Origin of the sequence: Chryseobacterium sp. T20 (assembly GCF_047345655.1) — a bacterium.
In the GTDB taxonomy this organism is placed as follows: domain Bacteria; phylum Bacteroidota; class Bacteroidia; order Flavobacteriales; family Weeksellaceae; genus Chryseobacterium.
In genome coordinates this window covers 115,344-171,782 of record NZ_JBLFDU010000007.1, presented here as the reverse complement: position 1 = coordinate 171,782, position 56,439 = coordinate 115,344, and the positions used below count along the sequence as shown (strand labels likewise).

At 36.4% G+C, this 56,439-nt stretch carries 61 protein-coding genes (2 of these 61 running past the window's edge); 23 read left to right on the top strand and 38 right to left on the bottom strand.

The genetic code is table 11. From position 1 onward, the window contains the following. The 4 genes in view from ACMA47_RS16700 to ACMA47_RS16685 are tightly spaced (at most 7 nt apart) and all read right to left on the bottom strand, a layout consistent with a single transcriptional unit that may run on beyond the window. Window positions 1–1,064: the 5' portion of an IucA/IucC family protein gene (locus tag ACMA47_RS16700; protein WP_413930677.1), read on the bottom strand. It extends 748 nt beyond the left edge of the window; only the first 1,064 of its 1,812 coding nucleotides appear in the window; its start codon is at window positions 1,062–1,064; the stop codon falls past the left edge of the window. A 7-nt stretch (window positions 1,065–1,071) separates the two neighbouring features. Continuing rightward, window positions 1,072–2,388 (bottom strand): lysine N(6)-hydroxylase/L-ornithine N(5)-oxygenase family protein, encoded by a 1,317-nt coding sequence (locus tag ACMA47_RS16695; RefSeq protein WP_413930676.1) that lies wholly within the window; start codon window positions 2,386–2,388, stop codon window positions 1,072–1,074. Continuing rightward, window positions 2,381–4,789 carry a GNAT family N-acetyltransferase gene (locus ACMA47_RS16690; RefSeq protein ID WP_413930675.1) on the bottom strand — a complete coding sequence of 803 codons (2,409 nt, stop codon included), beginning with the start codon at window positions 4,787–4,789 and terminating at the stop codon, window positions 2,381–2,383. The genes ACMA47_RS16695 and ACMA47_RS16690 overlap by 8 nt, the downstream gene beginning before the upstream one ends. Continuing rightward, a complete protein-coding gene (locus tag ACMA47_RS16685) occupies window positions 4,761–6,287 on the bottom strand; it encodes a pyridoxal phosphate-dependent decarboxylase family protein (RefSeq protein WP_413930674.1) in 1,527 nt (508 codons plus the stop codon). Before ACMA47_RS16685 ends, ACMA47_RS16690 begins: the two co-directional genes overlap by 29 nt. Before the next feature lie 216 nt (window positions 6,288–6,503). On the opposite strand from ACMA47_RS16685, the gene ACMA47_RS16680 reads away from it, so the two are divergent. Next, a complete protein-coding gene (locus ACMA47_RS16680; protein WP_034698140.1) occupies window positions 6,504–7,601 on the top strand; it encodes a TauD/TfdA family dioxygenase in 1,098 nt (365 codons plus the stop codon). Between the two features lie 308 nt (window positions 7,602–7,909). Here ACMA47_RS16680 and ACMA47_RS16675 read toward each other — a convergent pair whose 3' ends face one another. The 9 genes from ACMA47_RS16675 to ACMA47_RS16635 all read right to left on the bottom strand — a co-directional run bounded on the left by ACMA47_RS16675 (window position 7,910) and on the right by ACMA47_RS16635 (window position 15,344). Beyond that, complete coding sequence (locus ACMA47_RS16675) at window positions 7,910–8,722, bottom strand: alpha/beta hydrolase (protein ID WP_413930673.1); 813 nt, start codon at window positions 8,720–8,722, stop codon at window positions 7,910–7,912. A gap of 183 nt (window positions 8,723–8,905) precedes the next feature. Further along, on the bottom strand, window positions 8,906–9,883 hold the full coding sequence (locus ACMA47_RS16670; protein ID WP_413930672.1) for a 3-oxoacyl-[acyl-carrier-protein] synthase III C-terminal domain-containing protein: 978 nt from the start codon (window positions 9,881–9,883) through the stop codon (window positions 8,906–8,908). Window positions 9,884–10,010: 127 nt separating this feature from the next. Further along, on the bottom strand, window positions 10,011–10,592 hold the full coding sequence (locus tag ACMA47_RS16665) for a Crp/Fnr family transcriptional regulator (protein WP_413930671.1): 582 nt from the start codon (window positions 10,590–10,592) through the stop codon (window positions 10,011–10,013). A 50-nt stretch (window positions 10,593–10,642) separates the two neighbouring features. Further along, window positions 10,643–11,164, bottom strand: a complete 522-nt coding sequence (locus tag ACMA47_RS16660) for an N-acetyltransferase family protein (protein ID WP_413930670.1) — start codon at window positions 11,162–11,164, stop codon at window positions 10,643–10,645. A gap of 17 nt (window positions 11,165–11,181) precedes the next feature. Beyond that, window positions 11,182–11,763: a nucleosidase gene (locus tag ACMA47_RS16655; protein WP_253316018.1), complete on the bottom strand. Its 582-nt coding sequence runs from the start codon at window positions 11,761–11,763 to the stop codon at window positions 11,182–11,184. A gap of 35 nt (window positions 11,764–11,798) precedes the next feature. Then, window positions 11,799–12,173, bottom strand: coding sequence for a hypothetical protein (locus ACMA47_RS16650; protein ID WP_413930669.1), 375 nt, complete (start codon window positions 12,171–12,173; stop codon window positions 11,799–11,801). Window positions 12,174–12,280: 107 nt separating this feature from the next. Further along, entirely contained in the window at window positions 12,281–12,982 is a 702-nt protein-coding gene (locus ACMA47_RS16645; RefSeq protein ID WP_413930668.1) for a DsbA family oxidoreductase, read from the bottom strand. A 259-nt stretch (window positions 12,983–13,241) separates the two neighbouring features. Beyond that, window positions 13,242–14,408 carry an MFS transporter gene (locus ACMA47_RS16640; protein WP_413930667.1) on the bottom strand — a complete coding sequence of 389 codons (1,167 nt, stop codon included), beginning with the start codon at window positions 14,406–14,408 and terminating at the stop codon, window positions 13,242–13,244. A 6-nt stretch (window positions 14,409–14,414) separates the two neighbouring features. After that, a complete protein-coding gene (locus tag ACMA47_RS16635) occupies window positions 14,415–15,344 on the bottom strand; it encodes an alpha/beta hydrolase (protein WP_413930666.1) in 930 nt (309 codons plus the stop codon). 159 nt (window positions 15,345–15,503) lie between these two features. Here ACMA47_RS16635 and ACMA47_RS16630 point away from each other — a divergent pair, with 159 nt between their 5' ends. Continuing rightward, window positions 15,504–15,887, top strand: a complete 384-nt coding sequence (locus ACMA47_RS16630) for a winged helix-turn-helix transcriptional regulator (protein ID WP_413930665.1) — start codon at window positions 15,504–15,506, stop codon at window positions 15,885–15,887. A gap of 82 nt (window positions 15,888–15,969) precedes the next feature. On the opposite strand, the gene ACMA47_RS16625 is transcribed toward ACMA47_RS16630, so the two are convergent. Then, a complete protein-coding gene (locus tag ACMA47_RS16625; RefSeq protein WP_413930664.1) occupies window positions 15,970–17,154 on the bottom strand; it encodes an MFS transporter in 1,185 nt (394 codons plus the stop codon). A 244-nt stretch (window positions 17,155–17,398) separates the two neighbouring features. Between ACMA47_RS16625 and ACMA47_RS16620 the strand changes: the two genes are divergently transcribed. After that, entirely contained in the window at window positions 17,399–18,130 is a 732-nt protein-coding gene (locus ACMA47_RS16620; RefSeq protein WP_413930663.1) for an MBL fold metallo-hydrolase, read from the top strand. Window positions 18,131–18,147: 17 nt separating this feature from the next. On the opposite strand, the gene ACMA47_RS16615 is transcribed toward ACMA47_RS16620, so the two are convergent. Both ACMA47_RS16615 and ACMA47_RS16610 read right to left on the bottom strand, forming a co-directional pair. Beyond that, window positions 18,148–18,489, bottom strand: coding sequence for a helix-turn-helix transcriptional regulator (locus ACMA47_RS16615; protein ID WP_413930662.1), 342 nt, complete (start codon window positions 18,487–18,489; stop codon window positions 18,148–18,150). A 519-nt stretch (window positions 18,490–19,008) separates the two neighbouring features. Continuing rightward, window positions 19,009–19,638, bottom strand: a complete 630-nt coding sequence (locus tag ACMA47_RS16610; RefSeq protein ID WP_413930661.1) for a CatA-like O-acetyltransferase — start codon at window positions 19,636–19,638, stop codon at window positions 19,009–19,011. 197 nt (window positions 19,639–19,835) lie between these two features. Between ACMA47_RS16610 and ACMA47_RS16605 the strand changes: the two genes are divergently transcribed. From ACMA47_RS16605 to ACMA47_RS16590, 4 genes are all read left to right on the top strand, one after another. Beyond that, entirely contained in the window at window positions 19,836–20,708 is an 873-nt protein-coding gene (locus tag ACMA47_RS16605; RefSeq protein WP_413930742.1) for an NAD(P)-dependent oxidoreductase, read from the top strand. An 11-nt stretch (window positions 20,709–20,719) separates the two neighbouring features. Continuing rightward, a complete protein-coding gene (locus tag ACMA47_RS16600; RefSeq protein WP_413930660.1) occupies window positions 20,720–21,166 on the top strand; it encodes a PPC domain-containing DNA-binding protein in 447 nt (148 codons plus the stop codon). A 47-nt stretch (window positions 21,167–21,213) separates the two neighbouring features. Beyond that, complete coding sequence (locus tag ACMA47_RS16595; protein ID WP_413930659.1) at window positions 21,214–21,798, top strand: Crp/Fnr family transcriptional regulator; 585 nt, start codon at window positions 21,214–21,216, stop codon at window positions 21,796–21,798. Between the two features lie 86 nt (window positions 21,799–21,884). After that, the gene (locus ACMA47_RS16590) at window positions 21,885–22,952 is read left to right on the top strand and encodes an SDR family oxidoreductase (RefSeq protein ID WP_413930658.1); all 1,068 of its coding nucleotides are present in this window, start codon (window positions 21,885–21,887) and stop codon (window positions 22,950–22,952) included. Window positions 22,953–23,174: 222 nt separating this feature from the next. Here ACMA47_RS16590 and ACMA47_RS16585 read toward each other — a convergent pair whose 3' ends face one another. From ACMA47_RS16585 to ACMA47_RS16575, 3 genes are read right to left on the bottom strand one after another with little or no spacing between them, the layout of a single operon-like run. Continuing rightward, on the bottom strand, window positions 23,175–23,981 hold the full coding sequence (locus ACMA47_RS16585) for a helix-turn-helix domain-containing protein (RefSeq protein WP_413930657.1): 807 nt from the start codon (window positions 23,979–23,981) through the stop codon (window positions 23,175–23,177). A 15-nt stretch (window positions 23,982–23,996) separates the two neighbouring features. Next, complete coding sequence (locus ACMA47_RS16580; protein WP_413930656.1) at window positions 23,997–24,398, bottom strand: GlcG/HbpS family heme-binding protein; 402 nt, start codon at window positions 24,396–24,398, stop codon at window positions 23,997–23,999. A gap of 4 nt (window positions 24,399–24,402) precedes the next feature. After that, a complete protein-coding gene (locus tag ACMA47_RS16575) occupies window positions 24,403–25,194 on the bottom strand; it encodes an SDR family oxidoreductase (RefSeq protein ID WP_413930655.1) in 792 nt (263 codons plus the stop codon). A 204-nt stretch (window positions 25,195–25,398) separates the two neighbouring features. On the opposite strand from ACMA47_RS16575, the gene ACMA47_RS16570 reads away from it, so the two are divergent. The 6 genes from ACMA47_RS16570 to pdeM all read left to right on the top strand — a co-directional run bounded on the left by ACMA47_RS16570 (window position 25,399) and on the right by pdeM (window position 33,992). After that, on the top strand, window positions 25,399–26,850 hold the full coding sequence (locus ACMA47_RS16570) for a S41 family peptidase (protein WP_413930654.1): 1,452 nt from the start codon (window positions 25,399–25,401) through the stop codon (window positions 26,848–26,850). Between the two features lie 260 nt (window positions 26,851–27,110). Then, window positions 27,111–28,133 carry a ligase-associated DNA damage response exonuclease gene (locus ACMA47_RS16565; RefSeq protein ID WP_413930653.1) on the top strand — a complete coding sequence of 341 codons (1,023 nt, stop codon included), beginning with the start codon at window positions 27,111–27,113 and terminating at the stop codon, window positions 28,131–28,133. Further along, window positions 28,130–29,710 carry an ATP-dependent DNA ligase gene (locus ACMA47_RS16560; protein WP_413930652.1) on the top strand — a complete coding sequence of 527 codons (1,581 nt, stop codon included), beginning with the start codon at window positions 28,130–28,132 and terminating at the stop codon, window positions 29,708–29,710. The genes ACMA47_RS16565 and ACMA47_RS16560 overlap by 4 nt, the downstream gene beginning before the upstream one ends. 185 nt (window positions 29,711–29,895) lie before the next feature. Next, entirely contained in the window at window positions 29,896–32,346 is a 2,451-nt protein-coding gene (locus tag ACMA47_RS16555; protein ID WP_413930651.1) for a ligase-associated DNA damage response DEXH box helicase, read from the top strand. Between the two features lie 350 nt (window positions 32,347–32,696). Next, window positions 32,697–33,299 (top strand): 2,3-bisphosphoglycerate-dependent phosphoglycerate mutase, encoded by a 603-nt coding sequence (locus ACMA47_RS16550; RefSeq protein ID WP_413930650.1) that lies wholly within the window; start codon window positions 32,697–32,699, stop codon window positions 33,297–33,299. A gap of 51 nt (window positions 33,300–33,350) precedes the next feature. Next, window positions 33,351–33,992, top strand: coding sequence for a ligase-associated DNA damage response endonuclease PdeM (gene pdeM, locus ACMA47_RS16545; RefSeq protein WP_413930649.1), 642 nt, complete (start codon window positions 33,351–33,353; stop codon window positions 33,990–33,992). Window positions 33,993–34,233: 241 nt separating this feature from the next. On the opposite strand, the gene ACMA47_RS16540 is transcribed toward pdeM, so the two are convergent. Next, the gene (locus ACMA47_RS16540; protein ID WP_413930648.1) at window positions 34,234–35,451 is read right to left on the bottom strand and encodes an MFS transporter; all 1,218 of its coding nucleotides are present in this window, start codon (window positions 35,449–35,451) and stop codon (window positions 34,234–34,236) included. 149 nt (window positions 35,452–35,600) lie between these two features. Between ACMA47_RS16540 and ACMA47_RS16535 the strand changes: the two genes are divergently transcribed. The 4 genes from ACMA47_RS16535 to ACMA47_RS16520 all read left to right on the top strand — a co-directional run bounded on the left by ACMA47_RS16535 (window position 35,601) and on the right by ACMA47_RS16520 (window position 37,376). After that, entirely contained in the window at window positions 35,601–36,191 is a 591-nt protein-coding gene (locus tag ACMA47_RS16535; RefSeq protein WP_413930647.1) for a TetR/AcrR family transcriptional regulator, read from the top strand. Between the two features lie 68 nt (window positions 36,192–36,259). After that, window positions 36,260–36,718: a hypothetical protein gene (locus tag ACMA47_RS16530; protein ID WP_413930646.1), complete on the top strand. Its 459-nt coding sequence runs from the start codon at window positions 36,260–36,262 to the stop codon at window positions 36,716–36,718. Window positions 36,719–36,720: 2 nt separating this feature from the next. After that, window positions 36,721–37,023, top strand: coding sequence for a DUF3817 domain-containing protein (locus ACMA47_RS16525; protein WP_413930645.1), 303 nt, complete (start codon window positions 36,721–36,723; stop codon window positions 37,021–37,023). Continuing rightward, window positions 37,020–37,376, top strand: a complete 357-nt coding sequence (locus ACMA47_RS16520) for a rhodanese-like domain-containing protein (protein WP_413930644.1) — start codon at window positions 37,020–37,022, stop codon at window positions 37,374–37,376. The genes ACMA47_RS16525 and ACMA47_RS16520 overlap by 4 nt, the downstream gene beginning before the upstream one ends. A gap of 46 nt (window positions 37,377–37,422) precedes the next feature. Here ACMA47_RS16520 and ACMA47_RS16515 read toward each other — a convergent pair whose 3' ends face one another. Then, window positions 37,423–38,376, bottom strand: a complete 954-nt coding sequence (locus ACMA47_RS16515) for a nitrilase family protein (protein ID WP_413930643.1) — start codon at window positions 38,374–38,376, stop codon at window positions 37,423–37,425. A 64-nt stretch (window positions 38,377–38,440) separates the two neighbouring features. Next, complete coding sequence (locus ACMA47_RS16510) at window positions 38,441–39,238, bottom strand: helix-turn-helix domain-containing protein (RefSeq protein ID WP_413930642.1); 798 nt, start codon at window positions 39,236–39,238, stop codon at window positions 38,441–38,443. Window positions 39,239–39,565: 327 nt separating this feature from the next. Between ACMA47_RS16510 and ACMA47_RS16505 the strand changes: the two genes are divergently transcribed. Further along, a complete protein-coding gene (locus ACMA47_RS16505; protein ID WP_413930641.1) occupies window positions 39,566–40,072 on the top strand; it encodes a pyridoxamine 5'-phosphate oxidase family protein in 507 nt (168 codons plus the stop codon). A 144-nt stretch (window positions 40,073–40,216) separates the two neighbouring features. Here the strand turns inward: ACMA47_RS16505 and ACMA47_RS16500 are convergent, their stop codons facing one another. The 3 genes from ACMA47_RS16500 to ACMA47_RS16490 all read right to left on the bottom strand — a co-directional run bounded on the left by ACMA47_RS16500 (window position 40,217) and on the right by ACMA47_RS16490 (window position 41,951). Further along, the gene (locus ACMA47_RS16500) at window positions 40,217–40,450 is read right to left on the bottom strand and encodes a thioredoxin family protein (protein WP_413930640.1); all 234 of its coding nucleotides are present in this window, start codon (window positions 40,448–40,450) and stop codon (window positions 40,217–40,219) included. Window positions 40,451–40,459: 9 nt separating this feature from the next. Then, complete coding sequence (locus ACMA47_RS16495; RefSeq protein ID WP_413930639.1) at window positions 40,460–41,344, bottom strand: dihydrodipicolinate synthase family protein; 885 nt, start codon at window positions 41,342–41,344, stop codon at window positions 40,460–40,462. 151 nt (window positions 41,345–41,495) lie between these two features. Then, on the bottom strand, window positions 41,496–41,951 hold the full coding sequence (locus ACMA47_RS16490) for a cupin domain-containing protein (protein ID WP_413930638.1): 456 nt from the start codon (window positions 41,949–41,951) through the stop codon (window positions 41,496–41,498). A 101-nt stretch (window positions 41,952–42,052) separates the two neighbouring features. Here ACMA47_RS16490 and ACMA47_RS16485 point away from each other — a divergent pair, with 101 nt between their 5' ends. Then, window positions 42,053–43,504 (top strand): PLP-dependent aminotransferase family protein, encoded by a 1,452-nt coding sequence (locus ACMA47_RS16485; protein WP_413930637.1) that lies wholly within the window; start codon window positions 42,053–42,055, stop codon window positions 43,502–43,504. 127 nt (window positions 43,505–43,631) lie between these two features. Here ACMA47_RS16485 and ACMA47_RS16480 read toward each other — a convergent pair whose 3' ends face one another. Continuing rightward, window positions 43,632–44,768: an Atu1372/SO_1960 family protein gene (locus ACMA47_RS16480; RefSeq protein WP_413930636.1), complete on the bottom strand. Its 1,137-nt coding sequence runs from the start codon at window positions 44,766–44,768 to the stop codon at window positions 43,632–43,634. A 116-nt stretch (window positions 44,769–44,884) separates the two neighbouring features. Here ACMA47_RS16480 and ACMA47_RS16475 point away from each other — a divergent pair, with 116 nt between their 5' ends. Continuing rightward, window positions 44,885–45,673 (top strand): AraC family transcriptional regulator, encoded by a 789-nt coding sequence (locus ACMA47_RS16475; protein WP_413930635.1) that lies wholly within the window; start codon window positions 44,885–44,887, stop codon window positions 45,671–45,673. 36 nt (window positions 45,674–45,709) lie between these two features. On the opposite strand, the gene ACMA47_RS16470 is transcribed toward ACMA47_RS16475, so the two are convergent. From ACMA47_RS16470 to ACMA47_RS16440, 7 genes are all read right to left on the bottom strand, one after another. Then, window positions 45,710–46,210: a CinA family protein gene (locus ACMA47_RS16470; RefSeq protein ID WP_407846449.1), complete on the bottom strand. Its 501-nt coding sequence runs from the start codon at window positions 46,208–46,210 to the stop codon at window positions 45,710–45,712. A 166-nt stretch (window positions 46,211–46,376) separates the two neighbouring features. Continuing rightward, window positions 46,377–46,757 carry a hypothetical protein gene (locus ACMA47_RS16465; RefSeq protein WP_413930634.1) on the bottom strand — a complete coding sequence of 127 codons (381 nt, stop codon included), beginning with the start codon at window positions 46,755–46,757 and terminating at the stop codon, window positions 46,377–46,379. Window positions 46,758–46,772: 15 nt separating this feature from the next. Beyond that, complete coding sequence (locus ACMA47_RS16460; RefSeq protein ID WP_413930633.1) at window positions 46,773–47,090, bottom strand: hypothetical protein; 318 nt, start codon at window positions 47,088–47,090, stop codon at window positions 46,773–46,775. Window positions 47,091–47,139: 49 nt separating this feature from the next. Beyond that, window positions 47,140–47,358 carry a hypothetical protein gene (locus ACMA47_RS16455; protein ID WP_413930632.1) on the bottom strand — a complete coding sequence of 73 codons (219 nt, stop codon included), beginning with the start codon at window positions 47,356–47,358 and terminating at the stop codon, window positions 47,140–47,142. Window positions 47,359–47,535: 177 nt separating this feature from the next. Beyond that, a complete protein-coding gene (locus tag ACMA47_RS16450; protein WP_413930631.1) occupies window positions 47,536–48,150 on the bottom strand; it encodes a Crp/Fnr family transcriptional regulator in 615 nt (204 codons plus the stop codon). A gap of 51 nt (window positions 48,151–48,201) precedes the next feature. Beyond that, the gene (locus ACMA47_RS16445; protein ID WP_407846445.1) at window positions 48,202–48,798 is read right to left on the bottom strand and encodes a Crp/Fnr family transcriptional regulator; all 597 of its coding nucleotides are present in this window, start codon (window positions 48,796–48,798) and stop codon (window positions 48,202–48,204) included. A gap of 518 nt (window positions 48,799–49,316) precedes the next feature. After that, the gene (locus ACMA47_RS16440) at window positions 49,317–50,201 is read right to left on the bottom strand and encodes a DMT family transporter (protein ID WP_413930630.1); all 885 of its coding nucleotides are present in this window, start codon (window positions 50,199–50,201) and stop codon (window positions 49,317–49,319) included. A 96-nt stretch (window positions 50,202–50,297) separates the two neighbouring features. Here ACMA47_RS16440 and ACMA47_RS16435 point away from each other — a divergent pair, with 96 nt between their 5' ends. Next, entirely contained in the window at window positions 50,298–51,719 is a 1,422-nt protein-coding gene (locus ACMA47_RS16435; RefSeq protein ID WP_413930629.1) for a PLP-dependent aminotransferase family protein, read from the top strand. 80 nt (window positions 51,720–51,799) lie between these two features. Here ACMA47_RS16435 and ACMA47_RS16430 read toward each other — a convergent pair whose 3' ends face one another. From ACMA47_RS16430 to ACMA47_RS16410, 5 genes are all read right to left on the bottom strand, one after another. Then, window positions 51,800–52,396 carry a Crp/Fnr family transcriptional regulator gene (locus ACMA47_RS16430; RefSeq protein ID WP_413930628.1) on the bottom strand — a complete coding sequence of 199 codons (597 nt, stop codon included), beginning with the start codon at window positions 52,394–52,396 and terminating at the stop codon, window positions 51,800–51,802. After that, the gene (gene ytxJ, locus ACMA47_RS16425; protein ID WP_413930627.1) at window positions 52,393–52,773 is read right to left on the bottom strand and encodes a bacillithiol system redox-active protein YtxJ; all 381 of its coding nucleotides are present in this window, start codon (window positions 52,771–52,773) and stop codon (window positions 52,393–52,395) included. Before ytxJ ends, ACMA47_RS16430 begins: the two co-directional genes overlap by 4 nt. Continuing rightward, window positions 52,770–53,231 carry a DUF1569 domain-containing protein gene (locus ACMA47_RS16420; RefSeq protein WP_413930626.1) on the bottom strand — a complete coding sequence of 154 codons (462 nt, stop codon included), beginning with the start codon at window positions 53,229–53,231 and terminating at the stop codon, window positions 52,770–52,772. Before ACMA47_RS16420 ends, ytxJ begins: the two co-directional genes overlap by 4 nt. Then, a complete protein-coding gene (locus ACMA47_RS16415; RefSeq protein WP_288444593.1) occupies window positions 53,225–53,761 on the bottom strand; it encodes a YfiT family bacillithiol transferase in 537 nt (178 codons plus the stop codon). Before ACMA47_RS16415 ends, ACMA47_RS16420 begins: the two co-directional genes overlap by 7 nt. 216 nt (window positions 53,762–53,977) lie before the next feature. After that, the gene (locus ACMA47_RS16410) at window positions 53,978–55,120 is read right to left on the bottom strand and encodes a DEAD/DEAH box helicase (RefSeq protein WP_413930625.1); all 1,143 of its coding nucleotides are present in this window, start codon (window positions 55,118–55,120) and stop codon (window positions 53,978–53,980) included. Window positions 55,121–55,334: 214 nt separating this feature from the next. Between ACMA47_RS16410 and pncA the strand changes: the two genes are divergently transcribed. Continuing rightward, window positions 55,335–55,940, top strand: coding sequence for a bifunctional nicotinamidase/pyrazinamidase (gene pncA / locus ACMA47_RS16405; protein ID WP_034698270.1), 606 nt, complete (start codon window positions 55,335–55,337; stop codon window positions 55,938–55,940). Between the two features lie 192 nt (window positions 55,941–56,132). Then, window positions 56,133–56,439, top strand: the 5' portion of a protein-coding gene (locus ACMA47_RS16400) for an amidase family protein (protein WP_413930624.1). Its footprint extends 17 nt past the window's final position; 307 of the gene's 324 nt are visible here — the first part of the coding sequence; it begins with the start codon at window positions 56,133–56,135; the stop codon falls past the right edge of the window.

Here is a 56,439-nt window from a genome sequence, read left to right as displayed (position 1 = left end):
GCTCCATATTGAGGATGCAGATAGGTGATGGCTGCCTCTTCTCCTAAGAAAATAGTTTCTTTGTTCTCAAGGTAAGCATCATCCTTAATTAAACCTTTTACCCAATCTGTAATGGCTGGAGCAATTTTCATCTGCTTAGGTGATAATCCTCTGATATTTCCTGTGCTCAGAATAGAAACAGCGGTTTTCAGGTATCTCTTTTTAGGATGATCCACATTGAATAAAGTACGGATACTCTGCTGCGGACTGTACGTATCGCTACCCTCTCCTAATTGAATTAAAAGTCCGGAAGCAATATCTCCCGCAAAATGAATCTGAAGCTTATGCTCCCACTGCCAAGGATGTACAGGGATAAAATGATAATCTTCAACAACTTTTCTTTTGCTCAACAACTGCTGCTGAAAATCATTATATAAATCCTCTCCTATTTCTGAACGATAAAATTCTTCTCTGTTGATATGTTCCAAAGACTGGAATGACGATCTGCTTTTATGAGATGCCAGCCAGATTACTTTTAAATTTTCATCGGCTTCAGGGGCAAATGTTTTAAGATCTCTTGGTGAAAAACCTAATCGGCTTTTGTTCACAATTACCCACGGATGTCCGGTCATATTATGCTCTACCGTCTGATAATCCGCATCAGCAAGCTCTTTTGAAGACATCACTCCTCTTGATAAGATTAAAGCATCACAATACAACGTATGCAGTAATTCTTCCGTGTATCTTGCAATGGTATAAGGATCTAAGTCAAAAACAGTCTGCATTTCCAGAAAGAAAGCTGCTACATCTACAGAAGACAAATCTTCACCGTTTTCTGTTTTTGTAATGCTGTCTTTATCAATATGCCAGTAATCCATCATTCTTTCCTGTCCGCGGAAACTGTAGATAATATTTTCAACTCCGGTTTCAAGGGTAAAAACAGTATATCCGTTTTTATTTTCAAAAGTTACCACAGGTTTTAGAAGCTCTTCATGCATCAATTCTGCGATGGTTTTGGCCATTAGGTTTCTGTTGGCCTGATTCCAGTTTTCCTGGCTTACTGTATTTTTTAAGTTGGTGTTCATTTTTTGATTAAATTTTGGCAGTTGGTAAATCAGCATATTTTTCCACATCGAAATCCTGGAAAGCAATTTTCTTTTCAATTTTATAATGCTCTCTTCCCAGAATGTCATTGATGATGTAGGAATTACGGTAAGCAGCCATTCCAAGGTCTGTAGAAATATAGCTGTGGGTATGAACTTCAGCATGAAGCACATAGATTTCGCCTCCGTTGTGATCTATTGAATAATTTCTGTTAACATCAAACAATCCACTAGAATCTCTCTTGATTCTATCCTGAATATTCTTTAAGAATGCAGGCTCATGGTAACGGTATCCTGTTCCCAAAATCAGATAATCAGCTTCCTGATCATAAGGTACTTCCTGCTCCAGTTGGGTAAACTCAAGATTGATGAAATCCGGATTGCTGTTGTCTACTCTATTCAGCTGACTGTTAGGAATAATTTTAAGATTAGGATCAGCATTATCGATATTCAGATCGTAAATGAAATCGTAGATATCATTGATCAGATCGTAATTGATTCCTTTAAACTGCGCTTGCTGTTTACTTAAAATGGTTTTCCTTGCAGACTCACTTCTGTTATAGAAATATTCTACATAATCAGGAGAAGTAAGCTCCAGGGTCAGCTTAGAATATTCCATAGGGAAAAATCTGTCCGGACGGGAATACCATCCCAGTTGTGTCTCTTCATTTCTGTTTTGAAGAAGGTCATAAAAAACTTCTGCGGAACTCTGGCCAGAACCAATAATCGCTATTTTTTTACCCTGAGATAAAAGCTCTTCTTTTCTGTACAGATAAGAACTTGTATGAATAACACGGGAATCATCTTTCGGAATGAAAGAAGGAATATGAGGTTGTGTTCCCGTTCCTAAAATCAGTCTTTCCGTTTTGAAAACCATAGTTTCTTTGGTTTTGGTGTGAATAGTCGTTACATGATATAAACCATCTTCATAAGTAATATCCACTACCTGAGTAGAGAAACGGCATTGTGGAAGCTGTTCAATCACCCATTGACAGTAACGGTTGTATTCTTTTCTCGGAATGAAAAAATCTTCTCTGATAAAAAACTTATAGAGTCTTCCGGTTTCTTTCAGATAATTCAAAAGGCTCAAAGGACTGGTAGGATCAGCCATGGAAACGCAGTCACATAAAAATGGAGTCTGCAGGGTTACATGGTCAATCATCAGTCCCGGGTGCCAGTCGAAACCATCTCTCTGGTCCAGGAAAAGGGTTTTCAGTTCCGAAATCGGATTAGATAATGCGGCAAGTCCCAGATTAAAAGGGCCTATACCTATGCCTATTACATTGTATACGGCTTCGTTAGTCATTTTTTGTGATGTTTGTGGTGATTTGTACCTCTTTATTCTGTGGGAATTTTTCCCAGTACCATTCTCTGTAACAGAAGTTCAGATTGGCTTTTTTATGAGGCATTTCTATTACTTTATCTACTTTGAAGCCTACATGGGCTTTGTTCATCATAGACGCAAGTGAGTCTACAGATCCTTCGCCTACCATTTTTCCTACCTGTGGCTGTGCAAAAACATAGTCAACCATAGATTGAGTGGATGGAGATACAAATTTCTTTTTAGGATCAATAGGTGCAATAAACTGATGTGTTCCGTAATCGGTAGGCAGCACTTCGTAATAATCGCCTACGATATCTCTACAAGCCCAATACACCTCAATATTACATGAAGGTTCATCGTTTCCTGCGATGATATAACTGTGCGCTTCATCACTTGGAAGCATCAGTCTGTAGTACGTTTCCAGCTCATCAATAGGCCAGTTCATCTGCCAGATTTTTACAGCATGTTCACGGTTGAACCACTCATGAAGCATTTCAAGGTCATTTTCAAGATCTATAGGACGTATACTCATCGTCACGTCTTCTTTCTGGAAATACCTTTTAAAGAAAACTTCTGTTCCCTGTGGATTGATTAGCTGATCCGAGAAGAAATGTTTGTGAAGAAGATTCGGAACTTTAGCATATGAAATTGAAGAAGCATTCACGCCGCCGTCTACATCAGCAACCGCCGACTGAAGGTTTGATTTTACTGCCCAATATCTTTGATTCAAAGCATACTCCGTTAATGATGAAGGTTCAGTTTCGTGAAGATTTTCAAACTCTCTGTACAGAATATGGATTAATCTTCTTTCTTTCACCAATCCTGTTTTGCCTATTGAAGCAATCAATGCACTCAGATTACTTACCAAAAGATGATGAGAAATAATGTCCAGAAGACGCTCGTCCCTGATGAAAAGATCATCTACTTCAGGATAATCTTTGATCAGAGATTCATATTTTTCTTTAAAGCTTTCTTTGATCAGATATCCTTGTCCGTCTCTTACATAAATAGACTCAGGAAGAAGTTGATTATCCAATTGAACAAGTAAGTTTTGCTGATGAACTTCAGGAGCCATGCCTAATTGATTGTACAATCTGTTTAAAGGAGAAAGCAGTAGGTTTACATACTTTTCAAACCAGATAATCGCTGCTTTTTCAGCATCTACCCCTAATTGATTCGCAACATTTTTAAAGAAATGCGTCGTAAAATTGAACCCGTCCGTAGATTCATCCTGACAAAGTCTTGCTAACAGAATGACTTTATCTTCATTGGAAAAAGGATTTTCGCGGAGCAGTATATTCAGACTGTCCATATTCTTTCCCCCATAATGAACGCTTAACGTGGAAGGTTCCAGTAATAATTTAAAATTCGGGAAGTTTTGTTCAAACGAAGCTTTTTGATGCTGCCACCAGATTGCCGAAGCATAACCTCTGTTGAGATCTTTTAAGCTGTTTGTTCTCACAGAGCCTGTCATTAAAACATGCAGAGAAAATTTCAACATCCAGCTGAAATCAGGATTGTATACCGTTCTTATGGAAGATGTTGCATAAAAATCCTCACCCAATGGCCCGATGTGAATAATTTTCCCGGAACCCAGCATTTCAGGGTATTCTGCTGTTGATAAAAGATATTGTGCCTCCCATGGATGGCATGGAACTATATAAAAATCATTTATGTTTTCAAAATCGTAGCTTTCTGGCAGTGAAGTCCATTTTTCAAAGATTTCCTTTGCAGAAATTCCTGGAAGAGATTTTTCCGTGATGCAGTCCTTATGAATCAGGAAATAATCCAGCTGAAATCCTTTTCCGAATTCGGGACCGTATAAAAGCTGTTCTTCCTCAGAGAATCCCATTCTTGATTTGGTGAAAGGATGCAGATTGTGTCCGGCAGGAAGCATTTGCTCTGATTCAAGAAAAGAATAGGTCAACAACTGATCATCCTGAAGACAGGCTTCTGTAGTCAGTTCCAGATTTCTTAAGCTGCTTTGAATTCTTTCCACAAAGTTTCTGAAACCCGTTTCGTTGGTAGTCTCAGAAAGTTCTGTGTAAACCAGTTCAGTAAGCTTTTGATCATTCACTTCAAAAACTTCCTGATTTTGATGATCTACCGCCCACAAAACAGGTCCGTATTCATGAAAAAGAGTTTCAGAACGATAAGAAACCGGAGCAAATAAAAACAGTCCGCTTTTCTTCATTTCAAATCTCATAAACAATGAATAATCACTGTTCTGAAGAGCCTTTGCTGTCAGAAGATCATATTTCGGAACACCCTGATAGAATTTTCCGTTTCCCAGTTCTCTCAGCATTCCGTTCAACAGAATTCTGAAAGTAATTTCTTTGGCTTTTTCTCCCGTTCTATTTTTCTGAATTAAAGTCTTTTCCATGATTTTTGATTGTGGTGAGAATTTGATGAATGTCTTCTGTTGTCGTAATCGGGTTCAGGAACGTAAACTTCAGATAGAAGTTCCCGTCCACTTTTGTACTTGCTACAAGGATTTCTCCACTGTAGAACAGTTTCATCTTGATGTATTGATTCAGAGCATTCAGATCACTGATTTCCGGATTGATATATCTGAAAACAAGAACACTTAAGTCAGAATCTGAAAGAAGTTCAAAATCTGCATCTTCCGTAATCATTGCAGCTGCATCTTTGGTAAGATCAATCACAGTATCTGTGTATTCTGCCAACTGTTCTTTACCCATCATTCTTATGGTAAACCAAAGTTTTAAGGCATCAAATCTTCTCGTACTCTGAGTAATGGATTTATTGATCTGTGCCGGAATTTCTTCTTCGTCCATTTCTTTAGGATTCAGATAATCGGCGTGATGTTTAAGAATCAACAGCTCTTTTTTATTTTTAACAATGAAAGCACTGCTGCTGATAGGCTGGAAGAATGATTTGTGATAATCAATCGTTACGGAGTCTGCTCTTTCAATACCATTGATCAGGTCACGGTATTTTTCACTTAATAATAAAGCACAACCGTAAGCGGCATCTACGTGCATCCAGATGTTATAATGTTCTGCAATATTGGCGATATCATCCAGTGGATCGATATTTCCAAAATCTGTAGTTCCTGCCGTTGCTACAATACCAATAGGAATATTTCCTAACTGTTCTTCTCTCTTGATATACTTTTTCAAAAGAGAAATATCCATACGGAAACGGTCATCCGTAGGAACTTTAACAATACTTTTCTCACCCAGTCCCATAATGGATGCGTTTTTCAGATTGCTGAAGTGAGATTTATCTGAAACAAATATTCTGAAACGGCTTGCCTCCGCTGGCAGACCATCCATCTTTATATTGTGGTTGTATCTTTTCTGAGAAAAACAGTCACGCATCATGACCAATCCCATTAAATTACTCTGTGAGCCTCCTGCGGTGAAAACACCGTCGCTTTCATTCGTATTATATCCGATCTGACCGGCAGTCCAGTCGATCAGTTTTCTTTCCATAAAAGTTCCTCCGGCGCTCTGATCATAAGTATCTTGTGAAGAATTGATGGCACTTACAAGAATTTCTCCTGCCAATGCCGGGATTACTACAGGACAGTTAAGGTGAGCTACATATTGTGGAAGGTGAAAAGCGGTGGCATGTTTCACATATATATCATCTACTTCTGCAAGAAGCTCATTATAATTGGAAAGTTTTTGATTAAGGTCGATCTGTTGTACCATTCCTTTCATTGTTTTGGCTTCTATACCACTGAAAGGCTTGTTGTTTCTGTGAAGAAATTCCTGAACCAGGTCTAAAGTACTGTTGACAGCATTACGATAATGATCATAATTGTCAGGATGAAAAATATTCCCAAAATTCCCCGAAATGTGAGGTGAAGTGGTGCTTGCGAGCTCTTCTAGGGATATTAAATTGTTGTTCATAAAAGTTTTGTAATGTGATTTTTTAAATCTGTGAGTTGTTGTGGTTTTTTCGATATACGATTATATATATCTGATAGTCAGGTTTTTAAATTTTACATTTTTTATTATATTTTATTTGGTGATTACGTAATTATTACTAAATTTGAACCAGCTATTGTTATTTAGAATAATTAAAAACAAAGATAAAAATTATTACTTAACACCAAATTTTTTTTAATGAATTCTACAGAAATTTTAGATAAAGACTGTTTAACAGCGGTAAAACTGCTTCCTACGGTCATAGAAGTCACCTCTCAGGAAAGAAGAATGATAAAAGATGCAGCTCTGCATCTTCAGAAAAAGTATGACAATTATGAAAACCGTGATTTTATAAAGCATGTACATCAGCTGGCGTCTTATTTCTTACCGGAGAGAATTTTAAACATAGCGGCTGATTTTGCGAGTGACTTTTCAAAAAATCAGTATGGTGCCCTGATCTTTACAGGATTAATGGATATCGATCAGGAGGATATAGGCTCTACCCCTCCGAATTGGCAGGCGGCAGATTATTCAAAATTTAATTTATATGGTTTTGCATGTGCACTTATTCACGGGGCACTTCCTTCAAAACCTGTACAATATTATTCACAGCGTAAAGGCGGTGGACTGATTCATGCCATCATTCCTGATGAAAAAATGAAGGAAACACAAACAGGATCAGGGTCTTCAACAGATTTATATGTACACACTGAAGATGCTTTTCTGAAACATCAGGCTGACTATTTAAGCTTTATGTATGTAAGAAATGAGGAGCAGGTTCCTTCTACCCTTTACTCTATCCGTTCTCATGAGTCTATCGGGGACAATTACAGACCTCTTTTTGATCGTATTTATAAAATCCCGAAGGATGCCAATCTGGAAACGGCAGAAAATGAAGAAGAAACATTAGATTCTGTATTATATGGTAATTATAGTCTTCCGTTTATGAGATTTGATGCTGCCGAGCAGCTTTTCAATTCGAGTATAAGACAATCTGATGAAGCACAGAATACACTTCATGAGTTCTGGGAAGAAGCAAGACATTTGATTTACTCAGGATTTACGCCTCAGGCAGGAGATGTTATTCTGGTAAATAATCATTTATGTGCTCACGGAAGATCGGCTTTCCGTGCGGGAGTACGAAATATTGACGGTATAGAACAGCCGTGCGAAAGAAGAATCATGCTTCGTATGATGAGTAAAGTGAGCCTTATTGATATGAGAGCGCACACGCTTACAGAAGATCCGTTCTTTGTGATAGAGGAACATTTGGGTAAAAACTTTCAACACTTTTAAAATGCAGTTTAGTTAGCATTTTTGAACATCAATCAATAGTAAATCCTTTTTGGGCATAGCTCAAAAGGGATTTTTTTATTTGATTTTAAGTTTTGGCTAAAGCCATCGGAATTTATATTTATTTATTAAAACGGGCTAAAGCCCATTCCTATTGAATATTTAAAACATTCAATGTTTTATGATCCTAATTATTATTTCAAAAAATTTCAGACTGGTTTTATATCAATAGAAGCGGGCTTTAGCCCGCTTGTTTTATTGTATTTGATTATTAGGCTTTAGCCAAAACCTAAAAATTACCTTTAGCTATTTTACTGTTTAAAAAACCTGTCAAACAAAGACAATTGTTCAGATAATGATCTGCTCCAATATTCGGTAACATGTCCTCCCAAAGATTCGGTATAGAGATGCTGGATTTTCATTTCTGTCAGTTTTTTATGAAAATTTCTGTTCATATTGATCATTTGGGTATCTTCTGTTCCACAATCGAAAATATATTGCTGTCCGGCTCCTGCCATTACCTTTATTTTGCTGTCAGTAAGGAAATTTGGATTGATAGATTCCAAAGGTCCCAGTACTTTATTCACCATATATTTCTGATACCCTTCTCCGAAAGAGTTAAAATCCAACGCTCCACAAGAACTTCCTAAGATACCAAATGTCTTATTATAAGTCACTCCGATATTGGTTGCGCCATAGCCTCCCATACTCCATCCCAGAATTCCACGGAATTTCTTTTCTGCTTTCACAGGATAATTTTTATCAATAAATTCAACCAGTTCTTTTCCGATAAAGGTTTGGTATTGTGAGTCTTTAACGATTGGGCTATCTACATACCACGAACTGTAATTCCCATCCGGAAGCACATAGATCGTTTTCAATTCCTGTGCTTTTTTTACCAGATCCGGAATGTCCTGCTTAATGATTCTGTCCGGATTTCCACTGAAACCATGGAGGATATAAACAGACGGATAGGTTGTATTAGGCTGAAGATTGGGGGTAATAATTACTGTTTTGATTTTCTTATTCATTTTAGGACTGAAAATTTCCTGATGAATAATCTTTTGTGCTGATAACTGAATACAGGCAGTCAGTACAAATACAATGTTGATAAGCTTCTTCATGTTGAAAAATGTTTAATTAATGATCATCACAGGTCTCTAAATAACAGAACACATAGCGTACCAATGACCTTTTGACAGGACAAAATTGCGGTAGAAAAAAGAGAAAAGCCTCAACATATGTTGAAGCTTTTGTTAATTTATTTTGTTTTAATACTATGGGATCAATTTGCAAAATGGTGATCATTAGTATCTCCAAAGCATTAACCCTGCCTGATAACCTGTTCCCAGCGTCCATATGAGAATATAATCTCCTTTTTTCAAACGCTTTACTTCTTTTTGATATTTGTGTAAAGCTAAAAATGGACTGGAAGCTCCGGTATATCCCAGTTCTTTAGAGTAAAAAGGAATTTTTTCCTCTGGCAGCTGAAAATAACCCCGGATCATATTGATATTCTTTATGGAAAATTGTGAAAATAAAAACAAATCAATCTGTTCCAGGTTGATCTGATTCCGTTTTAAAAACTGTCTGATATTATCCACCGCAAAATTGACACTTCCCATTCCGTCAAAAATACGGTCCCAGGTTGCCAGATCACCATGACGATGATCCGAGCTTCCTTTAGGCGGATAGAGTACGGTATTGCAGAAGCTACTGTCTGTATGATACAATACGTCTATTAATCCTGAGGCAGAATCCCCGTCATTTTCTACGATGAAGGCAAAAGCGGAATCTGAAAGACAAAAAGCTGTGGTTGGGTTATCAGGGTCTAATATCGTTGAAAATTTTTCAGCACAAACGACTAAAGCATTTGTCCCTTTGCCAGTTCCTTTTAAGTATTTTGATACCTGATCCAGTGCTATAAACCCTCCAATACAGTTGGCATTAATATCATAACATAAAGTATCAGGTTTTCCCTCTAATGCATCATGGATATGGATAGCATCACAGGGAATATGATGTTCTGGAGAGCTGCTCACAAAAATAATAATATCGATATCGAGAATAGAAATATTACTTTCATGAAGAACTCCTCTTGCCGCTTCTATTCCCATGGAAAGTGAAGTTTCAAAAGAATTCTCCGCAACAATAAAACGGTCTTCCCTGCCTAAAGCATTCTGGATTTTTTGCATTGAAATTTCCTGAAGTTCAAAGCGCTCAATAACAGTAGCATTATTCTCTACAAACTCAGGATGATAGAAATACGTGTGGTGTAGTTTCATGATTTGGGTTTATTTTTTTTATATCTCTTAATTGTGATATAGCACAAATTTAACATAATAATAAAATATATCCCAGTAACATGAAATAAATCATTTCATAACTGATCCTTAAAAATATTTGAAAAATTTAATCAGTATTTATTTCCTTTTTGATCCGGCTTAATTGTGTAGGTGTTATTCCAAGATAAGAAGCAATGTGATGCTGTTTCAGTCTGTTATATAAAGATGGGTTTCCCAGTAACTGTAAATATCGTTTTTTTGCAGTTTCATATTTCAGGGAGACTTCCAATGGTTCTTTTTTTACCACCCAGTTTTTCTCCAGATAATAGAGATGAAAAAGAGCCAGGTCATGGTGCTTTTCCAGCAATTCACGGTAGGCTTTTGCAGGGTATTGTATTACTGAGCAGTCTTCCAGTGCTATGATATTGAAATCGCTGGGTTCATTTTTAATAATCGCTGCTGTGGAAGCTACAAAACTGTTTTCTTCAAAGAAAATTTTGTAAATATTGTTTCCCTCTTCATCCACGGTATAATACCCGATCAGTCCGGATTTGATGAAATAATAATATCTAGCCATGGATCCGGATTCCAAGAGAAGATCATTTTTATGATAATATTCTTCCATACAGATATCCAATAAATCCTGAATTGTTTCTTCGGATAAAGGATAATACTGATTAATATGTTTTACAAATTCTGAATGGTTCATTTTGGTAGACATCATTATCTGTGAAAATCTGTGTTATCTGTGGGCAAAAATTAGTCCAACATTTTTTTCATCATTAGATCTGTCTGTTCTTCTTCCCCAAGCCTGAAAATATGCTTATCAAACTCCACAAATCCGTTTTTTCTGTAAAATTGTAAAGCTCTCAGATTTTCCTCCCAAACTCCCAGCCACAGATAGGATTTCTTGAGTTGCTGAGCCGTTTCCAAAGCCTGATCATACAGCAGCTGTCCTACTTTTTTACCATGATGGCTTTTCTTCACGTAGATTCTCTCAATTTCAAGACTGGTATCATCCTGAAGTTCTGTCTGAGCATTTCCTGTATTTACCTTCAGATATCCCACCGGATGGTCTTCTTCCCAGGCAATATAGAAATGAGAATCAGGATTATTGAGCTCAGATTTTATTTTTTCAGTATTGAAACTTTCCTCCAGATACTTTTTCATGGCCTCCTCTGTATTATCTTCTGCAAAAGTTTCAGAAAACGTCTGTATTCCCAAACTTTGTACAATTTCTACGTCTTCAGCCGAGGCTTTGTTAATAATGATTGAGCTCATGATGGTAAGATTAAATGTTATGAAAAGAGTATTTTCTTAAAAGCTTCAGAAGCCAGGTGAACCTGTACACTCCAGTCGTCTGCCGCATCACTTCCGGCATCATCGGAGATATATTTTAAACATAGAAACGGAATGTTTTCCTTTTGAGCAATCAATGCTAATGGATAAGCTTCCATATCTACAATATTATAATCAGTTTCAGAGTGGTTCATTTCAAAACTGTCACCACTTCCACAGACACCTTCTTTCAGGGTATCCATTTTAAGACCGTATTCCAATACAGGCGGTACTCCGGATAATGGTGTTTCATACAATTGAAACCCTAATCCTCTTACATCCATATCTCTCTGGATGAATTTTGTACAGCATACCACTTCTCCTTTGTGAAATCCTTTACTTCCAGCAGAACCTAAATTCACGATCAGTTTAGGTTTTCTTGTATGAATTTCTTTGGTTAATTCAATCGCTGCATTTACTTTTCCGATGCCGGTAATTAATTTGTTTTTATCGTCAAAAACGGTTCCTGCTTCGGAATCTAATGCAAAAACAAAAAGGGTATCATCTATTGAATAATGACTTTCGTTGTTAATTTTTATCATTGAGAAATCAGATTTATACAGCTATTTACACTGTATTACAAAGATACAACAGGTTTTCCTTTTTTTGCATTAAGAACGATAAATATTAAATAACATACAATAAAAAGAAACAAAGGAATCTTGAATGCAAAATAATTAAACTTTTCTATGGGAGTTTGCACTATCCTGCTCATAATGGGTGAAAGCATCATCATAAAACTTAAGATTGTTATGGGTACTTTATTTTTCCATCTTGTAACATTAAGTATAGCACCTAAAAGCCCTAATATAGCAAAAATTTGCTCCATATTCCAGAAATCAAAAGCAGTAAATAGAAGCCAAAAAATAAATGGTAATCCTATCATTTGTCCCATTAAAATAATGAACAGGTAAGAAATAATTGAGGTATATCTAAAAATGTTAATGTTCATTTTCTTAAATCTTAAAGGATTTCATTGAAGTCTTTCAAATATATAAATATTCAATTATATACCTAATTAAAAACCCCAAAATAGTTTTATTTTGGGGTTCTCATATCTTAGATGCTGCATCCATCTGCATCACAGGAAGCTCCGTTTTCACCGGAAAGATCCTTAAACGGGCTCACGGTTTCTTTATACGTTTGCTGAAGGGCATTTTCAAATACTTCTGCAGGCTGCGCTCCGGAAACTGCATATTTTCCATTCAAAATGAAGAAAGGAACTCCGGAAATCCCATTGTTTCTCGCCTCCTGAATATCCTGGTTGACTTCATAATCCAGTTGATCTGTTAGAACCGCCTGTCTTGCTTCTTCTTTATCAATTCCTAAATTTTCAGCAAGATCAACCAGAACTTCTGTATCTCCCACATTTTTACCATCAATAAAATGGGCAATAAATAATGCTTCTTCCATTTCATTGGATTTGTTATGCTTTTTAGCTAAATGAAGCAGTTTGTGGGCACTGAAGGTATTGGTGATCAAAGTTTTCCCAAAATTAAAATCAATTCCGGATCCTTTTCCCATTTGAGTTACCTGTCCAAGCATTTGGGTAGCCTGAGCTTCAGGGAAACCTTTCTTTTCTCTGAAATATTGCAGGGTATCCTGAGTTTCTTTCGGATCTAAGCTTGGGTCCAGTTGAAAACTCTTCCACTCTACTTCTACTTCATCTTTAAAAGGAAGTTTATTCAAAGCCTGTTCAAAATTATTTTTTCCGATATAACAAAACGGACACATCACGTCCGACCAGATTTCTATTTTCATTGTATTTAATTTTACATCAAGAAACGGTTTAAACTTATCAAAAAATATTCAATATCTATTAAAACCATTAAGAAGGATTTAAGAGATAAAGTATAGTTAAGATGAATCATTCCGATTTTTAAGCTTAAAGCGAAGCTCATCTCAATACTCTTAAACTCTCATTAAATCTTAATGGTTCAAAAATAAAAGCTTAAACCAATTTCAAATTAGTAGTACAAAGATAGTCTATTTTATTTAATGTAACAAAAATTATTACAGTTTAATTCTGACAAGTGGATAATACCTGATTTCTTTTCTCTAATACCCCTTTTAAGATCATCATCAAAAAAGCTAGAAGCCCAAAAATGACACCTATCCAGGGAATATATTCTACTCCTTTTGTAACAATTACCCATCCTCCGATGGTAGTTCCCACCGTGACTCCAAGGTTTCCGAAAGATGTGGCCAAACTATTAGCAAACTCCAGTGACTCCGGTGCTGAAGAAATCATGTAAGTAGATGCATTCAAGAAACTAGGTGAATACAGAAATCCCCAGATTCCGATAACAGCCATCGTTGCCCATATATTTCCGTCAGAAAAATAGAGAAGAACAGGCACTACAATAGTTCCGGAAAGAAAAATAGCGGTGGTACCTGCCACATTTCTATTCAGCATTTTTCCGGCTACTCCATTGGCGAATACTCCGATAATTCCAAATAACAGAAGCATATAGCTTACCATTGAAGTATCCATTCCTTTGGCTTTGTTCAGATAATCTGCAAAATAACTGTAGGTAGAAAACCAAGCTGTAATCATAAAAAAATTAGTCATCGTACTGAGTACAAAGGGTGGTTGCTTCAATATTCTGATCTGATTTCCATAAGACTTTTTCTCTTTCACAGGCATTGGAGGAAGCATAAAATAAATGACTACCAGAGCAATCAGACTCACCACAGTTTGTATCATAAATGAATATTCCCAGGACCAAAATCCCGCAATCCAGGTCGCAAAAGGTACTGTTGTTACCATGGCAATGGCTACTCCGTTAAAAACAATTCCCATTAATTCATTCTTTTTCCGTTCATCGGCCTGAGATACCGCCACAGATAATGCAGTCGCAATATACACAGGCTGAAGGAATGCAGGCAAGATTCTCACCAGCATCAGCAGCCAGAAAGGAGGCGAAAAAGAAGACACAAATCCTGTAATCAGAAACATGAAAATAGCAGTGAGCATTATTTTCTTACGGTCAAAACCTGAGGTAAGCAAGGTCATAAAAGGTCCTGTAAGCGCAATAATTAAAGCAAAAGCACTCAAGAGATATCCTGCTTTGTCTATACTGATCTTATAATGTTCTGCAATCTGCGGGAGAATTCCGATCACCCCAAATTCTGTTGTAATAACCGCTATAAATCCGAGACAACCAATGTATGCATATTTCTTCATGATCCTTTATTCCTCAGATTTTAAGTTTTGATGGGCAAATTCAGCCATTTCATTCACTGCTGACTGTACTTCTTCTAACAGTTCTCCCATGTGCATAAATCCGTGAACCATATCTTTGTAAAGGCTTGTTTTAAGTTTTACTCCCGCATTTTCCATATTGGCAGAAAGCTGTTTCCCATCATCCAGTAAAGGATCATGTTCAGCCAGAATGATTAAAGTAGGTGGTGTTTCTTTAAAATCTTTGATTAAAACAGGAATTGCCAGAGGATTATCTTTCTCATCTTCCGGAAGATATCCTGCCCAGGCTTCAATACCCCCTTGTTTATTAAGAACCGGGCCGTTTTCATAAGTTTCCCAGGTCTTTGAGTTCAATTGATTGTCTACTGCAGGGTAAATCAAGGTCTGAAATTTCAATTGTTTTCCGAGCTGAGTAGAAACTGCCGTTGATAAAGCTGCTCCGGCACTGTCACCTATGATTCCAACCTTATCAGGATCGATTCCTAAAGATTCTGCATTTTCAAATACCCATTTTACACCATCAATACAGTCATTAAATCCTGCTGGAAAAGGATGTTCGGGAGCAAGGCGATAATCTATAAAAATAACTACAGATCCTGTTTTATTAGCTATCTTACGGACTACAGCATCATGTGTTTCATAACCACCTGCAATAAACCATCCTCCATGAATATAAATAATAGCTGGTGATTGTTGAACATCTCTTCCTTTAGGACGGTAAATCCTAATAGGAATCTGATGATTATCCTGTGGAATATGCAGTTCTTCAATCATAGCTACTGATTCTTTCTTCCCACTAAGCTGAAGAGACATGGTTTCAAGAAATTTGCGTGCTCCGTCTAAAGAATCCTGAGGATTGAAGGGCTGTATAGTTTCTAAATGATTTAAAATCTGTGTTATTTTAGGCGTTAATTGCATTGTATTTTGATTTAAGTTGTTATTGTTTCTGCTGAGAACTTGAGCGCTATTGTCCTTCCTATTGCAGTTATTTTCTGTTTTGATGAACAAAATTAAATCTCAAACCTTACATTTGCATTGTATACGGCTAAATGTATGGTACTAACAAATTTGTAAGTTATGGGCAAGATCAAAGAAAATTCAACGAATAATATCAATAAAAAATATATCCAGGGATGTGATCTGAGCTATGCAGTATGCAAAATCGGAGGACGTTGGAAGCTGATCATTTTAAATAAGTTAAAAGACGGAAAATTACGTTTCAGTGAGCTTAGAAACTCTATTTCAGGAATAACGGAAAGAATGCTGACGCTTCAGCTGAGAGAACTTGAAAAAGAAAGCCTGGTAAAAAGAACTGTCCATGCTGAAGTTCCGCCAAGAGTAGACTATGAACTGACAGCTATTGCCAGAGAACTGATCCCCATTTGGAAACAACTTGATGAATGGGGCGGAAAACACAGAGAACTGATGCAGATACAGGAAAACGCAGAAGAATTATCATAAAAAAGCTTCGGGGGATTTTATCGCAGATAAAATCCCCCGAAGCCCAAAATAGGTTAAGTATAAAACAAATATACTTTTACCTTTATGCTTTATTCACTCTTTTACAAAACAGGATGTGCGCTATCAAAGCCAGAATTCCAAAGACTGTTCCTACGAAACATACCCCGGTCCATTGAGCCTTTTGCCAGGCAATAGATGCCAGCCAGGTTCCCAGTGATCCTCCGATGAAATAAGATACCATATACACGGTATTCAGTCTGTTGACCGCATTTGATTTTATCAAAAAATAATTGGTCTGGTTCATAATATGACTCGACTGTACTCCCAAATCTACAAGAATCACTCCGACAATCAGACCCCAATAGGTTTCTCCGGCAAAATAGGTAAAGCCCCAGCTTCCTATCACAATCAATAAAGAGTACAATATAATCCTGTTAATATCCAGATACTTTTGAAGCTTTCCTACTTTGGCTGCAGCTAAAGCACCTACAGCTCCTGCTAATCCAAAGCTTCCTACTACGGAAGATCCGGCATTAAAAGGAGGCTTCTCCATGTGAAAAACCAATGTGGTAAACAAAGCACACATAGACCCGAATGCCATAGCCCCACGGAATGATGCCAGCTGAAGAATCGGTTGTGTTTTGGCAAGTTGGGCTACAGAACGCATTAGTTCTTTATAAGTTCCTTTAAAATTAGGAGACAGCTCAGGAAGCATTTTATAAACAGCTAACCAAACAAGGATCATCAGTCCTGCTGCAATTCCAAACATGGCTCTCCATCCCCAGACTTCCCCTACAATTCCACCCACAAAACGGGACAGAAGAATTCCCAATAACAATCCGGACATGACCAATCCGATGTTAGAGGATTTTTCTTTATCAGATGAAAGCTCAGCTGCAATAGGGACAAACAACTGCGGAATAACCGATGTAGCTCCGATCAGTAAACTGGCAGCATACAACATCCACAACTGAGTAGCAAAAGTCATCCATAAAAGTGAACCGAAAACCAGACACAAATCAATTAAAATTAATTTCTTGCGGAAAAACTTATCTCCCAACGGAACTATCAGCAGCAATCCTAATGCATAGCCAATCTGTGTAAGGACAGAAATTTTACTTGCCGCACTTTCAGAAACCTGAAGTTCTTCAGAGATGAGTGCCAATAAAGGCTGATTATAATAATTGTTGGCCACTACAAGCCCGGAAATAACGGCCATAAGCCAGATGACCGTCCGGGAAATACCCTGGGAAGAACTCTCCTGCATTACGTATAAAGTTTTTATTTGAATTGAAAGTCATCTGACAGCAGATCGTCAGATTTTTAAGAGATCAAAGATAATCATTAAAAAAAGAAATTTTCCGGTCTTATCTTTTACATCCTTATGAATAATCCGTAATACTGTGATAAGTAGAATGATTTCAGCATTCTGCCTCTATGATTGTTTTTATTGATCATATATATCGATGAAAAACCTTTTGAATATTAGAAATATTAAGGAAATTTGCAGCATGAAAATTATTCCACTTAAAGAAGGCAATTTTTCTGCAAGCAAAACCAAAGATTTTACGCTATTAACAGAAAAAAATTTTGATACCATCGGAGGAATCAAAATGTCTGTTCAACCGTTTCTTATCATTACGGAAAATGATTATATCCTTTTGGATGCAGGGATTGGCTGGAAAAATGAGTCCGGAACAACGGTGGTCTCAGAAATTCTTAAAAAGGAAAATATTCGTCCTGAACAGATCACAAAGTTATTGATTTCCCATCTTCATAAAGATCATATTGAAGGAGCTGTAAAGCTTACAGAAAATGGTTTTGAAGCTGCTTTTCCAAATGCTCAGATCTATATCCAGAAACGCGAGCTGGATTTTGCAATGGAAAAGAAAGGTAATCCTTCTTTTGATTTTGATATATTAGAAAAATTGATTCAACTTCCCAATATTATCTGGATGAATGAAAACCGTGGACAAATCACAGACGAAATTTCATATGAAGTAGTTGGTGGACACACTCCTTTTATGCAGGTGTTCTGGATCAGAGAAAATGATGAAACGGCTTTCTACGGAGCTGATGATCTTCCTCAGGCTTCTTATTTAAAATACCATTTAGCCTATAAAAGTGATTTCGATGGCAGAAAAGCAATGGAGTTAAGGCTTCAATGGGAAAAAGAAGCAAGAGAAAACAATTGGAAAATTCTTTTATACCATGATTTGGATAAAGCCATAGTAGAAGTATAAATGCAGAAAAAAATGGTTTAAATTTCATTAAACCATTTATAGATATCAAATTCAGAAGGAATATTCAGTTTTTTCCTGATCCTGTTTTTCCTGTTCTGTATTGCTTTTGGAGTGACAAAAATACAGGTTGCAATTTCCTTGGTGGTCATATTGAGCTTAAGATAAATACAAAAGATCAGTTCAGAATTTTTAAGGGAAGGCTGTATATCAGATAACTTTTTAAAAAAATCGGGATAAACCAATCTGAATTTATTCAAGAGACGAGGAGAATTTGCTTTGGCCAATGCCATTATTTCGTCTTGTACAAGAATCTTTTGGGTTAAATCCTCTAAGTTAGTTTCAGGTGTTCTATTTTTCATAATACTTTTTCATCTCTTATTTCAGATACCACATCTCTTGTGTATCTGTACAAAGTCTTTTTTTCACTGTTCAATTTGTGTTTTACTGAATCAATACCGGGAACAAAATAATTTTTATGTATTCAAAATTCTATAAGTTTTAATTAATATTACGTAACAATTTATGGTTTATAGCTCACAATTATTGAACTATTTTGTTAAAAAAATAACACCTATGAATTTCTTTCCATTTTTACACAGGCAAAGAAAGAAAAAATGATTAAAATTTTATTAAATACGTGTACCACATAGATACCACGTTATATTTTGAGCCAAAATATCATAAATGCTTTTATCAGCCCGTTCTCCACTATTTGCGTTGTTATTTTGATACGAAGTAAATGTAGTGGGTTATTGCATTAACTTTTTATGATCTCGATCAATGTTTTCAGCATATTTACTACAGAAATGAATAAGGATGCATCCATAAAAAAGCCGGATTTATTGTAAATCCGGCTTTTTTATGAATTATATCTTTTTTTACTCTTGATCAAGTTCTTTCTGAAACGCTTCCAGATATCGGGAAAGATGAATTCCATCTGCCAATCCGTGATGAGCTTCAATAGACACCGGAAGATATTTTCTCCCTTCTCGGATGTTGAATCTTCCAAAAGCAATTTTAGGAACCGATTCTGTGGTATTAAAATCTGTTGGATGCAATATCGCACTGAACGAATTCCATGGAATGGTGGTGTGTCTGATGTGGTCCTTTCCAATCCTTTCATTACTTAATCTAAGGCCTGTAGTTGCATGAACACCTTTTATCTCCTCCTGCAGAGCTGCATTGAATGTTTCGAAATCTTCTGAGAAAGGTGTGAAAGAAAAACCGAAAGTACCATCCGGTCTGCCAATCGTACTGCCGGCATGAACGGTATCAAACTGTATCACCTGTCCATCAATAATTCTGAGCTTTAACTCATCCACAGTATTGATTGCCACCATAGATTTGTGGAAATAATAGGCAAAAAATGAATACCCTTTTTCTTTTGCAATATCATATGCTTTTGTACAGTCTACCTCGGTTGTAAATCCAAAATAAGGGCTTGCCATACCAGAAAAAAAATCAAAATGTTCTTTTCTGTTCCAGTTCTCTATATCTACGATCTTCATTGATTCTTATTTGCTGCAAATTTCTGAAAGTTTATCCGGTTTTAAAAGTTTATCCTTAAAAATATAATTAAAACTTAATTTTGTAAAGTACCTATTTGGTCGATATTTTGCTGCAAAACAGACGTATTTTATACTTTCATTGATTTACTTTTCAACTAACTCCTTTTCATCCAGGAGATTGAAAACATACAAACTTAATTAATAACAAAATAAAAGATAGGATAATGGAAAAAGTCGGATTCATCGGATTAGGAAATATGGGCCATCCTATGGCAAAGAACATTGAAAAAGCAGGATTTTCCCTTTCAGTGTATAACAGATCATCAGAAAAAGCCAAAGATTTTGAAGAAAAGTCTTCAGTCTGCACCCAAATTAAAGACCTTGTACAAAACAGCGATATTATATTCACCATGCTGACCAACGACAGTGCTGTAAAAGCAGTATATAAAGAAATTCTTCCTTTAAACATTCAGGGAAAACTCTTTGTGGATATGAGTACTATTTCTCCGGAAACGTCCACAGAAACCGCTGCAACTCTCAAAATAAAAGAAGCGTCTTTTATTGATGCTCCGGTAGCAGGAAGTACTTTACCTGCAAAAGAAGGAACGCTGATCATTATGGCAGGAGGTGAAGAAAACAACATCCAGCGCGCCATGCCTTATCTTTTGAAAATGGGAAAATCTGTAAAACATTTGGGTGAAAACGGAAAAGGAATCGCAGGAAAACTGTCTATCAATTATTTTCTGTCCACTATCTATCAGGGACTGGCGGAAACTGTTTTATTAGCCGGAAAATTAGGAATTGAACGATCAGATATGCTTGAAATCATCAACGAAAGTGCCAGCGGAAGCGGTGCTACCAAAGTAAAAACACCGATGCTGATTGCGGATCAGTACGCTCCGGCATTTGCCCTTGATCTGATGCTGAAAGACATTCTTCTCGCTAAAAATGCAGGGGCAGATTATCCTCTGTCCGAAGCTTTGATTCAAACGTATCAAAATGCGCACAACAAAGGTTTTGGTGAAGATGATGTGATTGGAATCATCAATTATTTGAAAACAATAGGATAAATACAGAGATTATGAACTACAAAGGAAACCGTTGGTCTGCCAGAAAAACAGATCAGATTTACATCGTGAGCCTTGATAATCATTCTAATATTGTGGAAGCTTTAACGGATTTTATTCAGGATCAAAATATCCAGGCTGGAGAAGTAACCGGAATTGGAGCTGTAAGTGAAGCCACTCTACGATTCTTTAATCCAACAACCAAAAAATATGTAGACAAGACTTTCAAAGAACAGATGGAAGTCACCAACATTTCCGGAAATGTTTCTGAAATAGAGGGAAAATTGACTTTACATCTTCATATTACATTGGGAAGAGAAGATTATACGGCTTTGGCTGGACATCTTCTGGAGGCGAAAATTCAGGGAGCGGCAGAATTTATTTTCTATCCGTTGAATACAAAGGCTGTCAAAATTAAAAATGAAGAAATAGGCATCAACCTCTATGATTTTGAAAAATAATGTTTTTATGCATTTGAAAATAGTAATTTTAATGAAATATTTATTGGATGTTTGAAGTGCTACTTTCCCATATCGAAAATAAGGTTGATATCACAGACGAACAGAAAAATCAGGTTCAGTCTTTTTTTACCCTTAAAAAACTTCGCAGAAAACAGTATCTTCTTCAGGAAGGAGATCTCTGCAAATCACTCTCCTTTGTAAGCAAAGGACTGCTGAAATCTTATTTTCTGGATGAAAAAGGAAACGAGCACATCAATATGTTTGCCTTCGAAGGCTGGTGGATTTCAGACTTCAACAGTTTTATCAATCAGGAGAAGTCCGTTCTGAATATTGATGCTATTGAAGAAACAGAAGTCCTGATGATTACCCTGGAAAACTATGAAAAAATGATGCTGGAAATTCCTGTGATGGATCGCTATTTCAGAATTTTATATCAAAACAGTCTTGTGACGAAAGATTACAGACTCATTGTTTCCAATAGCTATACGGCAGAAGAAAAATATCTTCAACTGGCACAGAAGAATCCTGAAATGATCAAAAGAGTTCCCCATAACCTTATTGCTTCTTATCTTGGTCTTGCTCCTGAAACTGTAAGCAGAATCCGTAAAAAGAATTTTTTGAATAATCCTTGATCCAGATCAATCCAAATGCATGATCCACATCAAGGGTAAAAGCCTTCTGTCACCCATAATTTTGTACAAGAAATTTTACAATACTTATGGAAAATATTGCATTGGTAGTAGGCGCTACCGGAATCACAGGAAGTAACCTTGCAGAAGAATTGATTGCACAAGGCTGGATAACATACGGATTATCCAGAAATCCGAACACCAATATTGATGGTCTTCACCCCATTAAAGCAGACCTGATGGATGAGCAGAACCTTACTGAAGCTCTGGAAGAAATCTCTCCTACTCATATTTACTTTACCACATGGATGCGGAACGATACGGAAGAAGAAAATATCCGTGTGAACAGTCTATTGGTGAGAAATCTGCTAAACGTCTTATCTCCTAAAAAATCAGTTCAGCATGTAGCTTTGGTTACAGGGCTTAAACATTATCTGGGACCATTCGAGGCTTATGCTAAAGAAGGAATTTTACCTGAAACACCTGTCAGAGAAGAACATCCAAGACTTCCCCTTCCCAACTTTTATTATGCACAGGAAGACGAAGTGTACAAAGCCTCAGAAAGAGATGGTTTTACATGGAGCATTCACAGACCTCACACCGTAGTTGGATATGCTGTAGGAAATCTTATGAATATCGGAACTACATTGGCTGTATATGCCAGCATCTGCAAAGAAACCGGAAGAAAATTCATCTGGCCGGGCTCAGAAGCTCAATGGAATGGAGTTTCGGATGTAACTGATGCAAGAATACTGGCTAAGCAATTGGTTTGGGCATCATCTACAGAATCTGCAAAAAACCAGGCTTTTAATATTGCTAACGGAGATGTTTTCCGATGGAAATGGCTTTGGAATAGACTGGCAGACTGGTTCGGTGTAGAAGCTGAAGGTTTCAACGGAACGATAAGACCTCTCGAAAAAGAACTGGAAAACGACAACGATGTATGGACAACCATTGCAGAAAAATATAATCTCAAAGAGAAGAACCTTAACCGTCTGTCGTCTGCATGGCATACTGATCTGGATCTGGGAAGACCACTGGAAGTGATGTGTGATATGTCTAAAAGCAGAAAACTGGGCTTTACAGCTTATACGAGTACAGAAGACTCTTTTATTAATGTCTTTGAAAGACTGAAATCAGAAAATATGATCCCTTAATAACTTACAGGAAAACGCAAAGAGGCAGGAAATTACAAATGATTGATAGATTCTCGCAGATTAACGGGCAATAAAATACTGCTTTGAAATATTCAGGATTAAATTTTATCGGAGATAAAATCTTTGCGTCATAGAACAGTCACATTGTAAAACCTTTCTTGCGTCTTTGCATTTTTCCAACAGTTACATTATAGTATAATTGTGTTTTTTAATGGTTAAAAGTTATACCTCTGTAGTAGTCACCCCAAATTTCTTTTTGAAAGAAGAATAAAAGTGAGACAAATTCTCAAAACCCAGATCAAGATAAATATCTGAAGGTTTTTTATCTCTGTTCTTAATTAAATAATACGCTTCTTTCAATCTTTTCTCTTTCAGCCATTGCTTGGGTGTCATCTCAAAGGTTTTACTGAAATCTCTTTTAAATCCCGAAAGACTACGTCCTGTAAGTCTTGCAAAAGCATCTACAGATACATTGAACATGAAATTTTTGTTCATAAATTCCTTAAGATCAATTTTATGAGGTTCAGAAAAATCAAAAAGAAGATTTCTAACATCCGGATTACTCAGCAAAAGTAACTCTATGGCTTCTTTTACCTTTATTGCAGCCAGCTTAGGAGGTATTTCCTTTGTTTTATTTATGTAAGGAATAAGAGAAGTAAAATAGCTCTTAAAAAAATCATCAGGCTCAAAAAGCAACCGTTCATTACCCGTAAAACTTGTACTTACAGTTATTTTATTTTCTGTGGCATACTGTCTCAGCGTTTCATCATCCAGTGTAATGGAAACAAACTGATACTTTTCATGGCTCGAAGGATATTTTATCGTTCTGATCAGTTGATTTTTCCTGACCAGAACTACTGTATTCTCTTTAATTACCGTTTTACCATGCTCATGAAAAGCATGAGTCTCTCCAGAGATCTGAAATCCCAGAAAATGATCCGGAATAAACTCCTCATGCCCTCTGTAAGATTCAAAGGCGCATGAATAAACCAGTTTATCAAATATGATCTCAGAAGTATTTTCCATCATACAAATATCTGAAATTTAAGCGATAGCATGAGCTCCCGCCTCTGCAATTTCTTGATCCTGCTCCGGGCTTCCTCCTGAAGAACCAATTGCACCAATCATCTTTCCCTCCGTATTCTTCAGAACAACGCCTCCTGCAATAGTCAGAAGCCCTTCATTTGAATTCAGCATTCCATACCCATGAAAACCAGTTTCTGAAATAATGTTCCCCATCACCTCACTGTTGACTCCAAACATAACGGCCGTTTTTGCTTTTTTAACGGCAAAATCAATTACTCCATACACACTATCCAGTCTTGCCAAAGCAATAAGGTGTCCTCCAGTATCTACCACAGCAATAGTTACAGGAATATTCATTGATAATGCTTTTTCTTTGGCTGCCTGTAAAGCTCTTTCTGCCGTTTTATAATTCAACTCCATGATATTAGCTTTTTGCGGTCCATGCCTCTGACTGAAGCTGTTTTACAAACTCTTCGGTTTCCTTTGGGTGCACATTTCTAAAATTACTGTTGTCATCTAAAGCAACATTTACAATAACATCTGCCATAGACTGCGGATCAAGCTGGTGTGCTAGAGATTCTGCGGCTCCTTCAAACGCTGATTCCGGAGTAAAGTTTATTTTCGGATCATACCAATGGAAAATAGAATCTACTCCCCTGTCATTGAAACCTGTTCCAAATACACCAGGATTACAAGTTGCAATCTTGATATTGAATGGAGCTAACTCAGTTCTCAATCCTTCTGCAATAGATTCCAGCGCATGTTTTGAAGAACAATAAGCAGCAACATAAGGAACTGTCCATAAACCTCCCATTGAAGAAGTGAAAACAATCTTTCCACTTTTCTTTTCTACAAACTTTTTGATATATCCCTGTGCAAGATTCAATGCACCAAATACATTCACTTCAAACATAGAACGGATGATATCTACGGGCTGCTCTGCAATCGGGCCGCCTTCCATAATTCCGGCATTGCTGATAAGAACATCAATATCATTATATTTCTTTAAAATATAATCTACATCTCTCTGGCTCGTTACATCCAATTTGTCCACTGTAAGATTCACATTCTGTTCTTCAGCTTCACGGATTAAATCACTCATCTGAGGATAGACCTGCGTAGTGGCGATTACTTTGTGTCCTTTTTTAGCAAGATCAAAAGCTGCTATCTTTCCAAATCCGCTTGCTGCACCTGTAATTAAAATTGTTTTACTCATTGTATTCTTTTTTAATGATGGTACAAATTTCAAAGATTTTAAGAAGGTCAATATTGCCTGAAAGTTCATTTTTATATTGCTGAAAAGCTCAGAAAATATATCAGAAAAGAATGTCTTTCCCGATTAACTCTCCTTTTTACATCATAAAAAAATAGAATTATCGTTAGATTTGTAACCTTTACAATAAAAACTAATAACTAACATATGCTTAAAATTAAAACACTCCTTTTAATTTTTATCACCTCTTCTTCTTTTGGCTTGGCTCAAAACTGCAATTGTGAAAGTAATTATCAGTGGGTAAAAAAGACCTTCGAGGAAAATGATGCCGGATATCAGTATATCATTGATAAAAAGGGCATTTCAGCTTATCAGGCTCATAACAATGACTTTCTGAACAGAATCAAAAATGTAAAATCAGATACAGAATGTCATCAGACCATCTATGAATGGCTCAAATTCTTCAGATCCGGGCATTTTTCCATTTCAAAAATCGAAAATAAAACCAAGGAAACACCGGCTGTAGTAGTGAATGAAAATATCAAAACCGAACTGATAAAAGTAGACATTGAGAAGTTCAAAAAAGAAGCGTTATCTAAAAAAGAATCAGACATTGAAGGAATCTGGGAAACTGATCCTTACACTATAGGAATTAAAAAGTTTGGAGATATCTACAAAGGCTTTATCATCACGTCCGGAGCTGAAAACTGGAAACCCTATGAACTAAAATTAATTTTCAACGCTGACAAAACCAAAGGAACTTATTATCTGAGAAATAAATCCGGACAGGAAATAAATAACATACGTTTAGTTGGAAAAAACTATCTTGAAATCAATGACTTTACCCTGAAAAGAGTTTCTCCTAAATTTGAAAAAGAAGAAGGAATTGAAACGCACTATCAGGCAATCACAGCTCAAAAACCTTTCCTGAAGGAGCTTAACAAAACGACTTTACTTTTGAGAATTCCTTCATTCAATGGTGCTTTGAGAAAAGATATAGACAGTGTCATTACAGCCCATCAATCTAAAATTGAAAGTACAGAAAACCTTATTATTGATATCAGAAATAATGGAGGTGGTAGTGATAACAGTTTTGCCAAAATTATTTCCTATCTCTACACCAATCCTATCAGAAGTGTCAGAACCCAATTTTATTCTACGAAACTGAATAATCAGAGAATGCTAGACCTTTATGAAAATTACCAGAAATATGGAATCCCTGCAGAGGAAAGAGAGTATCTGAAGAAAGCCTATGATAAGCTCAGCCAGAACCTGGGTAAGTTTGTAAGCCTGCAGGACGATGGGAATTTGGTAGGAATCAATAAAATGGATAAAATTTCACCTTACCCAAAAAATGTAGGGATCATCATCAATAAAGGAAATGGCAGTACTGCAGAAGAGTTTCTACTGGCCGCTAAACAGAGTAAGAAAGTAAAACTTTTTGGAACTACTACTGCCGGAGTTCTGGATATTTCCAATATGTATTTTCTCAATTCTCCATGTAACGAATTTAAATTCGGATATGCACTCTCCAAAAGCTTCCGTATTCCGGATATGGCTATTGATGGAAAAGGTATTCAACCAGACTATTTTATAGACCAATCCATTCCTGATTATCAATGGATTGATTTTGTAAACGATGTGTTGAATGAAAAATAAATTATACAAGCTGTTTCTATCGGAAACAGCTTTTTATGTCTTTTAATCTTTACAGCATCATTAATATCAATAGAAACGGGCTGAAGCCCATTTAATAAAAAGAAATATCACCATTGGCTTTAGCTAAAACCTATTATAAATAATTATCCATACAATATGAAATGCTTCATAAGATCTCATACCACAAAAATTAAAAAATAAACACTTTATTGTAAATTGGTTAAGTTTTTGAAGCTTATTCTATAAAACCAGTCACACCATTGAAATTAATCACATTTACCAAAAAAGGCATTTACTGTCCCCAGGGAAAATTTTATATAGATCCCTGGAGACCTGTAGACATGGCCGTTATCACCCATGGCCACGCCGATCATGCCCGCTGGGGAATGAAAAAATACCTTTGTCATTATTTTACCAAGCCTATTCTGCATCAGAGAATCAGAACCGATATCGAATGTCAGAGCGTAGAATATGGAGAAGTGATTACCATCAATGGAGTAAAACTTTCACTTCACCCTGCCGGGCATATCATTGGTTCAGCACAGATAAAACTTGAATATAAAGGATATATAACGGTCATCTCAGGAGATTATAAAGTTCAGAATGATGGGTTAAGCACTCCTTTTGAGCTGGTAAAATGCAATGAATTTGTCACAGAAAGCACTTTTGGACTACCTATTTACAACTGGCTGGAAGTTCCGGATTTAAATAAAAAACTCCAGAACTGGGTACTGAAAAATAAAGAAAATAATAAAACCTCTGTTTTTATAGGTTATTCTTTAGGAAAAGCCCAGCGCATTATGAAAGCAGTAGAAGAATTAGGGAAAATATATGTTCACTATTCTATCGGAAAACTGAATGAAGCTTTTGAAACAGTGGGAATTGATCTTCCAGAGTATACGATTGCTGATTTCAGAGAACGTCCAAAAGAAATGGAGCACGAAATTGTCATTGTACCACCAGCTTTACTCGACAGTAATATCATTAAGAAAATTCCAGATCCCGCCACAGCCATATGTTCCGGCTGGATGCAGGTACGCGGTGCCAGAAGATGGCGAAGTGCAGATGCAGGATTTGCAATGAGTGACCATGCAGACTGGAAAGGATTATTGCAAACGGTAAAAGCAACTGAAGCAGAGCTGGTTCATGTTACTCATGGACAGACAGAAGTTTTTTCAAAATATCTGAATGAAACAGGAATTAAAGCAGATGTTGTAGAAACACTTTACGGTGAGGATGAAGAAGAATCTGAAAAAGAAATCTCTCAAAATCCGGAATCATGAGACATTTTGCAGACCTTATCAACGCGTTGGAAACCACCAATAAAACCAATGCTAAAATTGATGCCATCATGGATTATCTCGAGCGTGCTCCTGATGAAGATAAAGTATGGTTTATCGCTTTATTTACCGGCAAAAGACCTAAGAGAAATGTCAATACCAATTACATGAAAGAATGGGCGCTGGAAATCACAAAACTTCCTTATTGGCTGTTTCAGGAATCTTATTCTTCCGTGGGCGATCTTGGAGAAACCCTCTCATTAATTCTCCCACCTCCGGAAGAAAAAATAGAACGCTCATTATCAGAATGGATGAATGATATCGTCAGTCTGAAAGGCAAAACAGATACAGAAAAAAAAGAATTTGTGCTTCAATCATGGAATGGTCTGGATTATACCGAACGTTTGATTTTCAATAAATTAATTGGCGGAAGCTTTCGGATTGGAGTATCAGATAAAACATTAATCAATGCATTGACCAAATTTTCAGGGCAGGAATCAAGTGCTTTAATGCATAGCTTAATGGGTAAATGGCTGCCGGATGAGGTGTCCTTCAAAGAACTTATTGATGCAGAAAATGTAAATCCTGACAACTCAAAACCATACCCTTTCTGCCTTGCCTATCCTTTGGAAAAAGAAACTAAAGAATTGGGAAATCCTGATGAATGGCTGGTAGAATACAAATGGGACGGAATACGCGGACAGATCATCCGGAGAAACGATGAAGTGTTCATCTGGTCAAGAGGTGAAGAACTCGTGACAGAACAATTTCCAGAAATTACAGATGCCATAAAAGCCATGAAAGGGAACTTTGTACTGGATGGAGAAATACTTGCGGTAAACAATGGTAAGGTTTTAAATTTTAACGAATTACAGAAGAGATTAAATAGGAAAACTTTAACTAAGAAAATGCTCTCAGAAATCCCCATAGAAGTCTTTGTCTACGACTTACTGGAACTGGAAGGCAACGACCTGAGAGAAAAACCAATCTCCGCAAGAAGAGCCTTACTTGAAGAATTATTGTTGAAGGAAAAACCTGAACGCATCAGTATTTCCAAAAGTCTGGATTTTGAAAAATGGGAAGAACTTGACTCACTTCGTGAAAACTCAAGAGACGTAAACAGCGAAGGATTGATGTTAAAACAGAAAAACTCACCTTATCACTCAGGACGAAAAAAAGGCGACTGGTGGAAGTGGAAAATCAATCCTTTTACCATTGATGCAGTTCTGATCTATGCTCAAAAAGGCAGCGGCAGACGAAGTGCTTATTACACAGATTATAGTTTTGCCGTGAAAAACGGAGATAGTTTGGTGACCATTGCCAAAGCCTACTCAGGATTAACGGATAAAGAAATCATGGAGGTGAGCCGGTTTGTGACCAAAAATGCCATTGAAAAATTCGGTCCTGTAAGAACCGTAAAAGCAGAACTGGTCTTTGAAATTGCTTTTGAAGGCATAGGTTTCAGCAATCGCCATAAAAGCGGTGTAGCTCTACGATTTCCAAGAATTGTAAGATGGCGGAAAGATAAAACCGTAGACGAAATTGATGATTTGGAAGAAATTAAAAAATTAATACAGTAATATTTTAGCGCAATGAACGCAAAGGTTTTTAAAATTATGTCTAATATTTTCGTTCGTAAAGGTACTCCGTTCAGCTATGATAAAATGCAAACTTTGCTGAGTGAAACACCCTTGCGATCGGAAAATAAATAATATCCTATAAAATCGTAGCGTCTTTAGTGTTAAAAATTTAAATCAAATATAAATTGGCAGCTTTTGAACATACCACCGGACTAAAGATCATTCAGCAATGGATGACCGATAAAGGTATTGCCCCTTTCAAATTTCAGCTTGAAACCTGGAAGAAATTTGGAAACGGATACAGCGGAATGGTCGTTGCTCCTACAGGTTTCGGAAAAACATTTTCTGTTTTTTTAGCCTTAATTTCAGATTTTCTGAATCATCCAGAACAATACAAAAAAGGTTTGAAGATGATCTGGATAACACCGCTCCGGTCTCTGTCCAAAGATATTGCAAAAGCAATGCAGGAAGCCATTGATGAAATCGGACTTGATTGGGCTGTAGGTGTAAGAAACGGAGATACGGATCCGAAGGTAAGACAACAGCAGGTAAAAAAGATGCCTGAGATTCTTGTTGTAACTCCTGAAAGCCTTCATCTGCTTCTGGCACAGAAAAATAATGAAACATTTTTCAGAGATATGAAATGTGTTGCCGTTGACGAATGGCATGAATTACTAGGTTCAAAGCGCGGAGTTATGGTAGAACTTGGAATTTCACAGCTTAGAAAATATATTCCGAAGATCAAAATATGGGGAATCACCGCCACCATTGGAAATCTGGATGAAGCTATGGAAGTGCTTATTCCGTATGATGTTAAAAAGACAAAAATTACAGCCAAAGAGCACAAAAAAATAGATATTCTCCCGGTTTTCCCGGATGAAATCGAGATATTGCCATGGGCAGGACATCTTGGAAACAAACTTGCAGATAAAGTGGTTCCTATTATTCTGGAATCAAAATCTACCATTGTATTTACGAATACCAGAAGTCAGAGTGAAATGTGGTATCAGCTTTTACTCGATGCTTATCCTGATTTTGCAGGGCAGATCGCTATCCATCACAGCTCCATTGACGCTCATTTAAGAATCTGGATTGAAGAAAATTTAAGTTCAGGAAAATTAAAAGCCGTAGTTTCTACATCATCTCTAGATCTTGGAATTGATTTTAAACCTGTAGACACGGTTATTCAAATTGGTTCTGCCAAGGGAGTTGCACGTTTTCTTCAAAGAGCCGGACGTAGTGGCCACTCTCCTTTTGAAACCTCAAAAATCTATTGTGTTCCCACCCATTCTTTGGAACTGATCGAAGTTTCAGCTCTAAAAGAAGCCGTAAAACAGAAAGTTGTTGAGCCTAGAGAGCCACAGGTTTTATGTTTTGATGTGCTGGTTCAGTTTATGATGACATTAGCAGTTGGAGACGGATTTTATCCTGATGAGCTATATCAGAGAATTAAAAAAGTATATGCCTTTCAGGAAATGCTGGATGAAGAATGGAAAAGTATCCTGGAATTCCTTACCATCGGTGGCAGCGTGTTGAAAAGCTATGAAGAGTTTCATAAAATCGTCATCATGGAAGATGGTCTTTATAAAGTAACTTCAAGAAAAATAGCTATGCTCCACCGGATGAATATGGGTGTCATTGTGAGTGATGCCATGCTGAAGGTAAAATTTATTTCCGGTGGCTATATCGGAATGATTGAGGAATATTTTATTTCAAAATTAAAAAAAGAAGAAAAATTTATTCTGGCCGGACGTACACTGGAAGTGGTCATCATTAAAGATATGACGGTATATGTGAGAGCAGCTAAAGGAAGAGCCCTGGTTCCGAGCTATCTTGGCGGAAGGCTTCCGCTGAGCTCCAATCTGGGGCATTTTCTGAGAGAAAAACTGTCACATGCCTTAAATCCTAAAGCTTCGGAAAAAGAGCTTAAATTTTTACAACCTCTTTTAATTAATCAGGAAAAAAATTCCCATATTCCCAAAGAAGATGAATTTCTGGTGGAAATGATCAAAAACCGTGAAGGATATCATTTGTTCATGTATCCTTTTGAAGGACGTCTGGTCCATGAAGTAATGGCTGCTCTGATTGCCTATCGGATCTCAAAACTGGCTCCAATCTCCTTTTCTATGGCGATGAATGATTACGGATTTGAACTGTTCAGTGATAAAGAAATTCCTTTAAACGAAGACAATCTTCAACAGATTTTAAGCAGAGAAAATCTGATGAATGATGTGATCGCAAGTATCAATTCTGCGGAAATGGCAAGGAGAAAATTTCGTGATATTGCAGTAATCTCCGGAATGGTGATTCAAAATTATGCGGGGCAACAACGTTCTAACAAATCATTACAGAGTTCTGCAGGATTGATTTTTAAAGTATTGGAAGACCATGATCCCAATCATTTTTTAATAAAACAGGCGTATACCGAAGTCTTCAATATGCAGCTTCAGGAACAGCGGCTTGTAGAAGCTTTTAAAAGAATTGAAAAATCCGAAATTATTTTAAAACATTCCCGATCATTTACTCCGTTAAGTTTCCCGATTAAAGTAGACAGTTTGCGACAAACACTTTCAAGTGAAGGACTGGATGCGAGAATTAAAAGAATGCTGAAACTGTCTGATATAAGTGATCTTTGATAATCAATTAATGTGTTTTCTATAGGAACAAATATGCCGATGAATATTTATTTATCGCAAAGACGCAAAAAATTTATCGTAATAACGTTTTAAGACGCAAAGATTTTATCTTCGATAAAATTTAGTCCCGTTAATTGGTTGAAAACACTTCATTTCTCTGTGCTTTAAACCAAAAATAAAGAGTAAAAATCTTGCGTCTTTGCGAAATTCCAACAATCATAAAATTAGATGAGTAGCTTTTATTTTAATCTTATTCACAGCCTAATATTCTACGTTAATTTTCTTGATAAGTTTAAATAATCATCGTAACTTAGAGTATACCTTCTTAGAAGTTGAAATAAAATTTAAAAATGGAAAAATTGTTCTTAGTCCGTCACGGACAGTCGCTCTGGAATCTGGAAAACAGATTTACAGGGTGGAAAGATATCGATATAACAGAGGTTGGTATTGAAGAAGCAAAAAAAGCAGGTCTTGCTTTAAAAGGAGAAAAAATAGATATTGCATTCACTTCAGCATTAATCAGGGCACAACATACCTTATCCATTATCCTGAATGAAATTGGAAACCCCAATATTCCGGTTATCAAAGATAAAGCATTAAATGAACGTTCTTACGGAAATCTGGAAGGACTCAACAAAGCAGAAACTGCTCTGAAATATGGTGATGAGCAGGTTCATACCTGGCGCAGATCATTTGATGTAGTTCCACCAGGCGGAGAAAGCCTTAAAGATACCTACAACAGAGTGATTCCTTATTTTGAAAGCCAGATAAGACCTTTGCTGAAACAGGGGGAAAATGTATTGATTGTGGCCCATGGAAACAGTCTCCGGGCGCTCATCATGTATCTGGAACATCTTTCTCCTGAAGAGATTTTAGAAAGAGAGATTGCAACAGGTATTCCTCTGACCTATGTTTTTGATGAAAAATTTCATGTAAGCCGTAAAGTTAGCTGATCCGGTTTAAATAGTTTAACTTTAAACCTTCAATTTTCAATCCATCAAGTGTTGATAGCAACTAAAAATATTTCCATCCAAAACGAAACTTTCACTCTTACCAATCAGCGGGCAGCATTCTGGCAAAAAGAAAGGGCTTTGATCCTTTCTGATCTGCACATTGGGAAAACCGCTCATTTTCGTAAAAACGGGATTGCACTGGCCAATCACATTATGAAAAGTGATCTGGAAAGATTATCGACTCTGATTGAATATTTTCAGCCTGAAAAATTTATTGTAGTTGGAGACTTGCTTCATGCCGGAGATAATTCTGATGTAAACGAATTCTGCACCTGGAAAAGCCAATATCCTGATATACAATTTTATCTTATTGAAGGAAATCATGACCGGATTTCAAAAGCTCTGGAGGAAAAATTATGCTTTAACCATAAGTCTGAATTTCTTGAAACAAATGAGATTACCTTTATTCACGATTTTGATGCAACAAGATCCGGATTCCAGATTACCGGGCATATTCACCCTGGAATTGTGTTGAATTCTGCAGTGAAAAATATCAGGCTACCCTGTTTTGCCCTTAGCAGCAATCAATTATTATTGCCTGCTTTCAGTGAATTCACAGGACTGGATACAAAAAACCTGCCTAAGAAAAGTACATTCTTTGTATTTACAGATGAGGAAATTTATGAAATCTGATCACTTAAGGTGTTAACTCCAGGGGATTTTAATGCTAGAAAATAAGTTTAAAAAAAAGAAAATTTCTTTAATCTATAACAGGCTTTTACTATTATCAAAATAAAAGGCAGATAAAAACCTGCCTTTATAAAACCATCATCTACATGATTTCCTCTTCATTTACATGCCTCTAACATCCTGGTTTGTAGTTTTCGCTATGAAGCATAGCTTAGAAATTATTATAAAAACGATTCGTGAAATCTTAATTTTTCTTGCTTAAACGGATACTGTAGACTGTAATCAATACGGTAACCAACAGGAATAAAGCACCTATCCATGGTGTACTTGCCAAACCTAAGGAAGAGGTAACAATCATTCCTCCTGCATAAGATCCTATTGCAATACCAATATTAAATGCAGCAATATTGATCCCCGAAGCTACATCCTCAGTTCCCGGGAGTTCTTTTTCAGCAATCTGTACCACCAATAACTGAAGTCCGGGAACAGAAGCAAATGATAAAGCTCCTAAAAGAAAAAGGGTAATGATGCTTAAAACAGGGCTGCTTACCGTGAAATAAAACGCTAACAATACCAATCCCTGTGCAGCAAACATCCATAGAAGGGCTTTCAGAGGATTTTTATTCGCTACTTTCCCACCAATCAGGTTTCCTAAAGCAATGGCAATTCCATAAACCAAAAGGATAAAAGTAACAGCAGACTCCTGAAACCCTGTAATTTTCTGTAAAATAGGTGACAGATAAGTAAACACTACAAACGTACCTCCATATCCCATTGCTGTCATTAAAAAAGTAAAAATCAAACGTTTGTTTCCCAGTACTTTAAACTGACTTTTTAAAGATGCTGTTTTCCCGTTTTTCAGATTGTTGGGAACCAATAGTAAACTGGCAATTAACCCTATGATCCCAAGGATTGAAACCCCTATGAAAGTCGCTCTCCACCCGAAATGCTGTCCTATAAAGGTTCCCAGTGGAACTCCTGTTACAATCGCTAGTGTAAGTCCGGCAAACATAATAGAAATGGCTGTGGCTCTCTTTTCTTCGGGGACCAGCGAAGCTGCAATAGTAGAACCTATGGAAAAATAAACTCCGTGGGCCAATCCCGTAAGTATTCTGGCCAGAACTAGAGTTATAAAACCGGGAGCTATAGATGCCAGCCCATTCCCGATAACAAATAAAAGCATGATGGATACCAATAGCATCTTGCGTGGGATTTTCCCTGTTAATGCCGTTAATATCGGTGCTCCGATTGCCACCCCTATCGCATAGAGACTAACCAGCAGCCCTGCGGAAGGTATAGTAATTCCCAGGTCTGAGGCTACGGTAGGAAGGAGTCCTACAATAACAAATTCTGTAGTTCCTATTCCGAATGCACTTATTGTTAATGCCCATAAAGCTGCAGGAAGACCTTTTTTAGCGGTCTGTGTTGCGGTATTGATCTGTATTTCTTTTTGAAAGTTCATTGTCTTGTATTTTGTTGATATTGACAAGGCAAAGTTCCGATGATTTTTTGTATTATAAAAATTATTTAAATTGTAGTAAAGTATCATAATAATGATAGTTTTATTTTACATTTAAAATGTGTTCCTTTGTAAAATAATCATCAGTTTTAATGAAGAAATCAGAAGCAACCCGTCTTACCATTCTCCAGAAAGCGTTCGAATTGATCTATGTGAAAGGTTTCCAGACTACAAGCATTGATGAAATTATTGCAACGACTCAGGTGACGAAAGGAGCTTTTTATTATCATTTTAAAACCAAGGATGAAATGGGGCTTGCCATTATTACAGATCTGATGAAACCCAATTTCAGGAAAATTTTTATAGACTCTCTTCAAAACAGTCAGAATCCTTTAGACAGTATTTACGATATCATGTACCATCTCCTGATTGAAAACGACTTTTTAAAAGTAGAATATGGTTGTCCTACTTCTAATTTCGTTCAGCAAATGGCACCATGGCATCATGCTTTTACACACGCATTGCATGAACTTTCAAAAGAATGGGAACAGGCCCTTGCAGAAAATATTGAGAAAGGTAAAGAAGCAGGAATCATCAAAAAAGAAGTCAATGCAAAAGAAGTAAGTGTTTTTGTTATTTCAGGCTATTGGGGAGTAAGAAATCTGGGTAAATTAGAAAACTCAAAAGAAGTATATCTTATTTATTTAAAAGGACTTAAGTCTTATTTCAATACCCTTCAATAATTTTTTTATTAAAAAACATACTAATTAGTATGTTTTTGTTTTACCTTTGCTGTGATAAAAAATAAAAGATGTATCAAACCCTTACTTTTTTACATTCACTCACCCGATGGTTGGTCTTAATAAGCTTGATTTATGCAATTTACCGTTCTTTCAAAGGATATTCTTCGGGCACAAAATTTACACAAACAGATAATACGGTAAGACACTGGACTGCTACGATAGCCCATATTCAATTGGTCATAGGAATGGTATTTTATTTTAAAAGCCCGGTAATCCAATACTTCTGGAAAAATTTTAACCAAGCCAAAGAATCTTTTGAACATCTGTTTTTCGGACTGATCCATATTTCACTGATGATTACAGCCATTATTATCATCACGATCGGTTCTGCATTAGCCAAAAGAAAACCTTCGGATAAAGAACAATTCAAGACAATGGGTTTATGGTTTTCTATTGCACTGATCATTATTTTCATTGCCATTCCGTGGCCCTTTTCTCCTTTTGCAAACAGACCTTATTTCAGATAATTATGATAGATTTATTTAAAACAAAGATCGGCCGGCTTAGGATTCTGGCTATTTTGGAAGGAATTTCACTTTTGAGTTTGGTATTTATTGCCGTTCCTGTAAAATACTGGCTGGGAAACCCATTGTTTGTAAGGCTTATCGGACCTGTTCATGGGACATTATTTCTGCTTTTCCTGTTCAATACACTCAGTGTTGGTGTAGAACAGAACTGGAAGTTTAAAGAAATAACCTGGAAAGTAATTTTAGCCTGCTTTATTCCGTTTGGTACTTTTTATATTGACAAAAAAATTCTGAGCAAGCTATGAAAAGTCTTTTTATATTCTGTGGAATAGCTCTTATTCTGTATGTAGTCTACAGAGTTTACCGATTCCAGACTTTAGACAACGGTTTGCCGGAACTGCTCAAAAAAGGAGCTGTTATTTTGGATGTAAGAACGGAAAAGGAATATGAAACAAGACATATAGAAGGTTCTGTAAATATTTCTTTAGGAACAATAAGAGAAAGGTATGTAGAATTAGATCCGAAAAAAACATACATCACAGTGTGTTCTCACGGACTCAGAAGCGTAAAAGCGGAGAACATCCTGAAAGAAAGAGGATTTAAACATATCTATAATGGAGGCGCCTGGACCGACCTGCAAAAAACGATTAATCCATAAGCAATGAATTTCTTCCGCACATTATTGACAGAAGAGATTCAATTTTTTAAAGAGTTTTATCAGTAAGCCATACCACTTTTTGTTCTGATGAATGTTCCTGCCCAATGATATCCCTGTATAATTCAGGTCTTCTGGCTCTAATGTAGCGATATCCTCCTGCCTGAGTAAGTTTTTCAGGAGTAATAACTGCTGATTCAAAACTGTCTTCCCATGAGTGACATTCTGCAATCACATCTCCAAAAGGATCTATAATCATGGAACACCCGTTTTTAAGCTGGTCATCATCCATACCAACTGGGTTTGAAAAAACAATATACGCTCCGTTATCATAAGCTCTGGACGGAAGCCACTTCATCAGCCAGTCCCGGCCCTTCATTCCATTAAATTCCAGACGTAAAGAAGTAGGATCTGCGACCCTGTTTTCCCAAAGTTGAGGATCCACAAAACCAGCTCCCGGCCTTGTGGAAGGCGTACACATGGTAACATGAGGCATGAAAATGATTTCTGCACCCAAAAGTCTTGTAGCTCTTACATTTTCAATAATGTTGTTATCATAACAGATGAGAATTCCACATTTCCAGCCCATAATATCAAAAACACAATACTCATTGCCTGGTGTAAGGTGCGGATTGATAAAAGGATGCAGCTTTCGGTATTTAGCCTTCAGTCCTTTTTTATCTACACAAACATAAGCCTTGAAGAGGTTATCATGTTCATCTTTCTCAAACAATCCGGCCAGTATGGTGATATTATATTGAGTAGAAATCTCTTGTAGTCTTGCAATACTCTCACCATCCGGAATAAGTTCTGCAATATCAAGAAGCTGTTCTCTGGAAAGCTTTCGGGCAAAAGTATAGCCTGTAATGGAGCATTCATGGAAGGCAATTACATGAGAACCTTTGGATGCTGCCTCACCAGCTAGTTTCTCTATTACGGATAGGTTGTAAACTTTATCACCACTTTTGTTTTCAAATTGTGCCGTCGAAATTTTAATATTCATAATTTTTTTAAGCAAAACTAGGTTGTGTCGCTTCTTAAAAATTGTACAAAACCGCCATACCGGTTTACAGCTCAATAAAATTAACCGCCATTTTATTCTCTGTATTTAAATATTGCTTAGGAGTAAGCCCAATATTATTTTTAAATTCCCTGATCAAATGAGATTGGTCGGAATAGCCTGCTTCATAAGAAAGTGTGGTCATATTTTTATCATCAATCCCATTATTCATAAGGCTTAAAAAGTAATGGAGACGGAGGATATTTCCGTATTTTTTGGGAGACATTCCCATATGATATTCAAATTTCCGTTCTAAATGACGCTCAGAATATCCTGTGAAATGCTGCAAATCTTTGGAGGATACAGAACCTTTACTTTGAAGAAGATATTGTTGTGTAGCTGTTATTAAATGATAATCTGCACTCATTCTTTCGGATAAAAAACGGGTAAAAAAGATATTAAGATCATTGATTATGGCTAAAGGATTCTCTTTATTAAACAACTTTTCCTGAAACACTTCCAGCTTATTTTTCAAAACATCTTCCACAGAAATAATCTGATTGCGAATTTCTTTGGCAGAAGTTTTCAAAAGAATATTCAAAAAATAAGGTTGAAATACTATGGCCATAAGAGAAAATTTACCTTTTGAAAAGAAATCCCTGTAACCGTTTAATGTACCATAGAAAAAGGAAAGTGGCAGCCGGTCCTCAGAAATACCGGAATACAGATTCATGTCTCCGGATAGTATCAATCCGGAACTGCCATCCGTAAAGAGCCTTAAACTTTTTATATCCTCTTTGGAATTTTCCAAAAAGATATAATGTCTGATATAAGGAGCCAGATGTTTGGGAGGAGAAATCTGCATCCATCAAATTTACAGAAAACTTATTGACAGAAAAAGACAATATCCAAATTTAAGACATACAAAATCACATATTTAATTCTCTCGCATATTGTACCAATTACGCAAATCTTTCAACAATTATTTGTAGGAAGTAAGTGAATATTATCAAATTTTATCGTGGATAAAATCCTTGCGCCCTAAAAAACGTCAATCTTATAAAATCTTTAGCGCCTTTGCGTTTTTCCAAAAAAAAAATATAATAAATCAAACCCAGGTACCACACTTTATTCCCTTTTGGTCAGGTATTTGAATGTTTTACGACATACCAATCACTTAAAATAGTATACTATGTCAACACAAAATCTTACCCACCTTGAAGCGATCAAAAAGATCAAAGAGCTGTCAGAAAAAGCAAGAATATGTATGTTTTGTACAGAACTGGAAACCACTCCCATCAATTCAAGACCCATGACCCTGCAGGAAATAGACAACAGCGGAAATCTATGGTTTATCAGCAGTGGTACCAGCAACAAAAATTTTGAGATAAAAGAAGACCGCAGCGTACAACTGTTTTTTATGAACAACAGCGATTCCCAATACCTTTCAATCTACGGAAAAGCTTCGGTTTATAAAGATAAAGCAACGATAGAAGATAAATGGTCTCCTCTGGCTAAAGCATGGTTTGACGGAAAAGATGATCCCAATGTTACCATTATCCGCGTAGAGCCTAAAGAAACGTATTATTGGGACACCAAAGCAGGAAAACTGGTTAGTCTTTTCAGTTTTGTAGCTTCTGCGATAACCGGACATAAAACCAATAATGCTGACGGAGTTGAAGGAAATGCAATCATTTAAAAAGTTCGGAATGAGCAATAAATTCTCTCGCAGATGTTGCAAATGAAGCAGATTTATATCCAATTATCTACGTAATCTGTGGGATCTGCGAGAAATAAAAAACGGCTCAAGAAATTGAGCCGTTTATACAAGATTAATGATATTCTAATTTTTCACGTCCTCCATAGACGCTCCAAAATTAATATGAAGAACATTGCCGTTAGGAGTTACTAAGGCGGGTACAGATTTTACACCTGCCTTTTCAGCATCTTCAATTTTGTTTCTGTCATTACCTAAATGGATAATCTCAACATTTTCCAAACCTATAAGGTTAACAATATCATGTTCTGCACTGATACATACAGGACATCCCGCATGATAAAAAATGGACTTTTTCATATGATTGTACTAATTAATAAGGGTTTTAATAATATTTTTTAATTCTTCGGTTTCTTTTTCGTGTAAAGGTTTTAAAGGACTTCGTAAATTACCGCCATCTTCCCCCAGAATATTAAGACCGGATTTCACGGCTCTAGGCAATCCTTTGTTCACAATAAATTTTAGAAGGTCAAACTGCTGATAGAAAACTGTTTTTGCTTTCTCAAGATCGCCTTCCTCAACAGCATTATAAAGACTGATATTCAGTTCAGGAATAAGATTGGGAGCGGCTGTACACCATCCTCTTGCTCCTGCAGAAAATGCGGCCAAAGCCAAAGGATTGGAACCATTATAGAAGGCAACCTCTTCACCAAGTTCTCTCCTTAGATAATGCATTCTCTGGATGTCTCCCGTACTTTCTTTGATCATCGTTACATTGGGAATTTCAAGCAGCCTTTTCAATAAAGCCGGAGACATGTCTACTCCACTTGTTGCCGGATTATTGTACGCCATGATCGGAATGGAAATCTTACGGGCTACGGCATCATAATGCGCTACAATTTCATCATCAGTCAGCTTCCAGTAACTCATCGGAATAATCATCACCGCATCTGCCCCGGCTTTTTCTGCGAACTGAGCATGGTGAATGGTTTTCTCTGTCGTAAGGTTAGAAACCCCTACCAACGTCGGAATTCTACCTTTTACCTGCTGTAAAGTAGCTTCAGTAACTTCTTCTTTTTCTTCGTCAGACAGATAAGGCATGACTCCTGTACTCCCCAATGGAGCAATACCATGGCTTCCGGAAGTGATCAGCCTTTCTACCAAATGTTTGAAAAGCGGAATATCTACTTTTTCGTTTTTATCAAAAGGAGTTATGGGATAAGCTATAATCCCTTTGAATGGCACATTTTTCATGTTTTTTTGTTTAAAAGTTTAAGATTATTTTTAAACCATTAAGAGAGAATAAGCTTTTAAGAATAGTAAGACTAACTTCGCTTAAAAAAATCATATCCGATATCAAATACAACAGAAGAACGGTTTCCCTTAATGGTTTAAAATATTCATATTAGAGATCTCTTCCTTCTTCCTCTCTCAAAGCAACTCCTAAGTTCTGCAACTGAGGGGCATTTTCACAGGCGATATATTTTGCAGGTTCGGTATCGCTCAGATTCTGGTGTTTATGCCAGGCCCAGGAAGGAATATATACCGCATCGCCAGCTTCCCAATGTACTCTTTCATCTTCTACTTCTGTCCAGCCTTTCCCTTCAATGACAAATAATACGGTTTCATAAGTATGGCGGTGTCTGTTGGTTTGTTGCCCGGGAGTTAAGCCTCCAATCGTCATGCTCACATTCTTACTCGGAAGATCTACAAAGAAAACGGGATGCTTTCTTTCTGTTGAAAACTGATTGTGTTCTCCTGCGTGTTCTACATTTTTATGGATCAGATGACTTGGTTTTACATACTTTGGTCTTGCAAAAGTTTCGTGGAAGTCTTTAGAACTGAATTGTTTCTTGTCCATGATTTTAAAATTATTATGGTTTTGTGCTTTATTGCATGACAAAATTATTCTATATTTGGACTGTTTAAATGATTCAGTTTTTACATAAATAGATAGTCCAGATGTTAAGACCTTGGAAATTGGAATTAGAAATTGATAAAAAGCTTGATAAAGCTGTTTATCTACAGATTGCAGATACTATTATCACTGATATCCGTTCAGGAAGATTAAAAGCGGGTGATGCACTTCCCGGAAGCCGAAATCTTGCACAGACTTTGAAAATTAACAGAAATACGGTTGTAGAAGCGTATCAGGTGCTGATTAATGAAGAATGGGTAATTTCAAGAGAAAGAAAAGGTATTTTCGTATCGGAAAAACTCCCTGCTTTGCATGAAAAAAATGCAGATGCACTCCATGATTCTAAAAATCAACAGGTCTTGCATAACGGAATTTTAATTAATTTCGATGATGGCCATCCCGATAGTAAAATTGCCCCTGTAACAGAGCTGGCAAGAGCCTACAGACAAATTTTCAGCATCAAAGCAAAATGGCAGATGATGGGTTACGGAGATGAACATGGAGATATGGAATTCAGAAAAATGATCTCTCAGATGCTCAATCATCAACGAGGAATGCATATTCATGAAAATGAAATTTCTATCACCCGAGGCAGTCAGATGGGAATGTTCCTTACTGCTCAGAGTCTTTTAAGTCCCGGTGACATGGTTATTGTAGAAGATCCCGGCTATCAGCCTGCATGGCAAGCGTTTCAGTATGCAGGAGCACAGCTTTTGTGCGTGCCTGTAGATCATGAAGGAATCGATATTGAGGCTGTTGAAAAGCTTTTAAAACAACATCAGAATATAAAAGCATTATATAGTACTCCTCACAGGCAATATCCTACAACAGTTACCCTAAGCCTGTCAAGAAGATTAAAACTGATTGAGTTGTCAAATCAGTACAATATAACCATTATTGAAGATGATTATGATAATGAGTTTCACTTCGGATATCGTCCTATTCTCCCGATTTCAAGTTTTCCCGAACTGCACAATTATGTGTATATCGGAACTTTAAGCAAGGTGGTAGCGCCCGCTTTGAGGATTGGTTATCTGACCACTAAAAATCAGGAACTGCTGAAAAGAATTGGTGATCTGAGAAAGATTATTGATGTGCATGGAGATGTCATCATGGAACAGGCAGTTCTTCAGCTCATTAAAGAAGGTGCCATAAAAAAGCATATCAGAAAAGCAACCGTTCATTATAAGAACAAAAGAGATTTTGTTTTTGAATTGTTGAAGAAACATATGAAAGATATTGCCGATTTTACACTGCCAGAAGGTGGTCTGGCTTTTTGGATTGTTCCTAAAGTACAGTTGGATTGGAATGTGGTAACAACTTTATTACTGGAAAAAAATATTAAGATTATTCATCCTAAGCAGTACAGTCAAAATAATGTAAATGGATTCAGATTAAGCTATGGAGCGCTTTCCGAAGAACAGCTGGAACAGAGTATTCCTTTGATTGCTGAGATTTTTTCAAGGTTTCTGACTAAGGATAACGTTGAACTATAATGGGGAAATAATTATACCCAAGTTTTTTCCCCCGCAGATTTTACAGATTACACAGATTTGTATGCTCGGTGTAATCTGTCAGATCTGGAAGATTTTTATGTAAAAAAACATTAAATGATTAGGAAAACTACTCTACTTCAAAAACTGCCTGAATTTCTACCGAAGAACCCACAGGAATAGAAGAAGCTCCCAAAGTAGCTCTGGCATGTTTCCCTTTTTCCCCAAAGACTTCTACAGCCAGATCGGAAGCAACATTCATCAAATCTGCATGTTTTGTATAATCATCTTTGGTATTAAAGATTCCTGTAAGCTGAACACATTGTTTTACTCTGCTCAAATCTCCTCCCATCGCTTCATTCAGTACGGAAATAACGTTCAGCATAGTTACTTTTGTAGCATCTTTTACTTGTTGCTCATTCACTTCAACGCCTAATTTTCCGGGATTGAAAATTTTACCGTCTTTTAAAGCAACCTGATTGATAAATACCAGATTTCCCGAACGGACAAACGGCTGATAATTTCCTGCCGGTTTCGGAACCTGTGGAAGTGTAATATTTTTTTGCTTTAGTATTTCATTGAAATTCTCGTGATTTGCAGCAGCAACTACAGTTTTCTTAGGATGAGTATCTTTTAAGGCCAGTGCTATTTTTGCGAAATTTCTTCCCTGAAGTTCAGCAATATTTCGTTCTCCTTTCGTTGGTCTTTCCACATCTTTCAGAGAAGCCATGCTGGTAACTCCCAAAACTGTATTTCCCTGTGGAATAGCTTTATTCAGCTCTTCTGTTCCACGGATCCCGTTAGATACCAATACCATCCCGTGCACAGCAAGAGTGTTCCAGAAGGCCTGAAGAGCAAGCTCCTTTCCTGCTCCACTTCCTGCTGACATAAAGACAGTGGCAGGAACTCCTTCCAAAGCATGATTGGTCCATAACTGAACGGTTTTCGATAAAAATTCACTCATCCCCGTACTGATATTCCCGAAATAAACCGGTGAACCAAAAGCAATTCCATCATAAGAGATTAATTCATCTACTGTGGCTACAGGAAGATTTTTCAGGGCTGGGTTTTGTGAGGCTTTGACTAATTTGATATAAGGAACTGCATTATTTTCGCTTTCCATTCCTTTGGCTATTTCTTTAGCCAGTTCGTAAGTTCCACCATTGTCCGAATGGATAAGAACCAATATTTTAGCTTTATTTTGTGCCATGATGTGAGTGTTATGAGATAATAAAATTAAAATAAAAAAAAGACATAGTTTTTTCATTCTGAATAAGATATAGATTATATTTTGGATTAATCATGTAGTTATTACATTGATCATACAAAATTACTACTGTCGTTTTTATTAAATTTGCCAAAATATACATACAAAACGACAACATGAAATGTGGACTGATTGAAAAAACAGAAAGCCAGTTTGTAGATTCTATAGAAAAAGAAGCTTACGTATGGTGTGAAAACAACTGGAAACACGATGATTATGAACACAGGCATATTCGTGCCCAGCTTACATTTGTGGAAGAAGGTTATCAGTATTTTCATATTGACAGGAAAATTTATCTTGTCCCACAACATCATGTCATCTGGATTCCCTCAGAAAAAGCCCACAAGATTACTTCAGAGGCACAAACCGTTAATCTGATGGTATTTCTTTTCAAATCTGTTTTTGAAGATGAATTTTATCAGAATGTTCAGGTATTTGCCGTTCCCCCCGTTTTGAAAGAAATGCTTTTGTATGCCTCAAAATGGAACCAATCTCTGGATGAAAATGAAGAACAGGATATCTTCTTTAAGGCTATTTTAAAGAGTCTTCCTAATTTCTGCAGGGAAAGCAGCGGCCTGGAAATTCCTGTACCTACTGATACCAGACTGATTCCTGTATGCAACGAGATCAATTCTAATTTTAAATATAATCTGGATATTGATTCCTTAGCCGAAAAAGCACAAATGTCTGTGAGAAGTCTCCAGAGAATTTTTAAAAATGAAACAGGAATTACCTTACAAAAATACCTGCAGCTGACCAGAATTTTAAAAAGTATCGAATTGATAGATACCAGACAATATACCTTGAGTGAAGTAGCTTATAAAGTAGGATATCAAAGTCTTTCAGCATTCACATCATCTTATTTTGCGATTATGCAGAGAAAACCAAAGGTGAATAAAAATTAAAATTTTTAGATATAAATTATCATTTAATTCCAATATTTATTTTAGAATTAACACCCTATTAAGCTCACTTTTAAAACATCCCAGAATAAATTCTGTATAGTATAGCTGAGCATTTAAAGCTTGAGTTTTAGGATGCAGTTCCAGCTTCTTTGTAAGAATAATTTCTCCTTTATAAGAAAATGAAAAATAAGCGAAAACCTTATATCCTGAATTAATAATTGGAGTGCAGTAACCCGTGGTAGAAATAGACCAGTCGGATTCAAAAAGCTTTGCCACATTGAGAGCCATAGCCTGAGAAATAGCTTCTGCAGCTCCGTCATGATCATCAGGCCCAGGTCTGCTGACCTTCAGAAGTCTTACTTTTTCCGGCAGTGTATAAGTTGTCATACCGCCTTTGTAGAATAAAGGGGCATCCGGCATTTGTGAAAAAGCAAGCTGCAGACAACCGGAAGTAACACTTTCAGCGATAGAGACAGATTCATCAGCAGCTACAAGAAACTGACTGATATAATTGAGAAGATTCTGTTGAAATTCCATAATATTTTATTTTGTGAGGTTCATTTAAAACGGTCATACAAGAGACCAAAAAGCTGCTGAACAAATGAATACAGCAGCTTTCATGATTAAGTATGGTAAATGGTGTGAAAGGTGTTTTTATAACTTATTAAAATCTAAAGACATTTTCAACAAGGCTGTCTAAAACCTAATCTGTTTTACTGTTCTCAAGAATATCAAGAAACCTATTGATATATTCTTCTTCTTTCAAAACCTTATAATAAGCTGTTTTTGCGTATAAAGTAAAAGAAGGTGATTCAAACCTTACTTCTGTTTCCCTCTCAGTGGTAACCGATGTATTTTGGGAATGAAATTCACGGATATGAAGAATATACTCTTCAATGCATGTATTGATTGTTCCTTTTAGGACATCACATGTTGCATTCTTTTTGATCTTCTCCAAAGACTTGATCAGAAAAGCCGTCACTCCGTATGAATTGATTATAGGCGGAAACAGAGACTCATTCTCTATCATATTATTTTTATCATTCAACCCGGAATGCCGTAAGGTGTCGTTCTCAAATATCATATTCAAAAAATGGTATTAGTTATGGGAGGCTTTTAAATATTGCTCGAAATAATGGAGGTCATTTTTATCTTTAATAGACAGGTAAAACATGATTTGTTCCGGTTCTTTCAGTCCAATGCTCCTGAAGCAGTCAAAATGGGCAATGAGTGCCTGTATGTTTTCAATATCAATATCTTTCAGGATGATGAACAAAAGAAAGATGTTTTCTTTAATTTCTTTAGCATAAACAGCTGCTCCATCTTCAAAGCAATCTCCTTGATGGATTACTTTTACAAATTCTTTGTGCTTCAGGGTATTTATTATTTTCTGACCGTTCATACATTTTGATTTCATGGTTAAAATAAGCCTGTTATAAGCAAGCTATAAAGTATACTGTACCCTTTTAATCTCCCTGTTTTTCATTAAAATTAACAGATGTGTCGGTACTATCTGTCAGTTCCCAGTCTTCATTTTCGGTAATATAAATATTGTTGATCGCACTTACAAAAAATGGGTGAAGCAGAGTTTTTTCTCTATCATTTTCCAGTATAAATCCATCAATCTCATCCGGTTTTCTTACAGCGGAGTTGGTATTTTGGGATTCTGTGATTTTATCGGCCATAATATGAATATTTAGTTTGATTATTACAGCCCGTAACCGGCACTAAACAGCAATTTCAAAAATGAATACATTTATATTCACTTCAGTTAAGATCTTAAGAATAGTATTGAAAACTGCTATACCAAATGTACATAAGAATAACTCACTTTTTTATGATCTGAGTCATTAAAATCATATTTAATATAAAATTTTACGATCTTTTAAAGATAATATGCCATCTTTTTCCATTTTTTTTAAGTTTCTGATTACTGTTTCTACACGCAGGCCTGTAAGATTGGCGATCTGTTGGCGTGTAAATGCAATATGAAAACAATGATGACAGTCTTCATCATGATAGCTTTTAAGATAATCCATTAAGCCCTTCAGTCTCTGCATGGGATTTAGTGAAGCAAGGCTCTGCATCATTTTCAATTTATAATAAATTTCCTGTGAAAAACAGGCATTCATTTCAAGAGAAAGATGAGGATGCTTATCGATCATTTCCAGAAAATTATTTTTGGGAAGTCTTATAATTCTGGATGCTTCAAGACAAACTGCATTCACAGGATAATCCTGACTAAGAAAAAGCATTGCTTCCCCAAAGCTTTGATTTTTACCTAAAATATTATGAATAAACTCTTTTCCTTCTTCACTATAATTATTAAGCTTCACCTTTCCGCTACCAATCTGAAAATAATAAAGCGCATGATCTTCTTCTTTAAAAACAACTTCTTTTTTTTTATATATCCTGTCTTCTGCGCCATAGGAGTACAAAAGATTTTCATCAATATTCATGCAGCTTATTGTTTTCATAATTTCAATGGATTTTTTTAATGAAAAACAAATAATATGCCTGAAATAAGGTTAATATAGAATTTTACGATTTTCAATTCTCACAATTTTATCTCTTTCCATATGTTTAATCGTTCTTATAGCAGTTTCCACACAAAGCCCTGTAAGACTTGCCATTTGCTGTCTGGTTAAGGGAACTAAAAAAGAATAGGGACTCAGATCTTTTTGAGAACTTTTAAGATAATCCATTAGTCCTCTAAGCCGTATAGAAGGGTTTTGAGAAGAGAGACTCTGCATCATGATGAATTTATAATAAAGGCGTTCTGAAAGAAAACTGTTAACCTCCATATATAATTCCGGAGATTGATTCAACAGATTGAAAAAAGCAGATTTATGAAGTCTCAGAACACTACATTCTGTAATAGCTTCTGCATTTACCGGATATGGCTTTTCTATAAAAAGAATAGATTCTCCACAACTTTCCCCGTCTGATAAAATATTTTGAATAAATTCTTTGCCTTCCTCATTATAATTGTTGAGTTTTACTTCTCCTTTAACAATCTGGTAATAATAATTAGGAATGTCCCCTTCAAAGAATATTACTTCTGAAGGGGTATAACGTCTGGTTTCTGCTCCCGCTGAAATCAAAATGTTCTCGTCGATAACCATAATAGCTTTTTTTGGAATTGTTTTCTTCTTCCTATCTTCCTAGTCTTAGTAAAAATATCATTGGTAATCGATTCTAAAATGCATGCAAAAACCGCACCTTAATTATTATTATCAATGTTAAAAAATGTTAAAAATTTCAACAACTTTAAGTCTTTTTGTATTTATTAGTTAAATATCATTACTGAAAACACAATTAAATTGCTTTTTTGATATCGTATTTTAAAAAAATTCAATTTCATCAATATGTAAGAACGCCAAACAATAAACCCCGATTCATTTGATTAGAACGGGGTTTTCAAAGTAATAACAGGAAAATCTGTTATTTTTTTGGTATTTTATTGTTACGGCTTTTTGTGATATATATAAGTTTTTTTGAAAAAACCGCACACCCTATATTGTACCGGAAGGGATTGGATTTATATTAAATAATCTGTCCGATTTTTGTGTTGATAAAGTAAAAAGGAGATTATGGTGAACCCATTTTCTTATAACTGGAGTCATGAATGCTTTATATTCCACTATTTCGCAAATTTCTTAGTTCCTGCAACACATAGTATCACTCCTACTGTTACGCCAACCATTCCCATACTCACCTGTTCATGAAGAAGCCAGGCAGCCAGGGCAAGGCCAAAGAAAGGTTGAAGTAACTGCAGCTGGCCAACAGTTGCAATTCCCCCTTGTGCTAATCCTTTATACCAAAATATAAAACCAATAAACATACTGAAAAGGGAAATATAAGCCATCCCAAACCATCCCTGAAAACTTACATTCTGAATATCATCCGGAAAATAAATAAAAAATAAAGGAATCATTACAGGCAGCGCCAATACCAAAGCCCAGGAAATCACCTGCCATCCGCCTAATGTCTTGGATAATTTAGCTCCTTCAGCATAGCCCATACCACATAAAATAACGGCAAGCAGCATCAGAATATCGCCAATAGGTGATGCTGATATTCCTTGTGAAACAGCATAGCCAATCACCAAAAGGCTTCCTACAATCGAAAAAAACCAAAATATAGGATGAGGTCTTTCACCACCACGCATCACACCAAATACGGCAGTGGCCAAAGGGAGCATTCCCAGAAATACAATAGAATGCGCTGAAGTAAGATATTGAAGCGCTAACGCAGAAAGAAGAGGAAACCCTACCACACAGCCAAGAGAAACCAATAATAATGGGATCAAATCTTTTTTGACAGGACGTTTTTCTTTTCCCAACCATAATACGATAAGCGCCAAGACTCCGGCAACAGCTGCACGAACAATCGTTACAAAAGTAGGACTCATTTCCATTACGGCTAATTTAGTAGCCGGCAAACCGCCACTAAATAAGACTACACCTATAAATCCATTGATCCAGCCACTTATATTTTCATCTTTTGATAATTGTTTTGTCATCATTTTATTCAAGCTTTTAATTAATATTCAAAATTAGAAAGGATAATTAAATAAACACAGTATCAGTTTTGTATATTTGCATGAGCACAGTTTAAAAATATGAGTAAAGAATTTTTATATACAGAAATTGCAGACGGAATTGCAGGACAGATCAGAAATGGTATTCTAAAGACGGGAGACAAGCTTCCTTCTGTGAGAATGCTATGCCAGGAACATCAGGTGAGCATGAACACAGCCAAGCGTGTTTTTCTGGAACTGGAATCCCAGTCTTTGGTAGAATCTAAACCACAATCCGGGTATTTTGTAAGCCAGCTGCTCTCTGCCAAACTTCCTTTACCCGAAGTAAGCCGTCCATCATTGATCGCCAATAATGATGAACCGGATGAACTGATCAGTAAGGTATATGAAAATATGGGTAAAAAAGATCTTACCTTTTTCTCTATTGGGATTCCATCAGGAGCTCTCTTACCTCAGGCCAAACTTAAGAAAGAAATTGTAAACGCCACAAGGGAATTAAAAGACGGTGGTACCGAATATGAAGAACTTCAGGGAAATCTGAAATTAAGAAGAATGATTGCTGTACGTTCCCTGCAATGGGGAGGAAATCTGAGCGAAAATGACCTGATTACCACCAATGGTGGAATGAATGCTCTTTCTTTCTGTTTAATGGCTTTAGGAAAACCAGGAGACACCGTTGCTATCGAAAGTCCTTGTTATCCCGGAATTCTTCAGCTTGCCAATGGTTTGGGGCTAAAAGTCCTGGAACTTCCTACCCATCCTACTACCGGAATAGAAATTGAGGCTTTAAAAAAATTAATGCCCAAAATAGATCTGTGCTTGTTGATTCCCAATTTCAATTCACCTTTGGGAAGCTGTATGCCTGATGAAAATAAAAAAGAAATTGTAAAAATACTTTCTGAAAATAATATTCCACTGATAGAAGATGATGTCTACGGAGATCTTTATTTTGGTTCCAGTCGCCCGAAATGCTGTAAATCTTTCGATAAAGACGGAAATGTATTGTATTGCAGCTCTATTTCAAAAACTTTAGCTCCCGGATATCGTGTAGGCTGGATTGCACCAGGAAAATATAAAGATAAAATTCTTAAGCTTAAACTTCTGCATTCCACTTCTTCTATTTCGATTGTGAATGAAGCTGTTGCCAATTTTCTGAAATCCGGGAAATACGAAAAACACCTTCAGCAGCTTCGCAGAACTTTACAGTTCAATTATCAGAACTACGTACAGACCATTGCGGAATCTTTTCCTGAAGGCACAAAAACCAGCCGTCCGCAGGGAGGCCTTTCTTTATGGATAGAATTTGATAAAAAGATTCGAACAACAGAATTATACGATCTGGCCATCAAACAGAATATCAGTATCGCTCCAGGAAGAATGTTTACTTTCCAGGAACAGTTTGAAAACTGCATGAGGCTCTGCATAGGTCTTCCATGGTCGGAAGATACACAGGCAAAACTCAGACAGGTTGGACAGCTTGCCAAAAAGATTTATTTAAAGTAAGGAAGATGGAGGCTGGAAGATTGAAGCTCTTTTATATTCACCAGAACTTCAATCCTCCTTCTTCCATCTCCCAGCCTTTCTTATTTATTATCCGGGATGAAATTTTTTCTCGCCAGCTCCTTTCTTACACGGCTCAGGCTCTCAGGAGTAATTCCGAGGTAAGAAGCAATCATCCATTGTGGAACTCTCAGGAGTAAATCCGGATACATTTTTATGAATTTCATATACCTTTCTTCTGCAGTCTCTCCCAATAAAGAGTTGATCCTGTTTTGAAGACTTCTGATATGTTTCTGAAGAAGAAAATCACTTCTTTCAATGCTATTCGGAAATTGTTCTACCAGCTTGTTGAAGAAATCAGGGTGAAGAAACAAAACTTCAGAATCTTCCACTGCTTCTATATAATAAATGGATTTCTCATTGAAATAAAGGCTGCTTCGGTCAGAAATCAGCCAACTTTCCGGAGCAAACTGTATAATATGTTCCTTTCCATTTTTATCAATGGAATACATCTTTATCAGCCCTTTTTCTACAAAGAAAATATGTCGGCAGATTTCGCCATACTGAAGAAGAAACTGATTTTTAGCAATTTTCTTTACTTCATAGTGCAGGCTACAGGTATTCACATTCTGAAGCGGAACATTTAAAACTTTGGCTAAATAATTATTTATATTCTTCATGATACAATCTGGCTTAAAGAAATATCCTGGTGTGAAGCACTGTTAACAGGTTTTCCGTTCTCTATGACAATCAGTTGCGGACTTTCGTGTCTAATCTCAAAATCTGCTGCTATTTTGTTAGAAACAGGTCGGTGTGCCAATAAATCCAGATAATATACATTCACCGGCTGGTCTGAATTCTCTATTTCTTTTTCAAAGTTTTTCAAAACTGTCCTGCTTATGAAACAGCTTGTAGAATGTTTGAATATCGCTATTTTATTCTGAAAAGAGTCTTCCATTGCTTTGGCTAGATCTTCTTCAGATTCTATCTTTTTCCAGAATGTTTTTTGGTCAGGGGTTTCGTCTTTACCACCGAATATTTTATCAAAAAAACTCATACATTAAATTGTTTTAGATGATGATCAAGATGTTTGTATTCTAAAAATGTCCAGTCTTTTTCAGTCATTGTACCGAATAATCTGTGGCGGCCCGGCAGGTTGTTTTTTTCACAAACTTCCCGGAATTCTTCCAGCGTTTTCAGCAGATTGGTTTTTGATACATCAAAATCACACTCAAAATTAACGATTAGTTTTTGAAAAGTAGGCATGTTTCTGGGAATTCCATTATTGAAAATATGCATTTCTATTTTAGTAAAAATCCCTACTGCCTCAAAAATGACATTAATACGGGGAAGTTCGAGCTTTCCCAAGGCTACCTGAAGAACTAAATCACAATGCTTTAGCATTTGACATACATTCATCTTTCCCCACTTTCCATGAGAATTTTCAGATAACAGAGAAATTCTGTCTTTAATTTCCTGATAGTATATAGGATTATTGAGACTCTTCCTTACCAACCTTTTTCTATCTTCAGATTTTCAATATGAGCAAAATGATGATTGCAGTGCCACACGTATAAAGCTAGGCTTTCTCTTAAATTATAATTTTTATTGTGCTCAGGATGATGGAAAGTTCTTTCAAACTGTTTATTGGTAAGGCTTTTAAGAAGAACTACCCATCTTTGGTGTGTTCCCTTCAACATTCTCATTGCCGGTTTTACGGGCATATGAAAACTGTCCTGAAGTTCCGCCCATTTCGCTTCATCATAAGGCTTTATGGTAGGATTTTCTTCTGTCAGCGCCAGTTTGAAACGGATAAAGCTGTTCATATGACTGTCAGAAAGATGATTCACAAGCTGCCTTACTGTCCAGCCTCCTTCTCTGTAAGGAGTATCCAATTGATCGTCTGTAAAATGTTCAATAAGATTCTTTAGCCTGCCAGGGAAGTCTTTGATTACTTTGATATAAGTATCCAATGTGATATCACAAATGTTTTCAGGCACTTCAAACGGGCCTATTGGAAACTTTTTTTTCTCTAAATCAATCATTGTTCAGGTTTTAATTTTTTAATTATTGCCAATTTGTATTATTCTTATTTGCTATAATAATTGACGGATATCAGCTTGCGCGAATTTATCAAAAATTCAAGAATATAAAGTGAATAAAGCATTAATTATACCGATAATGATTTTTGTGGTACCGATTTTTCATTAAAAAAGGCTTCAATTGTATAAACTGAAGCCTTTCTTAATTATAATAAAGGATTAATATCCGTGTAAATCAATACCTTCCGTTCTTTGCAGGGTTACTTTTCTACCCATTTTCTTTTGAATCACCCTGAAATGCTGCAATTCATCATCCGTCAGAATACTGATTGCAGTTCCTTTTTCATTGGCACGCCCTGTTCTACCAATACGGTGGATATAATCCAGTGGTGAACGCGGCAACTCGTAATTGATAACACATGGCAGAGATTCAATATGAATTCCACGCCCAATTAAATCTGTAGCCACCAAAATCTGAGCTCCGTTTACTTTAAATTCTTCCAGATTATTTCTCCTCGCTCCCTGTGACTTCTGGCTATGAATGGCCACCGCTTTTATTTTATTCTTTTTAAGTTTTTCTACCAGATTATCAGCAGATCTTGTAGACGAAACAAAAATCAAAGCCTTTTCTACTTTCTTTTCTTTGATCAGATATCGTAAAAAAGGTCCTTTATTTTCCGGAGCAACATGATAAGCCAGCTGTTCGATATTATCAATTTCAACTTCTTCTTTTTTAATCTCAATAATCGTAGGATTGATAGAAAGACGTTCTTTCATTTCTGAAACTTTATCATTCAATGTAGCTGAAAATAAAGTGGTTTGCTTCGCTACAGGCATCATGGCAAATACCTTATTCATTTCTTCACCAAACCCTAGCTGAAACATTTTATCAGCTTCATCAATCACCAAATGTTTAATTCCTGAAATACTTAATGCATTATGATCAATTAAATCCAGCAAACGTCCCGGAGTGGCAATCAAAACTTCCACTCCAAACATTCCCTTCATCTGTGGATTGATAGAAACACCTCCGTACACTGCCATCGTACGGACTTCTCTCTTTAGATTTTCTGTGAATGCCCTGAAAACTTCATCTATCTGAATAGCTAATTCCCTGGTAGGAACCAATATTAAAACCTGAACATTACGGTCTTTTTTAACTTCCGCATTCTGTAATTTTTCTAGAATCGGCATCACAAAACAAGCAGTTTTACCGGAACCTGTCTGAGCAATTCCCATCAGGTCCTTCCCTTGCAAAATGACAGGGACAGCCTGCTCTTGTATCGGGAATGGTTTTAAATACCCTAATTTTTTGACAGAACGAATAATATTGTGTGATAATCCTAACGATTCAAATGACATAAAAATACTTATTTCCTGCAAAGATACGCTATTGATATTTGGTGTAAGCCTCAAAATACAATAGGCTGCAGATAAACTTCAATTATTTAAAATTTTATGCCTTTCATTCAAAAACATTGAAAATTTATGTTGTCGATTTGTCCGATAATTCAGGTTTGGACAAATTTTTGAAGATTAGTTTTGTAAATTTATCAAAAATTCGAGAAATCAAAATATGAAAAAAGCGTTAATAATAGTCGATGTACAGAATGATTTTTGTGAAGGCGGAGCACTTGCAGTCCCTGGAGCCAGCGAAATTATTCCATACATCAATCTCCTGATGGAAGAAAATGAATATGATCAGGTAGTTCTTACACAAGACTGGCATCCTGCAGGTCATAAAAGTTTTGCAAGCAGCAATGGAAGAAAGGTAGGAGAAAGTATTATTTTAAATGGAGTTCCACAATTCATGTGGCCCGATCACTGTATTCAGGGAACTTTCGGGGCAGAATTCCATAAAGATCTGAACAGAGACAAAGTAACCCACATTGTACAGAAAGGTAAAAATATTGAAATTGACAGCTACAGCGGTTTTCAGGATAACAACCACTTTATGAAAACCGGTTTGGATGACTTCCTGAAGTATCATGATATCCAGCTGGTAGAAATTGTAGGTCTGGCATTAGACTATTGTGTTAAATTTACAGCACAGGATGCAGTAGCCAACGGATATGTAACCTGTCTTCATTTCAATGGAACCCGTGCAGTAAACGTAAAACCTGACAACGGCAGAGATGCCATCTATGAAATGATTGAAAAAGGAGTAACTGTGTTGGGTTAATTCTTTTTAATGATGAATTATAAATGATGAGTTATGAATTTTGGAATTCACAACTTACTACAATAAAAAAGCGCAGAAAATAATTCTGCGCTTTTTCTATAATCAGGACTCTGGCTTTCAACAGCCTCAGATACAATATATAATGATTGCAAGAATTCGGCATAATTCTTTATATTTGAAAAAACATTTATAATGAAAAAAATAATTCTATCTGCTGTAGTCTTTTTTGGTGTTTTTGCCAAGGCTCAGGATACAACAGATTCGCAATTCAAATATCTGGAATATGATATTGAAAAGATCCAAAATTTGTATAGAAACAATAAAGTGACGGTAAAAGAAGTTGTTGAAGCTTATTTTAAACGCATCAATGATATTGATAAAAATGGAATACAACTAAATTCTGTGATCTCCACCAATCCGGATGCTATTAAGATTGCTGACTCTTTGGATCATTTGAATTCAAAATTTAAAAATAAACCTTTATTTGGAATTCCTGTAT

Excerpts from the sequence above, each read along its gene's own strand:
- ytxJ (WP_413930627.1), bottom strand. The coding sequence starts at position 52,773 with ATGAGTTTTTTTGATAAAATATTCGGTGGTAAAGACGAAACCCCTGAC.
- ACMA47_RS16680 (WP_034698140.1), top strand. The coding sequence starts at position 6,504 with ATGAATTCTACAGAAATTTTAGATAAAGACTGTTTAACAGCGGTAAAA.
- ACMA47_RS16645 (WP_413930668.1), bottom strand. The coding sequence starts at position 12,982 with ATGAAAATAGAAATCTGGTCGGACGTGATGTGTCCGTTTTGTTATATC.
- ACMA47_RS16560 (WP_413930652.1), top strand. The coding sequence starts at position 28,130 with ATGAGACATTTTGCAGACCTTATCAACGCGTTGGAAACCACCAATAAA.
- ACMA47_RS16430 (WP_413930628.1), bottom strand. The coding sequence starts at position 52,396 with ATGAAGAATATAAATAATTATTTAGCCAAAGTTTTAAATGTTCCGCTT.
- ACMA47_RS16440 (WP_413930630.1), bottom strand. The coding sequence starts at position 50,201 with ATGATGACAAAACAATTATCAAAAGATGAAAATATAAGTGGCTGGATC.
- ACMA47_RS16410 (WP_413930625.1), bottom strand. The coding sequence starts at position 55,120 with ATGTCATTTGAATCGTTAGGATTATCACACAATATTATTCGTTCTGTC.
- ACMA47_RS16570 (WP_413930654.1), top strand. The coding sequence starts at position 25,399 with ATGCTTAAAATTAAAACACTCCTTTTAATTTTTATCACCTCTTCTTCT.
- ACMA47_RS16615 (WP_413930662.1), bottom strand. The coding sequence starts at position 18,489 with ATGAAAAATAGAACACCTGAAACTAACTTAGAGGATTTAACCCAAAAG.
- ACMA47_RS16670 (WP_413930672.1), bottom strand. The coding sequence starts at position 9,883 with ATGAAACTACACCACACGTATTTCTATCATCCTGAGTTTGTAGAGAAT.
- ACMA47_RS16585 (WP_413930657.1), bottom strand. The coding sequence starts at position 23,981 with ATGATGGAAAATACTTCTGAGATCATATTTGATAAACTGGTTTATTCA.
- ACMA47_RS16435 (WP_413930629.1), top strand. The coding sequence starts at position 50,298 with ATGAGTAAAGAATTTTTATATACAGAAATTGCAGACGGAATTGCAGGA.
- ACMA47_RS16470 (WP_407846449.1), bottom strand. The coding sequence starts at position 46,210 with ATGGAATTTCAACAGAATCTTCTCAATTATATCAGTCAGTTTCTTGTA.
- ACMA47_RS16455 (WP_413930632.1), bottom strand. The coding sequence starts at position 47,358 with ATGGCCGATAAAATCACAGAATCCCAAAATACCAACTCCGCTGTAAGA.
- ACMA47_RS16480 (WP_413930636.1), bottom strand. The coding sequence starts at position 44,768 with ATGAAAAAACTATGTCTTTTTTTTATTTTAATTTTATTATCTCATAAC.
- ACMA47_RS16690 (WP_413930675.1), bottom strand. The coding sequence starts at position 4,789 with ATGGAAAAGACTTTAATTCAGAAAAATAGAACGGGAGAAAAAGCCAAA.
- ACMA47_RS16540 (WP_413930648.1), bottom strand. The coding sequence starts at position 35,451 with ATGAACTTTCAAAAAGAAATACAGATCAATACCGCAACACAGACCGCT.
- ACMA47_RS16665 (WP_413930671.1), bottom strand. The coding sequence starts at position 10,592 with ATGAACCATTCAGAATTTGTAAAACATATTAATCAGTATTATCCTTTA.
- ACMA47_RS16580 (WP_413930656.1), bottom strand. The coding sequence starts at position 24,398 with ATGGAGTTGAATTATAAAACGGCAGAAAGAGCTTTACAGGCAGCCAAA.
- ACMA47_RS16590 (WP_413930658.1), top strand. The coding sequence starts at position 21,885 with ATGGAAAATATTGCATTGGTAGTAGGCGCTACCGGAATCACAGGAAGT.
- ACMA47_RS16610 (WP_413930661.1), bottom strand. The coding sequence starts at position 19,638 with ATGAAGATCGTAGATATAGAGAACTGGAACAGAAAAGAACATTTTGAT.
- pncA (WP_034698270.1), top strand. The coding sequence starts at position 55,335 with ATGAAAAAAGCGTTAATAATAGTCGATGTACAGAATGATTTTTGTGAA.
- ACMA47_RS16695 (WP_413930676.1), bottom strand. The coding sequence starts at position 2,388 with ATGACTAACGAAGCCGTATACAATGTAATAGGCATAGGTATAGGCCCT.
- ACMA47_RS16600 (WP_413930660.1), top strand. The coding sequence starts at position 20,720 with ATGAACTACAAAGGAAACCGTTGGTCTGCCAGAAAAACAGATCAGATT.
- ACMA47_RS16445 (WP_407846445.1), bottom strand. The coding sequence starts at position 48,798 with ATGGTTATCGACGAGAACATTTTGATTTCAGCGGGAGCAGAAACCAGA.
- ACMA47_RS16525 (WP_413930645.1), top strand. The coding sequence starts at position 36,721 with ATGATAGATTTATTTAAAACAAAGATCGGCCGGCTTAGGATTCTGGCT.
- ACMA47_RS16630 (WP_413930665.1), top strand. The coding sequence starts at position 15,504 with ATGGGCAAGATCAAAGAAAATTCAACGAATAATATCAATAAAAAATAT.
- ACMA47_RS16640 (WP_413930667.1), bottom strand. The coding sequence starts at position 14,408 with ATGAAGAAATATGCATACATTGGTTGTCTCGGATTTATAGCGGTTATT.
- ACMA47_RS16415 (WP_288444593.1), bottom strand. The coding sequence starts at position 53,761 with ATGATTGATTTAGAGAAAAAAAAGTTTCCAATAGGCCCGTTTGAAGTG.
- ACMA47_RS16650 (WP_413930669.1), bottom strand. The coding sequence starts at position 12,173 with ATGAACATTAACATTTTTAGATATACCTCAATTATTTCTTACCTGTTC.
- ACMA47_RS16495 (WP_413930639.1), bottom strand. The coding sequence starts at position 41,344 with ATGAAAAATGTGCCATTCAAAGGGATTATAGCTTATCCCATAACTCCT.
- ACMA47_RS16510 (WP_413930642.1), bottom strand. The coding sequence starts at position 39,238 with ATGCAGATTTCTCCTCCCAAACATCTGGCTCCTTATATCAGACATTAT.
- ACMA47_RS16450 (WP_413930631.1), bottom strand. The coding sequence starts at position 48,150 with ATGAAAACAATAAGCTGCATGAATATTGATGAAAATCTTTTGTACTCC.
- ACMA47_RS16620 (WP_413930663.1), top strand. The coding sequence starts at position 17,399 with ATGAAAATTATTCCACTTAAAGAAGGCAATTTTTCTGCAAGCAAAACC.
- ACMA47_RS16575 (WP_413930655.1), bottom strand. The coding sequence starts at position 25,194 with ATGAGTAAAACAATTTTAATTACAGGTGCAGCAAGCGGATTTGGAAAG.
- ACMA47_RS16490 (WP_413930638.1), bottom strand. The coding sequence starts at position 41,951 with ATGGACAAGAAACAATTCAGTTCTAAAGACTTCCACGAAACTTTTGCA.
- ACMA47_RS16500 (WP_413930640.1), bottom strand. The coding sequence starts at position 40,450 with ATGAAAAAGTCCATTTTTTATCATGCGGGATGTCCTGTATGTATCAGT.
- ACMA47_RS16530 (WP_413930646.1), top strand. The coding sequence starts at position 36,260 with ATGTATCAAACCCTTACTTTTTTACATTCACTCACCCGATGGTTGGTC.
- ACMA47_RS16660 (WP_413930670.1), bottom strand. The coding sequence starts at position 11,164 with ATGAGCTCAATCATTATTAACAAAGCCTCGGCTGAAGACGTAGAAATT.
- ACMA47_RS16505 (WP_413930641.1), top strand. The coding sequence starts at position 39,566 with ATGTCAACACAAAATCTTACCCACCTTGAAGCGATCAAAAAGATCAAA.
- ACMA47_RS16520 (WP_413930644.1), top strand. The coding sequence starts at position 37,020 with ATGAAAAGTCTTTTTATATTCTGTGGAATAGCTCTTATTCTGTATGTA.
- ACMA47_RS16595 (WP_413930659.1), top strand. The coding sequence starts at position 21,214 with ATGTTTGAAGTGCTACTTTCCCATATCGAAAATAAGGTTGATATCACA.
- ACMA47_RS16685 (WP_413930674.1), bottom strand. The coding sequence starts at position 6,287 with ATGAACAACAATTTAATATCCCTAGAAGAGCTCGCAAGCACCACTTCA.
- ACMA47_RS16655 (WP_253316018.1), bottom strand. The coding sequence starts at position 11,763 with ATGATAAAAATTAACAACGAAAGTCATTATTCAATAGATGATACCCTT.
- ACMA47_RS16625 (WP_413930664.1), bottom strand. The coding sequence starts at position 17,154 with ATGCAGGAGAGTTCTTCCCAGGGTATTTCCCGGACGGTCATCTGGCTT.
- ACMA47_RS16535 (WP_413930647.1), top strand. The coding sequence starts at position 35,601 with ATGAAGAAATCAGAAGCAACCCGTCTTACCATTCTCCAGAAAGCGTTC.
- ACMA47_RS16515 (WP_413930643.1), bottom strand. The coding sequence starts at position 38,376 with ATGAATATTAAAATTTCGACGGCACAATTTGAAAACAAAAGTGGTGAT.
- ACMA47_RS16475 (WP_413930635.1), top strand. The coding sequence starts at position 44,885 with ATGAAATGTGGACTGATTGAAAAAACAGAAAGCCAGTTTGTAGATTCT.
- ACMA47_RS16550 (WP_413930650.1), top strand. The coding sequence starts at position 32,697 with ATGGAAAAATTGTTCTTAGTCCGTCACGGACAGTCGCTCTGGAATCTG.
- ACMA47_RS16635 (WP_413930666.1), bottom strand. The coding sequence starts at position 15,344 with ATGCAATTAACGCCTAAAATAACACAGATTTTAAATCATTTAGAAACT.
- ACMA47_RS16465 (WP_413930634.1), bottom strand. The coding sequence starts at position 46,757 with ATGATATTTGAGAACGACACCTTACGGCATTCCGGGTTGAATGATAAA.
- ACMA47_RS16485 (WP_413930637.1), top strand. The coding sequence starts at position 42,053 with ATGTTAAGACCTTGGAAATTGGAATTAGAAATTGATAAAAAGCTTGAT.
- ACMA47_RS16460 (WP_413930633.1), bottom strand. The coding sequence starts at position 47,090 with ATGAAATCAAAATGTATGAACGGTCAGAAAATAATAAATACCCTGAAG.
- ACMA47_RS16675 (WP_413930673.1), bottom strand. The coding sequence starts at position 8,722 with ATGAAGAAGCTTATCAACATTGTATTTGTACTGACTGCCTGTATTCAG.